This window comes from Streptacidiphilus sp. ASG 303 (assembly GCF_020991365.1).
Classification (GTDB): Bacteria; Actinomycetota; Actinomycetes; order Streptomycetales; family Streptomycetaceae; genus Peterkaempfera.
Window position 1 is genome coordinate 1 of record NZ_JAJLRA010000033.1, and the last position, 57,521, is coordinate 57,521.

The window sequence follows — 57,521 nt, forward strand, 5'->3', positions numbered from 1 at the left end:
ACTATCGCACCGGACCGGGAGCGAACGGACACTGATCACCTCAGGGAGACGGTTGCACCGAACCACCCGGAGTGTCCCGAACCGCCACCAGCCTTGTCCCTGGAACCTCAAGATCCCCGACAGAGTCGCTCATGGGTACCGGTTTGCGCCCCCCTTTCCCGCATCCGCTCCCGCACGCAGGCGTCTTGGGCCGCGCCGGCGCGGCGCCCCGGGCAGGGGAGGCCGACCGCCTCGGCCGCAGGGTGGCTTCCCGACCCGCGGGACTCAGGGGCGGATGGTCCTGGAAGCGTGCGAGCACGTTAGCTTGGGCACATCGTTGGACATGGTGTCCAAGTCGATCATATGATTGCGCTTGAATGAGGTCGCTGGCGTTCTTCTCGAGCCACCGGAGGGTCGAGGTGTCGCGCAGCCGACAACCGCCGGCGCCGAAACCGCTCCGATGCCGCGCGCAGCACCGCCTCGCCCAGCCGGAGCACGGACAGCGGGCGGCGCAGGGTGACAACAAAGCCCAAGTACTTCACCACGGCTTGCTCAGGAAGGTATTACCCCATGCGTCACAGTGATGCTGATCGTGCCGATGCCCGGGACATGCTGGTCGTCCATGAGGCACTTCGACGAAGCTACGGTCGCATGCCCGACCTGATCAGGCAGGTAAGGCCCGGAGACATACAGCGCGCCGAGATCGTTGCCGATCACGTCCAGCTGATGGAGACCTTCCTCCACCTCCACCACAAGGGCGAGGATGACCTTCTGTGGCCCAAGCTGCTCGAGCGGGCGAGCGACCGCATCGAAGCCGCAGTGGCCGTCATGGAGAGCCAGCACGAGGAGATCGCGGAGCGAATTGCCGAGTCGTCCGACCTGCTGAGCGCGTGGCGAAATCGGCCTTCGCGGGACTCGGGAGAGGCGCTCGCCGACTGCCTGGCACTCCTGTGCCGGCTCCTTGACGAGCATCTTGCGATCGAGGAGAAGGAGATCCTCCCGATTGTTCCGGACTACATAACCGCGAAAGAATGGCACCAGCTGGGAGACCACGCGATCAATGCCCTCCCCAAAAACCAGCTGCCGATCGTATTCGGCATGCTGGCCTCGATCGCAGAACCCGAAGTGGTCAAGTTGATGCTGTCGTCAGCACCTCTCGTTCCCCGGCTGATCATGCCCGCACTCGGGCCGAAGGCCTACTCCCGCCATGCGCGCAAGCTCTACGCGTCGGGTCCTTCGGGATCCTAGGACCGGCGCGCCGGTCACTGCGAGCGGCTTGCGCACCGCAGGCCTCGCAGGCCAGGGGCCTCGAGAGTTCTGCGCCCGTCCGACGGCTGCGCCTTGAAAGGCCACCTCCTCGGAGCTCGTGGCACGATCTCGTGCATCGGTCCTGGTCGGCCGTGACCGCTCGGCCGTTGGGCCGCTCGGGTGGGCGCGGGAAGCAAGCCGCAGGTCGGAGACGACGCGCGGGCGCCGGTCGGGCCGCTGCTGTCGCCGTGGCCGCAGCGGTCTGCTGGTCCGCGACCGGCGGAGGACCTCGGGGGCCTGCGGGGGCTCCTGCTCCGCCCTGCGCACCGGGACCACCCGGCGACAGCCGCCCCTGGAGCTGGGCTTCGGCTCCGGCCCCCTGCTGGCGGCGGCCGGGCCGCCAGCAGGAGGCCGGAGTCTTCGACTCCCCGCACCGCGTCCTCGGGGTCGAGCTGAGCGCGGCCGGCGAGCCGGACCGGTCCCGCGCCTGCAGCGGCGCCCCCGGCTCCGCCCGGGGGCACCCCCGCCCGCATCGGGGCCGAAGAAGGCGCCCGGCGACAGGCACCTCGCCGGCCAGCGGCCGGCTCTGTCCCGTAATCGGTGGTAGCGATCAGCGACGGCACGCCGTGCTCGGGCGTGCTCGATGCCAACACCCTGGTGAACATGGTGTTCTCCGGTCTGTCGGCGCTGGTTGTCGAGGACGTCGCGGACGAGGGCGCGGTGATCCGGGTGGCCGCGCGGACCCGGGGTGGCCCGGTGCCCTGCCCGGCCTGTGGGGCGCCGACGGCGAAGGTCCACGGCTTCCACGACCGCACCGTGGCCGACGTCCCGGTGGACGAGCGGCGGGTGATCGTCGCGACGCGGCTGCGGCGCCTGGTGTGCCCGGTCCTCGGCTGCCCGCGCCAGACGTTCCGCGAGCAGGTCTCCGGCCTGGTGGAGCGCTACCAGCGCCGCACCCACCGCCTGGCCGACCCGCTCGGCCGTGTGGCCAAGGAGTTGGCCGGCCGAGCGGCCTCCCGCCTCTCCAGCGCCCTGAGCCGCGGCATCTCCCGCTCGACCGCCCTGTGGTTGCTGATGCTCCTGCCGACACCGCCGCTGGGTGTGCCCAAGGTGATCGGCATCGACGACTTCGCCCTCAAGCGCCGCCACCGCTACGCGACGATCATCATCGACGCCGAGACAGGCCGGCGGATCGACGTCCTGCCCGGCCGCGGCGCCGAGGCGGCGACCGCATGGCTGCGCGAACCCCCCGATATCGAGGCGATCCGCCGGGCCCTGCCCGACGCGATGCAGGGGGCCGACCGCCGGCACCTGGGGCAAGAACCTGTGCGAGAAGGTCCACGCCGAGGTCCGCTCCCACGCCGTCTGCTGGGACGGCGCCGTCAGCCCGGCCCGCCCCGGGGGCGTGCGCGAGCAGACCACCCGCGCACGCCGGCAGCAGGTCCACGCCCTGCTCGGCCAGGACGTCGGACTGCTCGAATGCGCCCGCCGCCTCGCCTGCTGACCGGTGACGTCGACGTCCTTGTCGAACCGGAGGACGACCGCGACCGTAGGGATGAAGACGCGGCCGCCGATCTGCAGGTCTCCCCGGGGATGGGGATTCCTGGCCACCACGCGGAGCCGGGTGCCGCGCGCCCTCCCCCAGGCCTCGGCGATCGCGCCGAAGCCCAGCGCGCGAGCAGGCATGCCGAGCATCCTGGCACGACCGGGGCGGGCAGCAGTCGGGACAACTCGTTGATCGGTCCTGTCCGCCCCGGGCGAGATCCTCTGCATGGACACCTACCTGGAGACCAGCGCCTGGTGCTGCGCCGTTTCACGGCCGACGACGCCGAGCTGCTGATCGAGCTGGACAGCGACCCGGCGGTGATGCGCTACCTGACCGGGGGCGAGGCGACCGCTCCGGAGACCGTCCGCGAACGGCACCTGCCGTTCATCATCGCCGGTTACGAGAGGTGGGGCGGAGACCTCGGCCTGTTCGCCGCGCACGAGAGGGACAGCGGCGGGTTCATCGGCTGGTTCTGCCTGCGCCCCGGGCCGGACGGCCCCCGGGACGAGGCCGAACTCGGCTACCGGCTGCGGCGGGCGGCCTGGGGCAACGGGTACGCCACCGAGGTCTCGCAGGCCCTGCTGCACAAAGGGTTCACCGCACTCGGAGTGCGCATGGTCTGGGCTGAGACGATGGCTGTGAACCGCGGGTCGCGCAAGGTCGTGGAGAAGCTGGGGATGAGGCTCGTGGAGACCCTCCCCACTCCTCCCGACATGGAGAGGCTCGAAGGCGCCGAGCACGGGGGCGTGCGGTACGAGATCACCATGGAGCAGGGGGAGCAGCGCTGACTCCCTCCCGGATGCGGGCGCCGGGGGCCCCGCAGTCCAGACAGGGAACGGCAGGAAGCGCTTCCCGACTGGCTGGACCGGTCCGGCTTCCACCGATCCCCCACCGGCATCAGCGGCCACCCGCGTCACCGACCTGTCGGGACAGCACGCCGCAAGGCGGCGAATGTCGATGCGGCGAGGTACTTCGTGGTGAGGGAGGCGGCCTCACGGAGGGCTTCGGCCCAGGGAGTGGAGCTGAGCCGAGCAGCGAGGAGGCAGGCGAACAGGATGTCGCCGGCGCCGACGGTGAGGGGCTGCCCGTCGATGGTGGGCGCGGGCTGGTGCAGCAGGGGGCCGCCGTCCCCGGGGACGAGGACGGAACCCTGAACACCGAGGGTGACGAGGGCGTGGCCGTCCGCGGGGACGAGCTTGCGCGCGGCGGAGATCGCCTCGTGCTCGGACAGCGCGGGAAGACCGGGTACCTCGGTTCCGGCCCAGAGCGCGAGCTCGCGGGCGTTGAGCGAGACGAAGGTCGCCTGTTCGCCCTCGGGGACGAGCTTGTGGACCTCGGTCGGATCGGCGGAGAGCAGCCAGAACGGGACGCCGCGCTCGCGGGCGGTGGCGCACAGCCAGGCCAGGGTGGCGGGGTGGCCGTCGGTGCCGGAGACGATGACGGATGCCTCGTCGAACAGGTCTGCTCGGGTACCGAGCAGCTCTGGGGTGAGCAGGTCGAGCGCCTCCTGCCCGACGAAGTGCTTGTCGACGACCGAGCCGTCGAGCAGTTGGGCCTCGAACAGGGGAAGCGGGGTCGGGACGGGCAGCGCAATCCGGTCGACGCCGTGGGCCGCGAGGTGTGCGTTCACGGCGGGGGCGAGGTCTCCGGTGTAGTCCGCGGTGAGGAGGAGCGGGCCGCTGCCGCGGGCAGCCATCGCGCAGGCGACGTTGTGGATGACGCCGCCCCAGCGCAGTGCCGCAGGCGGCAGGGCGCGGCCGACCGGTCCCTCGTGCAGGTAGTCGAGGGTGACGGTGCCTATCAGGAGGGGGCGCTTGGTGGTCATCGGCGGTCCAGGAGTTCGGCGAGGTGGAGGCTCTCGCGGTTGGCGAGCTGGTCGAGTTGGGTGCGGCAGGAGAAGCCGTCGGCGAGCAGGTCGGTGTCCGGCCCGGCGGCGCGGACGGCGGGCAGCAGGGAGTTTTCGGCGACCTGCACACTGGTCTCGTAATGACCGCGTTCGACCCCGAAGTTCCCGGCCATCCCGCAGCAGCCGTCGACGGCCTGGACGGTTGCGCCGGCCCGGGTGAGCAGTTCGCGGTCGGCGGTCCAGCCGAGGACGGCGCGGTGGTGGCAGTGCGGCTGGGCGACGATCCGGGTACCGGCCAGGGACGGGGCCGTCCAACCGGGGGTGTCGGCGAGCAGCTCGGCCAGGGTGCGGGTGGCGCGTGTGACGGCCGCCACGGCCGGTGTGGCGCCGAGGAGCTCGGCGGCGTCGCCGCGGAGGACCGCGGTGCAGGACGGCTCCATCCCTACGATCGGGACACGGGCCTCGGCGTGCGGAGCCAGGGCGTCCACGCTGCGGCCGAGGGTCCGGCGGGCGAGGTCCAGCTGTCCGGTGCTGATGGTGGTGAGGCCGCAGCAGAGCTGCCGGTCCGGGATCCGCACCCGGTAGCCGGCTCCCTCGAGGACCCTCACGGTGGCCCGGCCGACGTGCGGGGCGAAATGGTTGGTGAAGGTGTCGACCCAGAGCAGCACCGGCTCGCCGGCAGCGGTCGGCCGGGGGCGGGCGGCGAACCACTGGCGGAAGGTCCGCGGGGCGAAGCGCGGGAGGTCCCGGCGCGGGTCCACCTGGGCGGCCCGTCGGGCAAGCCGGCCGAGCGGCCCGGCCAGGGCGCGGTTGGCGAGCCCCGGGGCGAGGGCGGCGAGGCGGGCCCAGTACGGAAGCAGGCCGAGCGAGTAGTGGGAGGCGGGGCGCAGTCGGCCGCGGTAGCGCTGATGGAGGTACTCGGCCTTGTAGGCGGCCATGTCGACGCCGCTGGGGCATTCGGAGGAACAGCCCTTGCAGGCCAGGCAGAGGTCCAGCGACTCGGCGAGTTCGGGGGCCTGCCAGCCCTGCACCAGCGTGCCGTTGACCATCTCCTGGAGCACCCGGGCACGGCCCCGGGTGGAGTCCTTCTCGTCCCGGGTGGCCAGGTAGCTGGGGCACATCACGGAGTCGGGGGCCGGACTGCTCGCGCGGCACTTGCCGACACCGGTGCAGCGGTGCACGGCCCGGGTGAAGTCGCCGTCGTCGCGGCGGTGGCCGAGTGCGAGGCCGGTGCGCAGCGGGGCGGCGGCGGGAAGCCGGAGATCGGCGTCCAGCGGGGCCGGGTCCACCAGGACGCCGGGGTTGAGCAGGCCGTCGGGGTCGAGGACGGCCTTGACCGCGCCGAAGGCCTCCAGCGCGGCGGGAGAGTACATGTGCGGGAGGAGTTCGCTGCGGGCGCGGCCGTCGCCGTGCTCGCCGGACATCGAACCGCCGTACCGGCCGACCAGGTGCGCGGCCTGCTCCAGGAAGGCGCGGAACGCGGCCGGGCCACCCCGTCGTTCGAGCGGGAAGTCGAGTCGGACGTGCACGCAGCCGTCGCCGAAGTGCCCGTACGGAATGCCGGTGAGGCCGTGGTCGGTCAGCAGCGCCTCGAACTCCCGCAGGTAGGCGCCGAGCCGGGCGGGCGGCACGGCGGCGTCCTCCCAGCCGGGATGGGCGCGGCCGGTGCGGGCGACCAGGCCGGCGCCGTCCTCGCGGATCCGCCAGAGCGCCGCGGCCTCCCCCCGGTCGGTGATCAGCCGGGAGTCCAGCGCCCCGGCGGCGGCGATCAACCGGGCCGCGCCGGCCCGGGCCGCGGCCGGTGTGGCGCCCGGCACCTCGACCAGCAACCAGCCGCCACCGCGCGGGAGATCAGGCAGGGCGGCGGCACCGCGCAGCCCGCGCACGATGTCGACGATGCGCCGATCCAGGCCCTCGACGGCGTCCGGCCCGCAGGGCAGCAGCCGGGGGACGGCGTCGGCGGCGTCGGCCATGTCGGGATAGCCCAGCACGGCCAGGGCGGTCGCGGCCGGAACGGCGGTCAGTCGCAGCCGCGCCCCGAGCAGGACGCCGAGGGTGCCCTCGGAGCCGGTGAGGGCGGCCGGGACGTCGAAACCCTTTTCGGGCAGCAGGTGTTCGAGGGAGTAGCCGGACACCTGCCGCCCGAACCGGCCGAGTTCGGTGCGGATGACGGCCAGCCGGTCCTGCACCACGCGGGAGAGCGCGGTGAGGGACGGTGAGCCGGACGGTTCTGCGCCCCTGCGGGCGGTGAGGCGCTCGCCGGTGCCGGTGACCACGTCCAGTTCGAGCACGTTGTCGGCGGTGCGCCCGTACCCCAGAGCGCGGGAGCCGCAGGCGTTGTTGCCGATCATCCCGCCGATCGTGCAGCGGCTGTGGGTGGACGGGTCGGGGCCGAAGCGCAGGCCGTGGACGGCGGCGGCCCGTTGCAGGTCGTCGAGGACGACTCCCGGCTCCACCTGTGCCGTCCGGGCCTCCGGGTCGATCCGGCGCACCCGGTTGAGGTGGCGGGAGAAGTCGAGGACGACACCGGGGCCGACCGCGTTCCCGGCGATCGACGTCCCGGCGCCCCGGGCCGTCAACGGAACGCCGAGCGATCGGCAGACCTCCAGCGTCGTCATCACCTCCTCGGCGCTGCGCGGGAACGCGACGGCCGCCGGGACGACACGGTAGAGCGAGGCGTCGCCGGAGTACTCCGCCCTGCGGCGCGTGGAGCCGTCGGCCCCGACTCCGGCGCGGCGGAGCGCGGCGGTCACCTCGGCCGCCACGGTCGCGTCCCCGACCCCCATGGCCCCTCCTCAGTTGCTCGGTGCCCCGACCAGGCCGACCCGTTCCAGCAACTGTGCCTCGGGCAGAGCGGCGTGGAACTCCTCGACCGCCGAGGTGAGCCGCTGCCCGGGCTGCGGGGTGTCCGGACGGCCGCCGGTCCACAGTGCGCTGAGCGCCGCGTAGACCTCGGCGGTGGCGGTCACCAGACGGTCGCCCAGCCGCGCCGGACGCGGCCATCGGGAGCGCGGCGTGCCGTTGCGCACGTCCTGCTGCACCTGGTCGCGCAGCCCGGGGTGGAGCAGCCGCAGCAGTTCCTTGCAGACCGGGGTGCCGTGGAAGTAGAAGCGGTTCTCGTCCGGGGTGCCGACGTGGTCGATCAGCAGCGGACGGCGGTGCTCGTCGAAGCCGTACTCGGCCTTGCCGTCCGCCAGCCGCAGCCCGACCGCGTCCGCGTGGGCGGTCAGGACCCCGGCCACGGTGCGGGTCAGCTCGGCGATCCCGGCCAGGTCGTCGGAGGTGACCCGGCCGACCAGGGCCGCTTCCTCGGCGGTGACGAAGCGGTCGGTCTCCTCGAACTTGGTGGTGAACTCCACCATCGGGGAGGCCAGCCAGGGCGCGCCGTCGTCGCCGTACGGGGGCACCAGCGCCGGGTCCAGGGTGCCCGCTGCGGTGCGGCGGTGGACGGAGGACTCCCGCGGCAGAGCATTGCGGTAGACCACCTGGAGCGGGATCATCCCGCCCGGGCCGGTGACGGCGCGGCGGCCCTGGAGGTCGATGTCCAGCAGCCGGATCCGCAGCGAGCGCTCGTCCACCTGCTCCACGAAGTGGGTCGGTACGCCGGCGGCCGCGAGCAGTCCGAAGGAGTGCACGGCCATGGTGGCGGAGGCGATGCCCTTGCCGGGGATCTCGTCCGGCATCACGCCGAAGTCGTACACCGAGTAGCGGTCGGTGAAGGTGAGGATGCCGTCACCGGGGCGGCCGTCACTCGCCGGGCGGAGGATTTCCAAGTCCTTGGTGGACCAGCGCTTCACATGGACTCCAACAGGAAGGGGGAGAGGGGGCTCAGGCGGAGGCCGCGGACAGCGCGGCGCGCCCGCCGAGGGCTACGGAGAACTGGTCGGTGACCTGGGCCAGGGCGTCTGCGGCCGGCTCGGCGACCGCCACCGTGCCGTCCTCCCGCACGGTGATGTCGCGGTCGAGGGTGAACCAGCCGGGGGTGATCTGCGCGGCGCCCATCGAGGTGAGGACCGGGCGCAACGCGTAGTCGATCGCCAGGACGTGCGCGGTGCTGCCGCCGGTGGCCAGCGGCAGCACCACCTTCCCGGCGAGGGCGTGCTGCGGCAGCAGGTCGAGCAGCGACTTCAGGAGCCCGGAGTAGGCGGCCTTGTAGACGGGCGTGCCGACCACGATCCCGTCGGCCGCCTCGACGAGTCCGGCCGCCGCCGCGACGGCCGGGTGCCGGGGGTCGGCTCCGAGCAGCGCCTCGGCCGGCAGGGTCCGGACGTCCAGCGGCACCACCCGGTGGCCGTGGGCGGTGAGACGGGCGTCGAGGTGGCGGAGCAGGGCGGTGGTGCGGGAGGTCGTGGACGGACTTCCCGAGATGGACAGCACGTGGGCCATGGCGGTTCCTCCTCCGGATGGCGTGTCTGCCGGGCGGGCCGGGCGGGCCGGCTCAGGAGACCAGGTCGCGCCAGTCGGTGCCGGCCGGGACGACCATGTTGGCGGAGGTCGCGGTGCCGTAGTCGGCGTCAGGTCCGAGCCCCGGCGGGGTCCCGCCGCCGGCGTGGGTCTCCAGCGCGTCCAGCAGGTAGCGGCGGGCGCGGACGATGCCGCGGTCGCTCTTGCCCGGGTTCTCGATGGTCCGGTCGACGATCGGCTCCATGCTCTCCTGCACGGCGACGTCCTGGAGCACCAGGCCGCGGATGCCGGAGAAGCTGCGGCCGTCGGCCATCGCGCCGCGGTCCTGGCCCCAGGCGTTCTCGCGGGTGTAGCCCTCGCGGATGTTGTCGGGGTTGAGCCGGTCGAGGTCCAGGCCGAACTGCTCGGCGAAGTACGTCGGGTCGACCGGCTTGTCCTCGTTCCACCACAAGTACCACATGATGGTCCGGTGGTCGTTGACGGGCACCCAGGCGTGCCAGAGCCGGTCACCGGTGGGCAGTTCGGGCACCACGGTGTACCAGGGCATGGCGAAGGGCTTGATCCGCACCAGCGAGTCGCCGGAGGACAGCGAGCGGATCGCGGCGTAGCGCAGCCCGTACGGCTGCTCGTCGATCTCGTCGCGCGGGGCGGTGTCGTCGAGCAGGTCGCGCAGCGGGCCGTTGCGGGCCTCCGTCTCGTGGAGCAGGGAGACGTGCGCCGAGTCGATGTCGGCCTCGACGCCCTGGAGCCAGTTGCAGTCCACCAGCGCGACGGTGGCGAAGACCTGATCGGCCGGCAGCTTGGTGAAGGGGAACGCGGGGAAGGCGTTGGGCTCCCGTCCGGTGCCGCCGAGCCACACCCAGATGACGCCGCCGGCCTCCACCACCGGGTGGTGCCTGAGCGAGACCCGGGAGGCGAACCGGCCGCCGTCCTCGGGCTCCGAGGGGGTGTCCAGCACCTTGCCGGAGACGTCGAACTTCCAGCCGTGGTAGACGCAGCGCAGCGCGCAGTCCTCGTTGCGGGCCAGCGCCAGCGAGGCGCCGCGGTGCGGGCAGGCCTCGTCGAAGCAGCCGACCCTGCTGTCGGCGCCGCGGAACAGCACGTACTTCTCGCCGAGCAGCTCGACCGGGACGGGCGCTCCGCCGGGCTCCGCGAGCCTCTCGCTGCGCATGACCGGAAGCCAGTACTCGCGGAGCAGGCGGCCCATGGGCGTGCCCGGTCCGACCCGGGTCAGGGATTCGTTGACCTTCCGCGTAGCCACTGGTGGCCTCCGTTTCGGTGGTCGCGACGTGCGATCGCGATGGTCGGCTTCCACTCCTGAGACGAAACGGCGATCACGGATGTGACACCCCAGGTGAGAAGCGGTCCGACGGGGAGAGGCGATTGACGGTGGATCCGACATCGGTCCAAGATTGCCTCGCCGCGGGCCTTGCAGCTGTGTTCGGCTGCCCAGGGGCGTGATGCGCCGACGGCCTGCGAGGGGCCCGGCGGAGACGACCGGCCGCCCGGAATCCAGCGGCCCCCCGGACCCCGTGTTCCGCGTCCGGACCGGCTCGCCCGCGACCGTGATCGACGATCAACCGGAGATCTCACCATGGCACATGACCGATCCGACCGAAGCGGTGCCGTCCGGGTGTCCGCTCCGGCCCGGCTGAGCTTCACCCTGATCAGCCTCGACGGCGGCTCGCTGCGCCGCAACGGCATCGCCGCGATGGCCGTCGACCGGCCCGGCCTGACCGCCGAGGTCCGGGAGGCCGCGGACGGGATCGTCGCGGTGACCGGCACCGCCGAGGAGACGGCGCGCGAACTGGCTGCGGCCGTGGAGACCCTGCGCAAGCTGTGGGACGGCCCGGCCGCCCGGATCGACGTCCTCGAAGCGCTGCCGCAGCACAGCGGCTTCGGCTCGAAGACCAGCACGCTGCTGGCCGTCGGCCATGCCTACGGCCGGCTGTGCGGTGTGGACCCGGACCGGCGGGAACTGGCCCGCGTCCTCGGCCGCGGTCGGACCTCGGGCGCCAGCACCGGGCTGTCCGCGTACGGCGGCTTCCTTGTCGACGGCGGTCACGTCAACCCGCCGGACTTCGCCGGGCAGCCGCAGAAGTACCTGCGGCCGAGCCGGTTCGCCCCGCAGGTGGCACCGCCGAAACCGGTGGTCCGGCTCGACTTCCCGGACTGGCCGATCCTGGTGCTGCTCACCCACGGCCGCCACCTGGGCGGACAGGAGGAGCTGGACTGGTTCCACTCGGTCACGCCGATCCCGGCCGAGGAGTCCTGGCGCACCTCCCACCTGGTCTTCATGGGGCTCGCCCCGGCCGTCCTGGAACAGGACTTCGACGCGTTCTGCGCGGCAGTCAACGAGATCACCTTCACCGGCCATTTCAAGCAGGCACAGATCGCCTTCCAGGGCGAGGCGGTGGCCGACGTGCTGGAGGCCGGCCGGGCCGCCCCGTCGGTGGACGCGATCGCGCTCAGCGTCACCGGCCCGGCCTGCTTCGCCTTCACCCGGCGCCCGCAGGACGCCGAACGGTGGGCCTGGGACCTCAAGAACCGCGGCCTGATCCGGAGCTTCTGGTTCACCCGGGCCAACAACCAGGGCCTGATCACCACCGAGGTCCCCTGACCGGGACCTCGCCGCACCGGCACACGCCGTGCGGAAGACCGTGCGGACGACACCCCACTCGGAAAGCAGGACCATGAAGACCGACATCCCCGACGTCCTGGCCGCCCGCTACGCCTCGCCCGAGCTGGTCGAACTCTGGTCGGCCGAGAACAAGATCCGGCTGGAACGCCGGCTGTGGCTGGCCGTGCTGAGCGCCCAGCGCGACCTCGGCGTGGCCGTCCCGGACGGCGTGGTGGCCGACTACGAGAAGGTCCTCGACCGGATCGACCACACGTCCATCGAGGCGCGCGAGCGGGTCACCCGGCACGACGTGAAGGCCCGGATCGAGGAGTTCAACGCCCTGGCCGGGCACGAGCACATCCACAAGGGGATGACCTCCCGGGACCTCACCGAGAACGTCGAGCAGCTGCAGATCCGGGAGAGCCTGCTGTTGGTGCGCGGCCGCTGCGTCGCGCTGCTGACCCGGCTCGGGGCGCTGGCCGCCGAGCACGCCGAACTGGTGATGGCCGGCCGCTCGCACAACGTGGCCGCCCAGGCCACCACGCTGGGCAAACGCTTCGCGACCGTGGCCGACGAGGTGCTGACCGCCCTGGTGCGGCTGGAGGAGCTGATCGAGCGCTATCCGATGCGCGGCATCAAGGGCCCGATGGGGACGGCCCAGGACATGCTGGACCTGCTCGGCGGGGACCGCGCCCGGCTGGCCGAGCTGGAGGACCGGGTGGCCGGGCACCTCGGGTTCGCGCACCGGCTCACCAGCGTCGGCCAGGTCTACCCGCGCTCGCTGGACTACGAGGTGCTGAGCCTGCTGGTCCAGCTGGCGGCCGGCCCGTCCTCGCTGGCCCGGTCGATCCGGCTGATGGCCGGCGACGAGCTGGTGACCGAGGGCTTCGCTGAGGGCCAGGTCGGCTCCTCGGCCATGCCGCACAAGATGAACTCCCGTTCCTGCGAACGGGTCAACGGCCTGATGATCGTGCTGCGCGGCTTCGCCTCGATGGCCGCCGAGCTGTCCGGCGACCAGTGGAACGAGGGCGACGTGTCCTGCTCGGTGGTGCGCCGGGTCGCGCTGCCGGACGCCTTCTTCGCCTTCGACGGGATGCTGGAGACGATGCTCACCGTCCTGGACGAGTTCCGGGTCTTCCCCTCGATGGTCGGCGCCGAGCTGGAGCGCTACCTGCCCTTCCTCGGCACCACCAAGATCCTGATGGCGGCGGTGCGCGCGGGCGTCGGCCGGGAGACCGCCCACGAGATCATCAAGGAGCACGCCGTCGGCGCGGCCCTGGACATGCGCTCCGAGGGCGGGGACAACCACCTGATGGCCCGGCTCGCAGCGGACGAGCGGCTGCCGCTGGACCGCGCTCGGCTGGACGCCCTCCTGGCCGACCGGATCGGCTTCACCGGCGCCGCCACCGACCAGGTCGCGGCCGTGGTGGCGCGGATCGAGGAACTCGCCGCCACCTACCCCGAGTGGTCCGGCTACCGACCCGCCCCGCTGCTCTGACCCCGAAGCCCGCCCGACTCCCGAGCCCCGTTCGACCCCGAGGATTGGACTGCCGTGCGACAGGTTGAAACCGACTCCCTGGTGATCGGCTCCGGCGGCGCCGGACTTCTGGCGGCGTGTCGCGCCGCCGACGCCGGGCACCGGGTGCTGGTGCTCGAACGCACCCCGGTACTGGGCGGCACCACCGGCGTGTCCGGCGGCATGATCTGGGTGCCCGACAGCTCCGTGATGCGCGAGCACGGCATGCCCGACTCCGTCGAGGACGCGCTGCGCTACCTGGAACTCGTCACCGAGGGTGAGGTCGAGCGGTGGCGGCTCGAGCAGTACGTCGAGGTGGCGCCCCAGGTGGTGGACTACCTGCACGCCGAAACGCCCGTCCGGCTGTTCCCGATCGACCGGCCCGACTACCACTCGGACTGGCCCGGGGCCCGGGATGTCGGCCGCACCCTCGACAACGTGCCCTTCCCGACCGCCGACCGGCCCGGCCTGCTGGAGCGGATCAGGACGGGCGGCCACTTCGACGCCGTCACTTACGACGAGCGGCACCGCTGGCAGGTCCCCGGGCGCTACGACCACGAGCTGGTCGCCCGCCGCAAGGCGGAGGGCGTCGTCACGGTGGGCGCCGCGCTGGTGGCCGGCCTGGTGGCGGCCTGCGACGATCGCGGCGTGTCCTTCGAGACCGGGGCGCGCGCCACCGAGCTGCTGGTCGAGGATGGCCGGGTGGCCGGTGTCCGGGCCGAGACCTCCGACGGCCCGGTCGAGTACCGGGCGCGGGCCGGCGTGGTGCTGGCCACCGGCGGCTTCGAGTGGAACGAGCGGCTCAAGCAGACCCACCTCGGACTGGCCGGGACGCGCCCGGTCAGCCCGCCGTGGAACCACGGCGACGGCCTGCTGATGGCGGCCGTCCTCGGGGCTGCACTCGGCACCATGTCCCAGGCGTGGTGGGCGCCCGCGGTGTCCGGCCAGGGCGAGGAGTACGACGGGGTGCCGATGTCCCGGCACCTGGTCGGCGAGCGGTGCCTGCCCGGCTCGATCATGGTCAACCGGTACGGCCGGCGCTTCGTCAACGAGGCCGTCAACTACAACGACGTCACCAAGGCCTTCCTGGCCTTCGACCCCACCCGGCACGAGCGCCCCAACCTGCCGGCCTGGCTGGTCTTCGACGAGGCGTTCCGCCGCACCTACCCGATCGCCGGCGTGCAGCCGGGCGGGCCGGTCCCCGACTGGTACACCAGCGCCGGCACCCCCGCCGAACTCGCCCGCCTGATCGGGGTGGACGAGCAGGGCCTGACCGAGACCCTGGCCGACTTCAACCCGGACGCCGTCCGCGGCGTCGACACCGCCTTCGGCCGTGGCGAAACCAGCCACGACCGCTACTACGGCGACCCGCTGCACGAGCCCAACCCCTGCCTCGCGCCGCTGGTCGAGCCGCCGTTCCACGCCGTCCGGGTCGAGCCGGGCATGCTCGGCACCAAGGGCGGCCTGGTCACGGACGGGCACGGCAGGGTGCTGCGGTACGACGACACACCCGTCCCCGGCCTGTACGCCTGCGGGAACGTCACCTCGCCGGTGATGGGGCCGGGCTACCCGGGATCCGGTGGCACCCTCGGGCCGGCCCTCGTCGGCGGCTACCTGTGCGGGACGGCGCTCGGCAAGGAGGGACAGCGGTGACCAGGATCGTCGTCGTCGGAGCCGGATCGATCGGCAGCTGTGTGGCGCTGCGCCTGGCCGAACAGGGTGCCGAGGTCGTCCTGGTCGACGCCCGGGAGCCCGCCGACGGGCTCTCCGCCCACGGCTTCGGCTGGGTCAACGCGGTGGACAACGGGTTCGAGCCGTACTACCGGCTCTCGGCCGAGGGCCTGCGCGCCCACGAGCGGCTGGCCGCCACGACCGACGGCGAGCCCTGGTTCTTCCGGCGCGGCAACCTGCACTGGGCCGACAGCGCTGAGGGCGCCCGGCGGCTCGCCGGCATCGCCGACGGCTACCGGGCCAAGGGCTACCCGGTCGAGGAGCTGGACGCCGAGCGGGCCCGGCGCGAACTCCAGCCGGGTCTGGCACTCGACGGCCTGCACGGGCCATTGCTGTACTACCCGGACGACGCCCACGTGATCAGCGACCGGCTGGTCTCGGCAGTCCAGGCGCGGGCCCGCAGCCTGGGCGCCCGGCTGCGGACCGGGGACGCCGTCACCGGGCTCCTCGGCAGCGGCCGGGTACGCGGCGTCCGGCTGGCCTCCGGACAGCAGATCGAGGCGGACGCCGTGGTCGGCTGCGCCGGGCGCGGCACGCGGGAACTGCTCGGCCACGTCGGCGCGGACGTGCCACTGGTGGAACCCGGGGACGACTCGGGGATCACCGTGCGCGGGCTGCTGGTGAGGACCTCACCGGTACCCGTCCGGGTGGAGCGGGTGCTGCACGCTCCGCACCTGAGCATTCGTCCGCACAGTGGAGGGCGGCTGGTGCTGCACTGCCACGACGTGGACGAGGAGCTGACCGAGGAGGGGCAGGACCCGGCCGCCGCGGAGAAGGTCCTCGCGCGCCTGGCCGAGGTGCTGCCCGGCACGGCCGGGGCGGAGGTCACGGTGGAGGACGCCTTCGTGGGTGTCCGCCCGATGCCCGCGGACGGGATGAGCGTGCTGGGCTGGGTGCCCGGAGCAGAGTCGCTGTACGTGGTGGTGACCCACAGCGGGCTCACCCTGGCGCCGGTGCTCGGGGAGATCGCCGCGCAGGAGGTGCTGGGTGAGCCGTCCGGGATGGCGGCGGCGTTCCGGCCGGAGCGCTTCGCGGCGGCGTGAGACGGGACGAGGGAAGGACGACGACGTGGGCACATTGGCAGTCACGGGGGCCGGATGCGTGGTCTCCGGTGACCCCACCGCTCCGCTGGTGGACGGCGCGGACACCGTCCTGTGCGTGGACGGCCTCATCACGGCGGTCGGTCGGGCCGCCGACCTGGCGGAGGGACTGGACGCTGCCGACCGGGTCCTGGACGCGGCCGGGGCCACCGTGGCGCCCGGCCTGATCGACTCGCACGGGCACGTCGCCTTCGGCGACTACTCGCCCCGGCAGAAGGCCGTGGACTACCTGGAGGGGTACGTCCACGGCGGCATCACCCGGACCATCTCGGCCGGGGAGGTGCACGTCCCCGGCCGCCCGCGGGACCGGGCCGGGGTCAAGGCGCTCGCGGTCGCCGCCCGGGCGTCGTACGACAACTTCCGACCCGGCGGGATGCGGGTGCACGCCGGGAACGTGCTGCTCGAACCCACCCTGGACGAGGCCGACTTCGCAGAGCTCGCGAGCTGCGGGGTGTGGCTGGCGAAGTTCGGTTTCGGCGCCTACGAGAAGGCCGTGGACGGTGTCGAGCAGATCCGCTGGGCCAAGGCGCACGGCCTGAAGGTGATGTGCCATGCCGGGGGCGCCAGCGCTGCCGGCTCCGCCTCGCTCGGCGCCGACGACCTGCTGGCGCTGGACCCGGACGTCTGCGGGCATGCCAACGGCGGCCCCACCGCGCTGCCCGACACCGCCGTGGACCGGCTGCTGGCCGAGAGCCGGATGGCACTGCAGATCGTCCAGGCCGGGAACCTCCGGGCGGCCCTGCGGATCGTCCGGCGTGCCGTGGCGGAGGGCGCGCTGGAGCGGATCGTGCTGGGCTCGGACACCCCATCGGGTTTCGGGGTGATCCCGCTGTCGGTGCTGAAGACGGTGGTGGAGCTGTCCGCACTGGGACCGGTGGAACCCGCCCGGGTCTGGGGGCTCGCGACGGGCAACGTCGCCGACGTCTGGGGTCTGCCCGCCGGACGGCTGCGGGTGGGCGACGAGGCGGACCTCGTGGTTCTGGACGCGCCCCGCGGCTCGGCGGCGGGCACCGCCCTGGACGCCCTGGCCATCGGCGACATCCCCGGCATCTCGGCGGTCGTGACGGCGGGCGAGGTGCGCTTCCTGGCCAGCCGCAACACTCCCCGGGCGAGGCGGCCCGCCGTGCTCACCGAACGGCCCTCCGCAATCACCGGGTACGGTGGATCCGTCCGCCCCGAACGGGACACGGACAGATCCAACGGCCCTTCCGACCAGAGCTGATGACGCGGACTCGACGGAACAAGGAGAGCTGAGGATGACAAGCGGGACGCAGACCCCCGACCTGGCCGAGCTGCTGGGCGGCTACCGGCCCCGGAGCGTCGGCGAGGCGGCGGACCATGAACGGCTGCTGGGCCTGGTCGGCGAGCCCGGCGCATGGGACCGCGGGACCCCGCTCCACTTCACGGCTTCCGCCCTGATCGTCCACCCGGCGACCAAGCGGGTGCTGCTGCGCTGGCACGTCCGCCAGCAGGCCTGGCTGCAGGTCGGCGGGCACGGCGACCCGGGCGAGACGCTGCCGCTGGAGATCGCGCTGCGGGAGGGGCGGGAGGAGACCCACCTCACCGACCTGGCGCCGTGGCCGGACGCCTCCCTGGTGCACCTCACCGTGGTGCCGGTGCCGGCCTCGCCGCGCGAGCCCGCGCACGAGCACGCGGACCTGCGGTTCCTGCTGGCCACGGGCATGCCGGAGGCCGCCCGGCCGGAGAACCCGGAATCTCCGCTGGAGTGGCTCACGGTGGCCGGGGCGCGCGAGCGGACCACCGAGGAGAACTTCCGCGAGACCCTCGACCGGGCAGGCCGGCTGCTCGACGCGCTCTGACGCCCGCGCAGGGCCGGGCAGCGCAGCCCACCAGGGGCCGCGGGCCCGGCCGTGCGACGCGGGTTCGGCTCCCGGGCAGCGCACCGCGGTGCCCGGGTGGCGGAACCCGTGCCTCCCCGCGGGGAACAGCAGGCCGGTGTGCGGCGGTCCGGACCAGTCCGGCAGCCCGGGCAGCCGGCCAGGCGGTGTCGGACTCACCTCGGAGGAGCACCACCGGACCGGCCGGGCCCTCCGCGAACCGCACCGGCAGGTGCCCGTCGGAGGCGGCGCGGCGCCGCGGCCACGAGTCGATCAGGCCTCCGTGCAGCGAGATGCGCGGTCATGGGTGCCACCGGTGCGCCGAGGGGCGGGGTCGGGCACCGGGGAGCGGAGGGCGGCCGCTACGGCTCCGACCCGGCGAGCACCGGCGGGAACGCCGTCCGGCAGCTGTACCGGCTCGCCGAGCGCGCCACCCGGGCAGGCGTCGGCGGCCATCGGCCCACTGCCGTCCCAGGGCATGCCGGGGTGGCCCCTCCCCACCGGCAGGCTCGGCCGCCGTCCGGGGGGGGATCCAGGGGCCCGTCAGGAAGGCGTGGGGGCTCGCGGGTCCGCGAACGGCCTTCGGACCCTCGGTCGCGCCGCCCGCCAGAGGGGCCGCCGGGCGGTGTTCCGCCCCGGTGCCGGGCTCGTCCAGGACGGTCCGACGCAGCGACCTCACGTCCGTCCCGCGCACCACGGAGCCGGAGGAGCGCGACCGGAACGGGAAACACCCGCGACCGCCCCGGTCGGGCCGGCCATCCTGCCAGGGGCGGACCGGTCACGCCCGGGGCCGGGACGCCATTTCACCGGCGGCGGGTATTTCGGCCGAGCGGCGCACGGAGGCGGGCCGACCGGGGCGGGCACCGGAGTCCGGACACCGAGACCGGAGGGAGCGTTCGCCCGCGATCGAAGGGGGCGAAGAATCATCTGCGCAGGTGACCTTCGAGGGCGAACCAGAGGCCTTCCACGGGACCGGTCCCCAGAAGTGACCGGTGTTCGCCGGGGTGTCGGCGCCGACCCGAAGAGACTGGTTGACATGTCTCTGTCGGTGGATCATGCTGGTGGTGAGCCTGAGGGCGGCGGGGTCGATGGTGTCCATCTCACCGAAGAGACAGGATTTTGACCAAACGTCGGCCCGGAATAGGCAGCCGAAGACCTCATCGGGTCTCCGTTGGATCGGCTCACCTTTCCCATCCGTCAAGAGAATGTGGAGGGTCCCGTGGCGAAGCGCCATGTCCTTTTCGTGAACCTTCGGAGAATTCAAAGGGAAGGCCTCGAATCCCTTCTCGCGGCCCGTCGCCTCGGATATGGTGCAGTACTCCTCGGGCGTTCCGTCCCGGAATTCGCGAAGCCGCTCGTGGATGAGTTCCACCAGGTCGACACCTACGACCGGGAGGCCTCCCTGGCGGCCGCCAGGGAGCTCGCGAAGAGCTACGACCTGGTCGGCGTCGTCAACTTCACCGAGGTGGACGTCCAGCTGGTCTCGGCGATCGCGGCCGACCTCGGCCTGCGCGGGATGTCCGAGACGGCCGCGCTCCGGGCCCGCAACAAGTACGCGATGAAGGAGGCGCTGCGCCACCTCGGCGGCGTACTCCCCCGCTTCGCCCGGGTCACCGGCCTGGACGAGCTGCGCACTGCGCTGGACGAGGTCGGGCTGCCGGCCGTCGTCAAGCCTACCGGCGCCTCCGGTTCCAAGGGCATCTTCGAGCTGCGCGAGCAGGCCGACCTGGAGCCGGCCATGGCGCGGCTGGCCGGCATCGCCCGGCCGGACTTCGACCCGGTGTTCCGCCAGTTCGGCGCGGAGTTCATCGTCGAGGAGTTCCTGGAGGGCGACGAGCTGAGCGTCGAGGGCTTCGTCTCGGACGGCGAAGTGCACGTCGTCACCATCACCGACAAGGTGACCAGCGTCCCGTACCACCTGGAGCTGTCCCACAAGGTCCCCAGTGCGCTGCCCGCCGACGCCTGGGCGGAGATCACCGCGACCACCAAGGACATCGTGGCAGGCCTGGGCTTCGACCACTGCGCCTTCCACCTGGAGGCCAAGTGGGGCGAGCGAGGCCTGCGGTTCATCGAGATCGCCGCCCGCCCGGCCGGCGACTACATCGGCTCACACCTGGTGCCGCTGGCCACCGGCGTCGACTACTTCGAGAACGTCATCCGGGTCGCCACCGGGGACCCGCTGCGCCTGGAGCACGATCGACGGATGAACGCGGGCCTGCGGTTCGTGCTCGCCGGGCAGGCCGGCCGCTTCGAGGAGGTCGGCGGCCTCCAGGGGCTCTGCGAGCAGGCGGGCGTCGACCACGTCTTCTACGAGGTCCCGGCAGGCGCCGAAGTCGCCCTGCCACCGCAGAACTTCGGCCAGCAGCGGGTGGCCGCAGTGATCGCCCGGCACGTCGACCGGGCCGGACTCGAGGATCTGCTGGACCGGGTGCCCGCCGAGGCGGTGGCCCGGATGACCGCGGTCGACGGCGAGTAGTCGCCGTGGCGGCCTCAGTGTGCGCCCTGGTGCGGGGGCGGCGCTCGTGAGGGCGGCGCTGGTGGGGTGCGGGCAGATGGGCCGGGCCGCCGCGTACGCCCTGGCGACCGGCCCGGACACCACCGAGCTGACGCTGGTCGACCGGGACCGCGAGCAGGCCGAGGAACTTGCCCGCTGGCTGGCCGGGTTCGGCGACCGACCGGTCCGGATCGAGGCCGATCCGGCCGACGCGCTCGTCGGACGGGACGCCGTCGCCACGGCACTTCCGTGGGCGGCGACCCGGGCGGTGATCCGCACTGTGGTGCGCACCGATCCGAGGGTGCCGGTGGCGAGCATCACCCGGCCGCCGACCGAGGAGCTCCCCGGTCTCGACGCCTGGTTCAGGGCAGCCGGCGCCACCGTGCTGCTGCCGCTCGGGCTGGAACCGGGCCTCACCGAACTGCTCGCGGTGCACGTGGCCGAGCGTCTGGACCGGGTCGAGGCGCTCGAGATCCGCTGCGGCGGCGTGCCCCGGCAGCCGCGGGAACCGCTCGGCTACACCGCCTTCTTCGGCGGTGAGAACGACCACCATCTGCCGATCGCCCAGCGTGAGGCACTGGCTCTCAGCCGTGGCCGGAAGGTGCGACACGCCCGGTTCTCCGGGATCGAGACGCGGGACGTCGACGGGGTGGGCCGTCTGGAGGCCTACCACGACGGCATGGCCCCCTGGCTCGGCGAGCACCCTCTGCTGCACGGGGCCGACTGCACCCAGAAGACCCTGCGTTGGCCCGGCTTCGCCCAGGCCGTCTCCGGCCTGGCCCGGCTCGGGCTGCTGGCCGAGGAAGCCGTGGACGTCGACGGCGTCGAGGTTCCGCCCAAGCGGGTGGTCGAACGAGTGCTCGCACCCCAGGTGCGCGCCCGCCCCGGCGACCGGGACCTGGTGGTCCTGGAGGTGACCGCGCACGGCCGCCTGGGCGGTGCGCAGGCCAGCCTGCGCAGCACCGTCCTGGACACCGCGGACGAGGCGACCGGCCTCTCCGCGATGGCCCGCACCACCGGGTTCGCACTGGCCGGGGCGACCGGACTGCTCGCCGGGCGGTCGGTCACCGGACCCGGCTGGCACAAGCCGCACCGCACCCTGTCCGCCGAGCAGTTCGACGGACTGATGCGGTCGCTCACCGACCGGGGAGTGACCTGGCTACCGGCACACGAAATCGGCTGACGCAGCACCCCAGTGACTACGGGAGAGACAGCATGAGTGAGATGCCGGAGACTTTCGATCTGGTGGGTGTCGGCATAGGTCCTTCGAACCTGAGCCTCGCGGCGCTGACGTCGGGGGAACCGGGCCTGTCGAGCGTCTTCGTCGACCACAAGGAGCGGTTCGAGTGGCACCCCGGCCTGATGCTGCCGGACGCCGAGATGCAGGTCCACTTCCTGAAGGACCTGGTCACTCCGGTCGACCCGACCAACCCGTTCTCCTTCCTGGCCTTCCAGGTGGACACCAAGCGGCTGTACCGGCTGCTGGTGACCGGCCGGTCCAAGGTGCCGCGCCGGGAGTTCGAGCAGTACTGCCAGTGGGTGGCGGCCGGCCTGGACAACCTGCGCTTCGGTGTGCGGGCCGAGAACGTCGAGTGGAGCGGTGACGCCTTCGTCGTCCACACCGGCAACGGGCTGTTCCAGGCGCGCAACCTGGTGGTGGGCACCGGACTGGCGCCGCGGCTGCCGCACACCCTGCGCGGCCGGGATCCGGAGCGGGTCTTCCACACCGACCAGCTGCTCCGGCGGCCGCGCGACTTCGCCGGCAAGCGGGTCGCCGTGGTCGGAGGCGGGCAGAGCGGTGCCGAGGTGGTCAACTACCTGCTGACCGGCGAGGACCGCCGCCCCGAGCAGATCCTCTGGGGCACGCGGCGGACCAACCTGCTCCCGCTGGACGACAGCCCGTTCGTCGACGAGCTCTACCTGCCGGACTACAGCCATCACTTCTACGGCCTGCCGGAGCAGGAACGCGAGGAGACCGTCCAGCGCCTGCGCCTCACCAGCGACGGCATCTCCATCCCGCTGCTGGAGAGCCTCTACCGCCGGATCTACGACGCGGACCTCCTGGAGGGGCGCGGCCGGAGCTGCCGCATCCTGCTCGACCACACCCTGGAGGACCTGGAGGAGACCGACGAGGGACTGGTCGTCCACTGGTGCCCGACCCGCGGCGGCAAACCGGTGCGGGAGGCGGTGGACATCGTCATCTGCGCCACCGGCTACGAGCACGCCATGCCGGACCTGCTGCTCGGCCTCAAGGACCGGCTCGAGATCAGCGACGGCCTGCCGGTGGTGGGGCCGGACTTCAGCCTCCGGTGGGACGGTCCGGCGGAGAACCGCATCTTCGTCCAGAACGCCGCACGGCGGGAGTACGGAGTCGCGGACCCCAACCTCAGCCTGCTCGCCTGGCGCAGCGCGATGATCACCAACAGTCTGCTGGGCCATCGGCGCTACGACACCGGATCGGTGAGCACGGCCCTGGACTGGGCCCCCTCCGGTCCGCAGGAGGAGGACGACGCACCCGTCGGACTCGCCCTGCGCATCGGGCGCTGAGCCACCGGGCTCCGGGACACCGGCCGCCGCACAAGCACCGAAGACACCGAGCGAGCACCAACGACTCCGAGAGAGGAGCCGGGGGCGAGTCCACCCCCACGACACGATGGACATCGTGACCGTTCCACGCACCGTCGACGAGCTGAACCTGCCGGACTTCGTCCGCAGCGTCCAGCCGGCCTGGGCCCGGGACCCCGAACTCCCTGTCAACGTTCGCAGGGTGACCCTGCGACCCGGGGAGACCACGGCCCCGCACAACCACCACGACATCGAGGTCTGGGTGATCCTCGACGGCAACGGCGAGGTCACCTCGGACGGCGAGACCGTGCCGGTGGCTGCGGGCGACGCGCTGCGCATCCCGCCGCTGAGCGTGCACACCCTGCACAACCCGTCCGAGGACCGGCCGCTGTCCTTCCTGACTCTCTGGTGGGATGATCCGGCCGCACTGGACGCCGAGCACGACCGGCGCGCCGCCCGCACCGTGGGTACCGGGCGCCCCGTCCTGCTGCTGCCCTCCTTCCCGACGCCCAACGGCGAGCTCCACCTGGGTCACCTGGCCGGGCCGTTCCTCAACGCCGACCTGCTGCGCCGCGGCCTGGCCGGCCGGGGCACCCCGGTCCGGCTCCTGCTGGGCACCGTCGGGCACCAGAGCCAGGTCGCGGCCGCCGCCCGGGAACAGGGGCTGACGTTCTACCAGCTGGCGGAGCGCAACACCGACGCGATCCAGGAGGCGCTGGCCGCCGCCGGGATCGAATGGGACGTCTTCGTCCGGCCGTCCTCCCCGCGCTACCCGCAGGTGGCCCTGGAGGTGTTCGAGCGGCTGCGCGCCGACGGGACGGTGACGGCGAGGACCGTCCAGGCCAACTACTGCGCACCGTGCGGGACCTACCTGTTCGAGGCGTTCGTCGCGGGGTCCTGTCCGCACTGCGGCTCGCGGGACACCGCAGGCATCGAGTGCGAGGCCTGCGCGCTGCCCTTCGCCGACGACGAGCTGGTGGACCCGAGCTGCCGCGCCTGCGGGACGCCGGCCGAGCAGCGCGGCCTCACCCGCTACTACATGCCGTTGGAGCCGCTGCGGGCCCGGCTGGCCGACTACCTGCGGTCGGTCTCGATGAGCGCCCGGCTGCGATCCTACGTGGACCGGGTGCTGGCCGGGCCGCTGCCCGACCTGCCGGTGAGCACCGTCGCCACGGACGGCGTCCCGCTGCCCCCCGACCCGTCCGGCGGCACCGACGGCCAACGGATGTACTCGGCCTTCGAACTGGCCGCGCGCTTCGTCACCGCGGTGGACGACCTGGCGGTCCAGCAGGGCCTGTCCGGCTGGGAGGAGTACGCCGAGACCGAGGCGCCGCGCACGGTGCTGTTCTTCGGCTTCGACAACGCCTTCCTGCGCGCGGTGGTCTTCCCCGCCGTCCTGGGGGCCTTCACCGACAAGCTGGCGCTCGCCGACACCATGGTGTGCAACGAGTTCTACCTGCTCGACGGGCAGAAGTTCTCGACCGGGCGCAAGCACGCGATCTGGGGCCGGGACGCCTTCCGCCCGGAGACCAGCGACCAGCTTCGGCTCCACCTGGCCGCCACCAGTCCGGACATCCGGCGCCGGGACTTCGCCGTCGCGGGCTACCGGGAGTTCGTCCGCTCCGAGCTGCTCGGCGAGTGGGAGAGCTGGCTGGTCTCGGTCGACGGCCGACTGCGCAAGCACTTCGACGGCGTGGCGCCGGAGGCGGGCAGCTGGAACGTCGAGGCCGAGCAGTTCTACGGCCGGATCCGCGCCTTCGCCACCCGACTGGCGAACGCCCTGCAGCCGGAGGGCTTCTCCGCCCGAACCGCCGCCGGCGCACTGCGCGAGTTCGTGGCCGAGGCCCGCCGGTTCACCGAGATCTGCGAGGACGTCCTGCTGGTGCAGCCGGTCTCGGCCACCGCGAGGACCTGCATGGCCCTGGAACTGGCAGCCGTCCGAGCCGTGGCAGTGGCGGCCGAGCCGCTGATGCCGGGGCTGGCCGCCCGCCTCGCGCAGCAGCTGGGCGAGAGCGGTCCGGCGGCCGGCGACGCTCCCGTGCGGTGGGTCACGCCCGGCACCGCCGTCGCCCTGACCGGCCCGTACTTCTCCGCGGACGCGCTGACCGGCCCCGCGCACTGACCCGGCCCGTACCGGCCGCCTGCGCCCGACCCCACGTACCCGGCCCCCGGCGCCGACCCGGTGCCGAGGCCGGCGATCCGCTGCACCCTGCACCGAGACCGCTCCTGTTCCACCCTGCCCGAGATGCCCTGCCCTGCCCGATTCCGAAGGGTTACCCGTGAACACCGAGAAGTCCGCCGCCCTGTACGCCCGCGCCGTCGAGGTCATGCCCGGCGGCAACAGCCGCACCGCCGTCTACAGCTCCCCCTACCCCGTCTACGTCCGTTCCGGCAGCGGCGCCCGGGTCACCGACGTCGACGGTGTCGAGCGGATCGACTTCCTGAACAACAGCACCACGCTGATCCACGGCCACGCCCACCCGGAGATGGTCGAGGCCATCGCAACGGCGGTCGGCCACGGGACCAGCTTCGGCATGCCCACCCCGGTCGAGGTCGAGTACGCCGAGGCGCTGTCGGCCCGCAACGAGACCTTCGAGCACGTCCGCTTCACCAGCTCCGGCACCGAGGCCGTGATGATGGCCGTCCAGGCCGCCCGTGCCTTCACCGGCCGTCCGAAGATCGCAAAGATCGCCGGCGCCTATCACGGCGCCTACGACGCCGTCGCGGTCAACAACGACGGCTCGGGCAACCTGATCAGCCACGCCGTCACCGGCAACCCTCAGGGCGTCGTGGGCAACACCGTGGTCATCCCGTTCAACGACCCGGAGGGCTCGCTGGAAGTGCTGCGCAAGCACGCCGACGAGCTGGCCTGCGTGCTGATCGACCCGGTGCCGTGGCGGATCGGCCTGCTGCCCGCCGAGAAGGAGTGGCTGGATGCGCTGCGGGAGTTCTGCGACACCAGCGGCGCCCTGCTGGTCTCCGACGAGGTCGGCTCCTACCGGGTGGGCTACCACGGCGCGATGCAGCTGCTCGGCGGCGAGGCCGACATCACCGTGATGGGCAAGGTCATCGCCGCCGGCATGCCGATCGGCGCCGTGGCCGGCCGCCGCCGCTTCATGAGCGTCTTCGACCCGAGCAAGGGCAAGCCGGCCCTGCCGCACTCGGGCTCGTACAACGCCAACCCGGTCAGCATGAGCTCCGGCATCGCGTCGCTGCGCCTGCTCACCCCGGAGGCGCACGAGCGGATCGGCCAGCTCGGCGAGCAGGCCCGGGCCGCGATGCGCACCGTCCTCACCGAGGCGGGCCTGGACTGGGAGGTGAACGGCCTCGGCTCGCTGTTCCGGGTGGTCGCCAACAGCACCCCCGCCGGATACGACAGCGCGGCGACCGCGATGAAGGCCCTGTACTGGAAGCTGCTGGAGAACGGCATCCACCTCGGCGACAGCGGCCTGGGCTGCATCTCCACCCCGATGGGCGAGGAGGAGATCTCCGAGTACTCCGCGGCCTTCGCCAAGAGCATCGACCAGGTCCTGGCCGAGGGCCACTGACACGGGCCCGCGTCCGGTGCGGGCCGCGGCCACGTCCGCGGCCCGCACCGGAACAGCCCTGGGAGGTCGCACCGTTGTCCCGCCCCGTCCAAGAGCGAGAACAAGCACCCGACCAGCAGCGCGACGAACGGTTCGAGAGCCAGCGCCCCCGACTGATGGCGCTCGCCTACCGGCGACTCGGCTCCGTCGCCGAAGCCGAGGACATCGTCTCCGAGGCGTGGCTGCGCTGGTCCGCGGCGCGGAACGTGGAGAACCACGCCGCGTTCCTCGCCACCGTGGTCAGCCGGCTGTGTGCGGACCACCTGAAGTCCGCGCACACCCGGAAGGTCTGCTACGTCGGCACCCTGGTGCCCGAGGACGCCCTGCAGAGCAGTGACGAGCCGCACGAACTGGTCGGCGACGAGGAGGCGTTGCGCGGCAGGATGACCTGGCTGCTGGAACGCCTCGGCCCGGCCGAACGCGCCGTGCTGCTGCTGCGCCGCGCCTTCGACTACAGCCACCGGGAGATCGCCGCTGCGCTCGGTATCAGCGAGGCCTACAGCCGCAAGCTGTACGGCCGTGCCTGCGGCCGCCTCGCCGCCGGACGCTCCCGCTACACCCCCGCACCCACCGAGCGCACCGAGCTGACCCGGCGGTTCCTGGCCGCCAGCCGCGGGGGCGAGCTCAAGCCGCTGGAGCGTCTGCTCGCCACCGCCATGGCCGCGTGACGCGGCACCATCCCCTTCCCCCCTTCCTGAGGAGACCCCGCCATGCGACCCACCGTGGTCCTGATCGGTTCGATGTACGCCCCCGAAGCCGAGGAACTGCTGGAACAGCACGCCGTCGTCCGCCGGGTGGACGACCAGGACCGGTCGGCGGTCCTCGCCGCCGTCGCCGAGGCGCACGGCGTGGTGGCCCGCTATCCCGCCCGGATCGACGCCGAGCTGATCGCCGCAGCCCCGAACCTGGTCGCCGTCCTCTCCAGCGGCCGCGGTGTGGACAACATCGACCTGGACGCGGCGACCGCGGCCGGCGTCGTCGTCGCCAACAACCCCGGCCTCGGCGGCAAGCCGGTCTCCGAGCACGCCCTCGGCCTGCTGCTGATGGTCACCCGCGGTCTCACCGCGATCAGCCGGAACGGCATCGAGAAAGCCTGGGACGCGCGCCTGACCACCCACCGGGTCGAGCTGACCGGCAAGGTGCTCGGCATCATCGGCCTCGGCAACGTCGGCGGCTGGATGGCCCGCCGTGCCCACGGCGGCTTCCTGATGCGCGTGCTCGCCTACGACCCCTACGTCTCCGCCGAGAAGATGGCCGAGGTCGGCGCCGAGAAGGTCGAGACGCTGGAGGAGCTGCTCTCCCGGGCCGACTTCGTCACCTGCCACCCGGAGCTCAACGACGAGACCGAGTACATGTTCGACGACAAGGCCTTCGCGCAGATGAAGCCCGGCGCGTACTTCATGAACACCTCGCGCGGCCGGGTCGTGGACACCGCGGCACTGGCCCGGGCGCTGCGCAGCGGACACCTCGGCGGCGCGGCCCTGGACGTCTACGAGGACGAGCCGCTGGCCGCCGACAGCCCCTTGCTGGACATCGAGAACCTCGTGCTCAGCGCGCACATCGCCGACTTCACCGTGGAGACCAAGCGGGCCCTGGCCCTCTCCGCCGCCACCCAGCTGCTGAGCGCGCTGGAGGGCAAGCAGCCGCCGGCCGTCCTCAACCCGGACGCCTGGGGCCGGGCCGCCGAGCGGCGCCGCGCCCTGCTGGCCTGACCGGACACCGACCCCGAGCTGAGGGAGTTTCGTCGTGCTGAAGGCAATCGTGGGCCTCAACTGGGGTGACGAGGGCAAGGGAAGGATGGTCGACAACCTCTCCGCAGAGGCCGACTACACGGTTCGCTACCACGGCGGCAGCAACGCCGGTCACACGATCCACACGGATCGGGGGAAGTTCAAACTGCACAGCCTGCCGAGCAGCGTTCTGCGCCCCACCGTGACCGGCGTGCTGGGGCCCGGCATGACCGTCGACGTCGAAGGCTTCCTCGGGGAGTTCGAGGCGATCCGGGAGCAGGGCGTGACGGCCGACCGGATGCTGGTGGCGGACGCGGCCTCGATCTGCTTCCCGTTCCACCGCGACCTCGACGGCGCCGAGGAGGAGCGGCTCTCGGACGGCCGGTACGGCTCGACCCGCCGCGGCATCTCGCCGGCCTACGGCGACCGGGTGATGAAGAAGACCCTGCTGGTGCGGGAACTCTTCGACCGGGAGAACCTGCCCGCGCGCCTGGCCGCCGTGCTGGACTGGGCGAACGAACGGCTCGTGCAGATCTACCGGGCGGCTCCGCTGCGCCTGGAGGAGGTCACCCGCTGGGCCGAGGGCATGGCCGAGCGGCTGGAGCCGCACGTCGTCGACGCCACCGACCTGCTCGGCAAGGCCCTGGACGACGGCGCCACGGTGATCGCCGAGGGCCAGCTCGGCGCCCTGAAGGACCTGTACTACGGCATCTACCCGTACACCACCTCGTCCACCTGTCTGGCCGGCCACGCACCGGTGGGCATCGGCGTACCGTGGGCGCGGGTGGACCGCACCGTCGGGGTGACGAAGGCCTTCTCCTCGTGCGTCGGCGCCGGGCCGCTCGTCACGGAGTTCGACGAGGAGCGCGCCGACCGGCTGCGTCGCCAGTGGGGCGAGTACGGCTCCACGACCAACCGGCCGCGCCGGCTCGGCGCCTTCGACGCGGTGGCGACCCGCTACGGCGTACGCGTCCAGGGTGCCGACGAGGTCGCCGTCACCAACCTGGACCAGCTGAGCGGCACCGGCGAGCTGGACCTGTGCGTGGCCTACCGGCGGGACGGCCGCACGGTACGGGAGTTCAGCCCCCGGCCGGCCGAACTCGCGGCCAGCACCCCGATGTACGAGACCCTGCCCGGCTGGGACGAGGACATCTCCGACGTCCGCAGCTACGAGCAGCTCCCGTCCGGCGCCCGGCAGTACGTCGAGGCGATCGAGGAGCTGCTCGGGGTGCCGGTGCGCCACGTGTCGGTCGGCTCCCACCGCGACGCGCTGATCGAGATCAAGTAGACGACCACCCAAGGAGGATCGCTGACATGCTGGCCGTACTCGCGGTGAGCGACAAGCGGAACATCGATCAGCTGGCCGCCGGACTGCTCCGCCTCGGCTGGAGGGTGGCGGCCACGGAGGGGACGTGCCGACTGCTGCGCGACGTGGGACACCATGTCGAGGGCATCGCCGACCTGGCCGGCGTCCCGACCCTGCTGGGCGGCCGGGTCAAGACCCTGACCGTCTCCGTGATGGGCGGCATCCTGGCCCGGGAGACCGAGTCCGACCTGCGCGAGATGGCGGAGCACGGAATCCCCCGGATCGACCTGGTCTGCAACAACTACTACCTGCTGCCCGAGCCGCAGCCGGGCCTGGAGCCGGCGGGCTTCCGGGAGAAGGTGGACGTCGGCGGGCCCGCCATGCTGCGCGGCGCGGCGAAGAACTTCGAGCACGTCATCCCGCTCAGCGACCCGGACGACTACGACGAGGTGCTGAAACTGCTGGAGCAGGGCGGCGGCCATCCGTCCGCCGTCCCGGTGGAGCACCGGCTGGCGCTGGCCGGCAAGGCGTTCCGGATCAGCAGCGCGTACGACGCCTCGGTGGCGGAGCTGTTCGGGGCGGGCGGGGGCCGGCCGTGACCGGGCCGGTGCTGGTCTACCAGCTGCCCGAGGAACTGCTCGCCGGGCCGGCCGCCGGGATCGTCGCGGCGGCCGGGCAGGCCGAGGATGCCGGGGTGCACGCCCTGCTCCTCGGCGACCGCCCGGCGGCCCGGCCCGGCAGGGCCGCCCCGCCCGCCGCGGTCGTCACCGCCTCGATGCTCGCGGTGCGCACCCGGCGGATCGGCCTGGTGGTGGACGCCGCGCCGGCCTACTGCGAGCCGTACAACCTGGCCCGGATGCTCGCCTCGCTGGACCACATCAGCGGCGGCCGGGCCGGCTGGCGGATGGCGGCCGGCCCCGACCCGGAGGCGGACGCCAACCACCACCGGGAGGACTACGACCCTGCCGGGGCACGGGAGGCCCGGACCGTGGAGTTCCCGCCGCTGCTGCGCGACCTCTGGGACACCTGGGAGGACGGCGCCTTCGTGCACGAGAAGGACACCGGGCGGTTCATCGACCCGGATCGCGTCCACGTGCTCGACCACGTCGGCCCGACGCTGCAGGTGCGCGGACCGCTCAACCTGGCCCGCCCGCCGCAGGGTCACCCGGTGATGCTGGCTCCAGCCGGCGAGCCGCTGCTCGCCGCCGAGGCGGACGTACTGGTCACGGGTGCGCCCGAGCGGGCGGTGGCCGCGGACCGGCCGCTGCTCGGCACCGTCACGCCCTTCGTCGCCGAGACGGCGGAGCGGGCCCGCGAGCTGCATGCGGCTGCCGGCGCCCCGCCGTCGGACGAGGGCAACGCGGTACTGACGGGCGACCCGGTGCAGGTGGCCGGACAACTCGCCGCCTGGGCCGACCGCACGCCGCTCGACGGCTTCGTGCTGCGGCTCCCGCTGCCGGGGAGCGCCGAGGCCTTCACCGACCTGGTGCTGCCCGAACTGCGGGCAGCGGGACACTGTTCGGGTGCGCCGGGGGCCGGCACCCTGCGCGAGCAGCTGGGGCTGGCGCGGCCCGCCAACCGGATCGCCGCCCGGCTCGCCACGGCCGGCGCGAAGAGGAGCTGACGACGTGTCCGAGCGAGACCTGCACCTCGGCCTGATGTTCTGGGCGACCGGCACCCACGCCGCCGGGTGGCGTCACCCCGACGCGGCCGCCGACGCCGCCTACGACATCGGCCTCATCCAGGAGGTGAGCCGGGAAGCCGAGCGGGCCAAGTTCGACTTCGTCTTCCTGGGCGACCGGCTGGCCAGCGACCCGGCCCTGCAGCACAGCAACCCGGCGCAGATCTCCCGGCTGGAGCCGTACAGCACGGCCATGGCGATCGCCGCCGCCACCAGCCACATCGGCGTGGTGGTCACCGCGAACCCGACCTACTCCGACCCGTACTCCATCGCCCGGCTGCTGGCCTCGCTGGACCACCTCAGCGACGGGCGCGCGGCCTGGAACCTGGTGACCGGCGCGGACCCCGCGGCGGCCCACAACTTCGGCCGCGACGCCCACTGGAACACCTCCCGGCGCTACGACTGGGCGGAGGAGACCCTCCGGGTGGTCGGCGCGCTGTGGGACTCCGCCCCGGAGCCGGACGGCAGCGGGGCTCGCCGGATCGAACACCGCGGCGAGTTCTTCTCGGTGGACGGCCCGCTGGACGTCGCGCGCCCGCCGCAGGGCCATGTGGTCGTGTTCAACGCCGGCACCTCCGACCGTGCCCGCGAACTCGGCGCCCGCAGCGCGGACGTCGTGTTCGCCGGCCCGCAGCCGACGCTGGCAGCGCGTCGGGAGTACTACGCCGACATCAAGGCCCGGGCCGCCAGGTACGGCCGTGCGGACCACGTCGCGGTCCTCCCCGGCCTGACCCCGATCGTCGCACCCACCACCGCGGAGGCGGTCGCCCTGCACGACCGGCTCAACGCGCTGCTGGTGCTCGACCCGGAGCAGGAGATCGGCGACATCGTGCGGGCGGGCGGCATCGGCGAGGGCCACCGGCGCAACCTCACCTCCGCCTCCGAGGTGTTCGGGGTGGACGTGCGCGGCAACGACCTCGCCGCGGCCGTACCGGCCGACACCCTGGCGGCCGTCTCCGAGGAGGGCGCCCGGCGGCTCGCCGAGATCACCCGGCTGACCAGGCGCACCGTCGACGGGCCGGACCGGATCACCTACGGGGACCTCGTCCACGCCACGCCCGCCCAGCTCTCGCACACCGTGGTGGGCAACCCGGAGGAGGTGGCCGACATGATCCAGGAGTGGTTCGAGGAGGGCGTCGCCGACGGCTTCAACATCTACCCGGCGTACGTCCCGGGGGCCGTCACGGCGTTCACCGAGCTGGTGGTGCCGCTGCTCCAGCAACGCGGGCTGTTCCGCAAGGAGTACGGCGGGCGGACCCTACGCGACCACCTCGGGATGGCCGTCCCGAAGCGCTGAGCGCCTGTCCCGCAACGACGGCGGGCCTCCGGAACCCTTCCGGTTCCGGAGGCCCGCCGTCGTCGTCCTGCGACCGTTCTCAGGGCTGGGCCGCGTCCGCGGTGGCCAGGACCGGGGCCGCCGCCGGGGCGGGGGCGAAGCCCTTGCGGCCGAGGGCCAGGATGGTCAGGGTGACCAGGGCGCCCGCGGTGCCGCACAGCGCCGCCCAGTGCTCGTTGGTGTGCGCCAGCACGTTGCCGACGGCCGCCGAGCCCAGCGACGTGCCTGCCGCGAACAGCGTCACCAGCCAGGCGAATGCCTCGGTGGTGGTGCCCGGGGGCGCCAACTCACCCACCAGCACGAAGGTCACGGTCAGCAGCGGGGCCAGGAATGCGCCGGTGAGCAGCATCACCACCATCATGTAGCCCGGCGGCGGAACCAGGACCAACAGCCCGTACCCGACCACCAGTCCGCCGGCGAACAGCATTCCGCGGTGGGCGAGCGTGCCCGGCCAGCGGCGGGATCCGTACACGAGCACACCGGTCAGCGAGCCGAAGGCGTTCAGGGCCAGCAGCAGGGGCGCGCCGCCGGGCACGTCCCAGTGCTCCGCGTAGGAGACGACCAGCACGTTCAGGGAACCGATCGCGAAGCCCACCCCGATCAGTGCGCTCAACAGGGTGACCAGCCGGCCGCTGCGCAGCGGGCCCAGCCAGTCGGCCGAGCGCGCCTCGGCCCGCCACTCCCGGGACGGCCGGGAGCTGGCCACCACCGCCACCCCGAGCAGACCGAGCAGTGCCTGGACGTACAGCGCGGCCGTCGGCGACCAGATCGCGACGCTGCCTGTGACCACCAGGGGGCCGGCCACGAAGACGAGCTCCTGGGCGCTGGAGTCCAGCGCGTACGCCGACTCGAGTCTCCCGGCGGGGGCGATCGCGGGCCAGAGCACCCGCAGGCAGGGCTCCAGCGGGGGCGTCATCGAGCCCGCGAGCACGGCGCCGACCAGGACGGCGGCGGGCTGGTCCGGTGCCAGCGCGATGGCGATGAAACCCGCCGCCGCGAGCAGCGCGGTCGGCACCAGGATGCGGGTCTGCCCCCAGCGGTCGACCAGTCGGCCGAGCAGCGGTGAGCCGACCGCCGCCGAGATCGCGTAGGCGCCGGCCGCGATGCCGACGAAGCCGTACCCCGACCCGGCCTCGCGCAGCGCCAACGGGATGGTCAGCGCGGCCATGGCGGAGGGCAGCCTCCCCACCCAACTGCCCAGGAGCAGACGGGTGACGGAGGGGGATCGGAGGAGGACGAGGAAGCTCATGAGCGCCACCTTAGGGAAATCTACGCGCGTGTACCCACTAATTCATCGATTATCCTGTACATGCAAACGAAGGACCGCCGGACGGTCCGCACGCACCCCGACCTCGATGTCCGTGACGGCGATCGCACGGTGGTGGGCCAGGCCGGGCGCGACGGTGACCCACGCGTGTCCGGTGGAACGGTCCGCCCAGCACGCCGCGCCGTCCCCGCGGGCGGTGCTGTGCCAGAAGTAGCGGTGCTGGTGCCCGGGCGGCAGCAGGGCGAGCAGGGCGGGAGGGGTGTCGCGCAGGTCGACGCCGAGCAGCCGGCTGCGCTCGTCGAAGGTCAGCCAGACCTCGCCGCGGTAGCCGATCCGCAGCAGCGGTCCGGTCGCCGGGGCGTCGAACACGACGCGCAGGAAGCCCGACTCCGGGTCCCAGTCGACCCGGGGCACGGCCGCCGGGCCGAAGCCTCCCTCGCCCGGCAGCAGGCCCGGCCCCGTCTCCGCCCGGTAGTCGGCGGCCAGCCGGTGCACCAGATCCATCCGGTCGGCGGCCAGCAGGCGGGCCGGCTCGGTCAGCAGCTCGCGCTCGGTCCGCAGCAGCGCCTCGTACAGCTCCGGCGGGGCCGGCCAGGGGCCGCCCGGGGCCGGGTCCGGGTCGTCCGGGTGCCAGGGCGGGCCCTCCCCGGTCAGCGCCCGCCGGAGCCCGGCGGCGCCCATCGCGTCGACCCGTTCGGCGTCCAGCACGGCCGCGCCGTACGGGCTTTCGGCGGTGCGGGCGCCCGGGCCGACGATCACGAGGAGGTCCGGATGCAGTTCACCGGGCACCCCCGAGCGGTTCAGAAAGTCGAGAGCGGCGTCCCTGGTGCCGTCCGAGGCCTCCCCCACGCCGGGCAGGCGGAAGCGGTGGTACAGGTAGGCAGCACAGTGGGCGGTGTCCGCGGCGAGCCCCGACGCCTCGGCGATCCGGCCGGCCAGCGCGGCGGCCCGGGAGAGGTGGCCGACGTCGTAGGGCGCGTCGAGCGCGTCCAGGTCGGCGAGCGTGCGGTCGTGCAGGCGTTCGAATATCGACGTCACGGCCTTCGGACTCCTCGGTCCGTACGGGGTGGGCATGGGGGGACGGCCTGCCCGGGCGCGGCCGGAGGGCGGTGTCGGGCAGGGCCTGGGAAACGGTCGGCGGAGAGGCGGAACGGCCGGCTTCTCTCCAGATCCGACCGCCAGGATCGTTCGCACCGATCCCCCCTGTCAAGGACGTCCCACGCGTCCTCAGGTCAGTCGCCCGCGCTCCGGATCCCCCCGGAACACGGCGGCCAGGTCCGCCGCGAGCGCCGGGACCTCCGCCGGGGCGAGTCCCGTGACGGTCAGCCGCAGCCCGGGGCCGGAGCGCAGCCGGAAGGGTGCGCCCGGGGCCACCGCCCAACCCCGCTGCAGCAGCGCCACCACGGCCGAGGCCTCGTCCCGCACCGGGATCCAGACGTTGAAGCCGCTGCGCCCCAGGGCCGGCACGCCCTCCGCCGCCAGGGCGCGGATCAGCGCGCGGCGCCGCTCGGTGTAGTGTGCGGCGACCCGGGCGCGGTCCACCGAGGCGTCCTCCAGCAGCCGCGCCGCGGCCCGCTGGAGGACATGACTGACCCAGCCGGTGCCCAGCCGCTGACGGCCGCGGAGCCGATCCACGGTGTCGGCGTCGCCGGTCAGCACGGCCAACCGCATGTCGGGGCCGAGGAGTTTGGTGACCGAGCGGACCACCGTCCAGTGCCGCACGATCGGGCGCCCGTCCGCCGCGCACACCGGGTGGTACGGGGTGTCCGCGATCACGTGCCCGAAGTCGTCCTCGACCAGCAGCACGTCGGGGCGGTCCGCCAGCACCGCGCGCAGCTCGGCCGCGCGGGCGGCGCCGACCGTGGCACCGGTGGGGTTCTGGGCACGGGAGGTGATCACCAGGGCGGCGGCGCCGGCCGCCACCGCCTGCGCCACATCCTGCGGGCTGGGGCCGTCGTCGTCCACCCCGACCCCGGTCATCCGCAGGCCGAGGGCCGGCAGCAGGTCGTGCAGGCTGCCCCAACCGGGGTCCTCGACGGCGACCAGGTCGCCCGGACGCAGCCGGGTCTGCAGCACCCGCTCGATCGCGTCCAGCGCGCCCGAGGCGACGGCGGTGGACTCGCCGGGCAGGCCGTCAGCGGTGAACTCCCGCCGGGCGACGGCCAGCAGGCCGGGATCCATCGTCGGATGGCCGTACAGCACCGGGTCGCGCAGCTGCTCACCGGCCGCAAAGGCCAGGGCGTCGGCCAGCGGGGGGAGCAGGGCGGGATCGGGGTTGCCGTCCGTCAGATCCCTTACGCCGTCCGGAACGTCGAACCGCGGCTGGTCGCGCGGGGTGTGGGTGGGCCTGGGCAGCACCCTGGTGCCGCGGCGGCCGCCGGTCTCGATGACACCGCGGTCGCGCAGTAGACGGTAGGCCGCCGCCGCGGTGTTGGGGTTCACGCCCAACTCGGTCGCGAGCCGGCGGAGCGGGGGCAGGGGACTGCCGGGGGCGAGGCGTCCGGCCGCGACCGCCTGCTCCACGTCGGCGGCGATCTCCGAGGCCCGACGTCCGCGGATCCGGTGCTGCTCTAGCATGATGACCATTCTGCACGACTGTTTGCGGACCCGTTCGGAGTCCACTCGGTCGGCTCACGTCCGCGCCTCGGGAGCGGATCCTCGGCGCGCGGTCCCCGGTACGGCCTCCGGACCGCCCGTCGACACAAGTCATCGGCACCTACTTCGAGGTGGATCGGTAATGCTCAAGGGACAGACGCTCGTCTTCGACGCCGACGACACACTGTGGGAGAACAACGTTCTCTTCGAGCGCGTCATCGAGGGCTTTCTCGACTGGGTCTCGGGGCCCGAGGATCGTACGCGCACCAGGGTGCTGCTCGACGAGATCGAGGCGAGGAACGCGGTCACCCTCGGATACGGCGCGGGGATGTTCCGGCAGAGCCTGCGGGAGTGCCTGGAGGCTCTCAACGGGCGAACCCCCACAAATGCCGAGAACGCCCGGGTGGAGGATCTCCTCACCCCCCTGACGAACCGCCGGATCGAGCTGATCGAGGGCGTCGAGGAAACCCTCCTCGCCCTCTCGGCGGACCACGAACTCCTACTGCTCACCAAGGGGAACCTGGAGGAGCAGCGGCGGAAGGTGGACGCCTCCCGGATCGCCCACCACTTCCGCGGCATCCACATCGTGCCGGAGAAGAACGTGGACACGTACCGGCAGCTCTCCGCCGGCCTGGGCCTGGAGGCCGAACGCATGTGGATGATCGGAAACTCGCCGAAGTCCGACATCCTGCCCGCCCTTCGGGCCGGCCTGAAGACCGTCTACATTCCGCACGAGCACACCTGGGTGCTGGAGCACGACGAGTTCCGGCCCGAAGAGGCGACACTCGTCCTGCGGACCTTCGCGGAGTTGCTGGACCACTTCTGAACCGGCCGTCGATCATGACATGCCCCCTTCTAAACCTTCTGGAGGCCCTTTCTTTCCAGTCATGTCCGTGTCAGACTTGCTGACCGCTGATCATCTACGCCTCAGGCACCTTTGCGTGCCCGATCTCCTGGAGCGGCCTGTGGCCTCCTCAGACACGGTTTCCGTGACTTCCCGCACTCCGGACCTCACAGGGCGAAGCAAGAAGCTCTGGCATGTCGACGACGGCCTCTGCCTGATCGAGATGATTCCCTCACTCCGGAGTTTCACCTTCGATCGTGACGAACTCGTCGACGGGACAGCCGAGTTGCGTCTCGACTTCTTCGAGTACGTTTCGGCGCGGCTGGCCGAACGCGGTGTCCACACCGTCTTCCGCGAACGGGTGGGGCCGACGAGCTACCTCGCCGACTACCGCCCGGCTCCCCCGTTCGAGGTCATCGTCAAGAACCGGGCCACCGGTTCGACCACCCGCAAGTACCCCGGCCTCTTCGAGGAGGGGCAGGTCCTGGACCGCCCAGTCGTGAAGTTCGACTACCGGGTCGACCCGGAGGACCAGCCGATCGGCGAGGACTACCTGCGGCTGCTCGGCATCGACGTGGAACACCACCGGCAGGTCGCGCTCGACTGCAACGCGGCCTTGCGCGAACTGCTCGCGCCGCTCGACCTGTGGGACTTCTGCCTCGTCATCGCGCCCGACGACAAGCACGGACTGGTGGTCAACTCCGAGATCTCACCGGACTGCATGCGGCTCAAGAGCATCGACGGCAAACCCTACGACAAGGACATGTTCCGCCAGGGCGCAGGCCGGGAGGACATCCTCGGCCGCTGGAGCGAACTGATCTCGATGGTCTCCGGTGAGTGAGCCCTCGGGGCCGCCGATCGCCCTGGTGACCGGGAGCAACCGGGGCACCGGACGGGCCGTCCGCAGTCGGCTGACCTCCGACGGGTACGACGTCCGCTGCCTCAACCGCACCCCCTGCGCCGACCACGAGGACACGGTCACCGTGGACTTCGGCGACCCGGCCGCCGTCGCCCTGGCCGCCCGGCGGATCCTGGCCGACGCCCCGCGGTTGGACCTGCTGGTGGTCAATGCCGTCACCCGCGGCTTCGGCACCGTCGCGGACGTCACCGCGCGGGACTGGGACGAGGCCGTCGCGGTCAACCTCACCGCGCCGGTGCGGCTCGTCCAGGCCGCACTGCCGCTGCTGCGCCGCAGCCAGGGGCACATCGTGCTGATGGGCTCGCACGCCGGCTCCCGGCCGTTCGAGGGCGGGATCGCCTATTGCGCGACCAAGGCCGCGCTCAAACAGGTGGCCGAGGTGCTGCTGATGGAGGAGCGTCGGCACGGGGTGCGCACCACCCTGCTCAGCCCCGGAGCGATCAGGAACTTCGACGACGACCACTCCGCGTACAAGATGAGCGTGGAGTCCGTCGCCGAAGTGGTGTCCTGGGCGGCGTCCACACCGCGCGACACCGTCCTGGGAGAGATCGAACTCCGACCCGGCAGGCTGGCCACCCCACCTGTCGTCGGACTCGACCGGCTCCAGCACGTCTGAAGGTGCACGAACTGCAACCGACAGGAGTGGAACCGTGGAACCGCACACCAGCACGGCCGGACTCTGCACGTCCGAGGCGGAATGGGACGAGGGGCGACGGCGCTTCTCCGCCGACCTGCTCCCGGGCGCGGACGGGTCGGACGCCACCCGGACGTCCTTCCGGACGATGGTCTGGCTGGGATTCGGTGCGTCCGGAACGGTCACCTCGGTCGACGTCCACGACATCCCGGCCCGGCTCTCCGACCTGATCCCCCGGGTGAAGGGCGAGCACGTCCTCGGGTGCGCGGTTGTCGACACCCAGTGGCTCTGGGTGCCGCTCGGCACGGAGCCGACGATCCGTCGGCGCACCGGCACCGCCGAGGTGGAGGCCGTGGTGACCGGCGCGGGTCTGGCCCGGCTCACCCTGCGCTTCCTCCCGGAAACCCCCGAGGGCTGATCATGGCTGACGGCTACCGACTGCTCGCCTGCGACCTGGACGGCACACTGCTGGACTCCGACGGCGTGCTGCCCGGCGCGGTGTCGGACGCGCTGGGCCGGGCGGTCGCGGCCGGCCTCACCGTCGCGGTGATCACCGCCCGTCCCCCGCGGGACGTGCCGGCCGCGATCCGTACGGGCATCCCGCCCTCGGCCTACTGGGCGCACGGGAACGGGGCGCTGGTGTTCCGGCCGGGCGAACGCCGGCCGAGCCGGAAGCTGGTCTTCGACCCCGGAGTGCAGCACCGGATCGCGACCGTCCTCGAAGAGGCGCACCCGGACTGGGCGCTGGCCTTCGACCTGCTGGACGGGACGATCGTCCAGCCCGGCTTCCCGGAGGAGCTGGCCAGGCACTGGAACGGGGTCGAGCGGCGCCGCGGCGTGGTGTCGGCACGGCCGGTGGTGAAGCTGCTGGCCTGTCCATTCGCCGTGATCAGCACCCAGCTCGTCGTGGCGGTGCAGAAGCTGGTGGGACTTGACGCCGAAGTCACCGCGTCCGGGCCGCACTTCCTCGAACTCGGTCCGCGCGGCACCGGCAAGCACGGTGTGCTGGCCTGGATCGCGGCGGACCTCGGCCTCGACCTCGCCCAGACCGCCGCCGTCGGCGACGGCCTCAACGACCGCGGGATGCTCAGGCTCGCAGGCCTCGGTGCTGCCCCTGCCAACGCCCACGAAGCCGTCCGGAGCGCTGCCGACCGGCTCCTGCCGAGCAACGACGACGACGCGGTGGCCCACCTGGTCGACCAACTGCTCTGTCAGGGAGGATCCTGATGCCCAGTCGGCCGTCCGGGACGGCACCGGCCTCGCTGGTGCCGCCCCGTCGGCGACGGCGTGCGCGCAGGAGGTGACGGTGATGCCTGTCCACCCTGGCAACGGCCTCATCCTGCGGTGGTACACCCACGCCCGGTCCGTGCTCCCGGCCGTCTTCGGCCGCACCGTGACCGCGGTCGGGCTGACCGGGTCCTGGCTGCCGCCCTGCTCGGTTGCGCCCGGTCCTCCGCCTCCGGCAGGGTGACTGCTGGTGGAGCGGTTGCGGCTGCTGCCGGACCCGCGTCGGCGGCGAGGAGTGCGTCACCCGTTCGTGGCGGTGCTGCTGGTCGCCGCCTCCACGGTGGTGGCCGGCGCGCGCTCGTATGCGGCCATCGGCCAGTGGTCGGCGAACGCTCCGCAGCACGCCCTGGCCCGGCTGGGCGCGCGGGTCGTGGGCGCACTGGGTGTACGCGTCGGGCCGAGTGCCGCCACGATCCGGCGGGTCATCGGCCTGGTCTGCCCGGGCGGACTGGCAGATCTCACCGGCGCCGATCCCGCCGACTCGGACTCGATCGCCGTGGACGGCAAGACCGCCCGCGGCTCCCGGCACAGCACCTCATCCGCCGCCCGCCTGCTCGCCGCGATGGCCGGCGACGGCCGGACCGTCACCCGGCTGCGAGTACCTGGCAAGACCAACGAGATCACCTGCTTCGCCGCCCTCCTGGAGCCCTACGACCTGGCCGGGGTCACGGTCACGGCGGACGCCCTGCACACCCAGCGCAGCCACCTCCGCTTCCTGGTGGAAGAGAAGAAGGCCCACTACCTGCTGGTGGTCAAGGCCAACCAGCCTGATCTGCACCGGAGGCTACGGGCGTTGCCGTAGAAGGACGTCACCGCTCGCCGCTACGACCGGGAGGTCGCGCACGGCCCCAAGGAGACCCGCGTGACCAGAGCCCTCACTGTCACCGACCTCGGCCTGGACTTCCCCCACGCCGTCCAGGCCGTGCGCATCCTGCGCCACCGCACCGACCTCAAAACCGGCACCGTCAGCCGCCAGACCGTCTACGCGATCACCGACCTGACCTCGCAACAGGCCTCGCCCCAGCGGCTCGGCCGACTCGCCAGGTCGGAGTGGACGATCGAGAACCGGCTCCACTTCGTCCGCGACACCACCTTCGCCGAGGACGCCTCGAAGATCCGCACCGGCCACGGACCCGAGAACATGGCAACCCTGCGCAACCTGGCGGTCAACACCCTCCGTGCTGCCGGGCACCACAACATCGCCGCCGGCCTCCGCCACACCTCTTACGAGCCCTTCACCCGCCCGCTCGAGTTCCTGGGCATCGCCTGACCAACGCACTCACGAGATCACAGGACTTTGCAACACCCCTGGCCCCCAACCCCAGCCCCAACTCCCGCCGCAGTAGGGCCTCTGAGCAGCCTGTACGGCAGCCATGAACGTCGTTGACAAGATCGCGACAAGGCCACAGACTGTGCCTTTCACGCAGGGCATCTCGGAGGGGAACACTCGAAATGGCTCGCACAAAAGCAAGGCTCGGCGCACTCGCCGGAACACTCGCTCTCGCAGCCGGCATGACGCTGACGAACGCCGGACCCGCTTCCGCCGCTCCCTCTTTCACCTTCAGTTACTACTCTTACTCCAACGGCGACTACACGATCACCGTCTACAACGACGGAGTGTACGCAGGGTCGGTGGATTGGTACGCGGACCCCCACGGTGTCTACGGTCCCGGAACCGGAGACACCGTTTGTGCGTCGGACGATCTGGCCGACGGTTACGGGATCGAGGCCCACCTGAACGGCACCTTCCGGCAAGCCACGACCGCCGGGCACAACTCTCCGTACACCGACTGCACATCGGGTAACATCACCGAGAACACCCCGCTGACCCTGCGCGCGTACGTCGTGAAGGGCGGCGAGGTCGCGTGGTCGGAGGGAAAGCTCGTGTACTCCTGACCGGAGGCCCTGGGGAGTGGAAGCCCCACGCGTGCATCCGATCGCCGCGGTGCTCGGGGCGGTGCGGACGGTGACGACGGACACGGTCCGGGGCGCCGAGCCGGGCCAGGGTGTCCTGCGGAGCGTTCCGCACCCGCTGTCCGACCGCCGAGAAGGACCGGGCCCCGCACATTCGCCAGTCCCGATGGCTGGTCGCCGACCGCGCGATGCCGACGCGAGGCCGACTTCACCAGACACACCGCGGACTGACGACACGTAGCAATGCCCGGGACGGCCGGGCGGCCTGGGTCTCGGTGCGAGGCCCAGGCCGCACGACCGTCTCTCTTGGTCAGCACGCGGTGAGGATCGTGCGGCCGTTCGGCGAGCGTCCGCGGCCTGGCCGCTCGAGGGCGGGAACGGCCTCGGCGGCCGACGTGCCGCGGCCGGGTCGTACCTGCCGGGCAGCGTCCGGGAGGTCCCCGCTCCCCGGCCATCGAGCAGGGATGTCAGGCACCTCGCTCAACAGCCCAGAAGCCTCGTCCGTTCTGCCCACTCTCCAGCGCCCCCCTGCCTCACCCGTCTGGGATCCGCCCTGAAAGGCCCGCTGACGGACAACACCCATCATGCGACCGTCGTCGCCGTGGCGGGCTCGTCCACGTCAGCTGCGCACGAAGTCCAGCAGATCCTTGTTGAAGATCTCGGCGTACTTCGGCACCATCGCAAGACCGTGCGGTGCGCCCGGGTACACCTTGTACTCGACATTCCTGACGATCTTCGACGACTTCTCCCCCGCAGCCACGATGGGGACGATCTGGTCGTCGTCCCCATGGACGATCAGTGTGGGAACGTCGACCTTCTTCAGATCCTCGGTGGTGTCGGTCTCGGAGAACGCCTTGATGCAGTCGTACGCACCCTTGATGCCGACCGTCATGCTCCAGAGCCAGAACTCGTCGCGGGTTCCCTGCGTGACGGTGGAGCCCTCACGGTTCGCCCCGTAGAACGGCGCGCTCAGATCCCGGTAGTACTGAGAGCGGTCGGTCTCCACACCCCGGCGGATCTCGTCGAAGACCTCGAGCGGCAGTCCTTCGGGGTTCGCGTCCGTCTTGAGCATCAGCGGGGGGATCGCAGCGAGGAGGACGAGCTTGGCGACCCGTCCCGTCCCGTGCCGGCCGATGTAGCGGGTGACCTCGCCGCCGCCGGTGGAGTGACCCACCAGAACGACGTCGTGGAGATCCTCCGCCTCGATGACCGCAGCCAGGTCGTCGGCGTAGGTGTCGAGATTGTTGCCGTCCCAGGGCTGCCCGGAACGCCCGCCCCCGCGCCGGTCGTGCGCGATGGCGCGAAAACCGTTGTCCGCCATGAGTTTCATCTGCGGATCCCAGGCGTCCGCCGTGAGCGGCCAACCGTGGGAGAAGACGACAGGCTGACCGGAGCCCCAGTCCTTGTAGTAGATCTGCGTACCGTCGTCGGCGGTGGCGAAGGGCATGACTGATTTCCTTTCGCACTGCTGCTGCGCGAGCCACATGATGAGGAGCCGCGAAGGGGAAAACCCGTCCTTCGGGCAACCCTAGCCGCCGGTCCCCGTTTCAGCGCGCCGGAGCCGCATCCACCGCCCGATGACCGCGGCGCCGATGGTGTGACGCAAAAAGGTGACCGCTGAGCTGGAAGGATGGGAGTTCTCCACGTTTCCGTCTGTCCAGCGTCAAGCAGCTGACAGGGCTCGGGAGAGCTGAGGAAGAGCGGGGGTTCGCGAGGCCGCTAAGGACGTCGTGGGGCCGGTTCCGGGCCGGCGCCTCGTGCGACCGGACCGTGCTGCACTCGATCCGGTGGTGCTCGGCATCGCGGACCAGGTCGAGGGCGCCGGGGATCCGCTCGAGGAGGAGCTTCTCGTACGTCGGGGAGCCGAAGCCGCGTTCGCGTGAACCGTTCCGGCCCGGGGTGCGGACCCGGGTGCCCATGTGCCGCCGTTCAAGGCGGGGGGTGACAGGCGGCTCGAAGCGGAGGAGGCGGAACGGGTTGCCGCTGCCGGTAACGATCGTGATCAGCGGCTGGATCGCACCGTAGGCGTCGCATGGGGCGCGGTCGGCGGGTGCGACTCCGTCCGGGGCTCGGCCTCGGTGAGGGCGGGTTCGGTCGCACTGACCGGGTCGTGCTGGTCGGCAGTGGGCGAGATGCGCGGGCTGAGCTCGTCCCGTGGACGAGCAGTCCCCACAGCCGGCGGCCGACAGGTGCCGCCGCCGGTATGGGGATGACGAACGCCTTGCGTCCGGCGCGGGTGGCCGGGGTCAGGTCCGGGGCGACGGCGGTCAGAACCCCGACCGCCTCCGCGATGGAGCGGTGGACGGTGGCGATCCCGAGGCCGAACCCGACTGCGAGCCGGGCGTTGGGAGTCCCTCCCGGCCGAAGGCTGGGGGCGTGTGTCCGCACCGCAGGTGGGCCAGGACCAGCAGGGCCTGCCGGTCGGCGCTCGGCCGGCGCCACCGCGTGCCGAGCTCCAGGCGCCGGGCGGACAGCAGGCGGGAGAGGTGGCGCAGGGTCGAGCTGGACAGGTCGATCCCCCAATGGGTGGACAAGCACGTGACGGTCCGGGCGGACAGGTTGCTCTTGGTCGACAACCCGTCCACCAGGAGCTTCACCCCTTCCCGGACCCCACCCGCGCACCAACTGGCCGCTTGTCCAGGCAAGTTGGAAACGGTCCCATGTCCACCGTTTCGGAGCGGATGCGCCGGCCGCACCGAGCACCTCCTGCGCCTCCGCAACCGACAGCCCTCGACCGGAGACCGCGGGACGAAGGGGCCATGAAGGAGTTCCACCGAACCCACCGGGCCGACCACGGGGTCCGCAGGGTCCACGCCGCCCTCCTGCGCGCAGGTCACACGAGGCGACCTGCTGCACGGTCGAGCGCCTCATGGGCGCGACCGGTCCGCGCAGGGTGGTCCGGGCCAGAGCCCAGGCGCCACCGGCCCCGTCCTCGGGGCCGACCGGTCTGCCGGCCTGGTCGAGCGACTGTTCACCGCGGGCTCCCCCAACCGGTTGCTGCCGCCGACATCACCTCCTTCGGAACCTTCTCCGGCCGGGTCTGCGCGGCCTTCGTCCTTGACGTCCTCTCCCGCACGGGCACCGGTTGACAGGTCGTCACCTTGCCCTCTGCGCCGACCTCGTCATCGACGCGCTGGAGGAGACGTCCTGGTGCCGCCGGCACAACGGCGCCGGCCTCGCCGGCTCCGACCACCACGTGGACTGCGAAGTCCGGAGCGGATACAGCCGGTGGACCAGCGCCGGTGCCCGGCCTCCGTGGGCGCTGCCGTCCGTCGGGAGCGTGGCGTCCGGCGCCCGCCCGGTGCGGCACCCGGGCCCTCGGACCCCCGGTGACCGGCCTGATCAGCAGAAAAGGGCCGCCGGAGAAACCGGCGGACCGGCACGAAAGACCGGGGTCGGCAAGATCGCGGAGTCCGGCTGCGGCAATAGCATGCCGCTGTTAGCGTGTCAGACAAAGGTCCGGACGCGTTTCGCGCGATTGAGCCGCAGACCGATGAGTCATGTTCGGTTTCCCGCGGAGCCGTCGAATGCCGGCACCGGAGGCAGGAAGAAGGAATTCCGTCATGAAGCGGAAAATGAAGACCCCTGGTCAGGCTGCAATCGCCGCCGTCCTGGCGGTGTGCGCACTGGGCTCGTCACCCGCCCCTGCATCGGGCGGGACACACTCCCCCGGCGCCCACGCAATCGATTCGCCGCGGGCGTTCGCGTCGGCCGGAAATCCGTCTCCGGGCGCGCCGAAGAAGCAGAAGAACCCCTACGAGGTGATCAACGCCGCTGCCGTCCGGGACCCCATCACCGTGACGCCGCTTCGGGGCGGCGTGTACATGCTTCAGGGGTCGGGCGGTAATATCGGCGTGCTGCCGGGCCGCGGCGGCGCTGTCATGGTGGACGCCGGCGTGGCCGTCTCCCGCCGGAAGATGGAGAGCGCCCTGCGGAAGCTCGGGGCCTCCCGCGTCAGGTACCTGGTGAACACCCACTGGCATTTCGACCACACCGGCGGAAACAGGTGGGTCCACGAGCACGGCGCCAGGATCATCGCCACCCCGAACACCCTGCGCGATCTGAGCCGGAGCATCCGGGTGGTGGAGTGGGCGCACACCTTCCCCCCGGTCGCCGCCGCTGCCCGCCCCACGGTGACCGTCGCCTCGCAGAGGACGTTCACCGTCGACGGCCGGTCGGTGCGACTGCGCCCGTACGGCCCCGGCCACACCAACGGCGACCTCTCCGCCTATGTCACCAGGGCGAACGTGCTGTTCACCGGTGACACCTTCTGGAACAACCTCTATCCGTTCATCGACTGGGAGACCGGCGGCAGCATCAACGGGATGATCCGGAGCGCAAACCAGAACATCGCGATGGCGGGCACCGACACGATCGTCGTCCCCGGGCACGGGCCGGTCGGAAGGCGCGCCGATCTGGTGAGGTTCCGCGACATGCTCGTCGCCATCCGTGACCGCGTCGCCGGTCTCAAGCGCAGGGGCCTCACGATGGAACAGGCCGTCGCGGCCCGGCCCACCCGGCCCTTCGACGCAACGTGGGGGCAGGGGCTGATCGGCCCGGACCTCTTCACCCGGCTCGTCTACCGCGGCGTATGAGGTACGCCGGTGGGATTTCTCCCGGGCAGGGGCTTTTCAAGGTCCCGGCAATCGGGTGAGCCCGCAGGCCGCAGTGGTGCGAGAAGTCCGGGCCGGCCCGTCACCGGTGCGACGACATTCCAGTCGGCCGGGATGGCCGGTCGCGCGTCGGACTTCATGGCCGGACTCGTTTCCTGCGGGTCCGGCCAGCCGCTTCCGACTGCCCCGGAACTCCTCAGCCCGCGGCCACGACGTTCCTGCGCCGCCGGCTGTGAGGCCTGGTCCCGATCCGTTGCTCGCGAAGACGAGGGCCACGCGCGATGCCACCGGCCCGGCCAGGACTGAGCCCGATCCGCGTGAACGTGCGCAGGTGCTCCTTGAACCCAGATGAGGCGTGCGCCCAAGGCGCGCATCCCGCGCGACAGGGTGCCGCAGGTCTGCGTGCCGGGGTGAAGGTGAGGGCGGGAGCCGCCGGGCGACGTCCTGAACAGGGGGTGGACGCCGATCCCGGCGCCGGCGGCACCGTCCGCGTCCCCTGTCGCGGCCGGCTGGGAGAAGTCCTTCGCAGGCCAGAAGGCCGATGGGGGCATCCCCGTCAGAAGGCTGAGGGAGTCTCCCCCGCCGGGATCACCGCGGTCGGCGAGCCAGCGAGGGACAGGGCAGCACATGGGGACGAGCCGGGCGGGCCGGCGGGCACCCCACGCCCACCGGCGCGCGCCCCGAAGCCCCTGAAGCCCTCGAAGCCCTCGAAGCGATCACTTCGGAATCACGCCGATGGATTCGGACTGAAGAAAGGTCCGTCAGGACAGGAGCCGCCGTCCGGTTCTTCCCGACCCGGGGGGTTATCCTCGTCCTGCGAACCCGGTGCGGCCGAACAGCACCGGTCACACGGGCCCGCGAACCTCCGATCCGTCCTGCAACGCCGCACCGCACCGCAGTCCGGACACCACGGCTCCGCACTTTGAATTCAGGATGACGTCATGGCCCAGAACGAATCCTTCGAGGTCACCCCTGTCGGCTTTGTCGAAGGGAGGACCGGATCAACGAATGGAGAATGGGGAAGGACCAGATCGGTCATCCGAATCGACGGGGACAGGTTCACGACCGACTCCGTGGCCGGACTGGAGGAATTCTCCCATCTGGAGATTGTTTTCCGTTTCCACCTGGCGGACCCGGCCGACCTGAATCCAGGGGTGCAACACCCCAGGGGGAACCCGGACTGGCCCGAGGTCGGCGTGTTCAGCCACCGCAACTGGAACCGTCCGAACTGGCTCGGCGTCTCACGCTGCCGCCTGATCGACGTCGACGGACTCGACCTTCACGTCGAGGAACTCGATGCGGTGGACGGCACACCCGTTCTCGACATCAAGCCCTGGTTCACCGACTTCGGCCCGCGGGGCGAGGTGCGGCAGGCCGCGTGGACCACCGAGATGCTCGGCGACTACTTCGCCTCCCCGCCGGGGGCGTGACCGCCGGGGACGGAGCACAGCGTGCGGCACGGAAGGGCATCCAGCGACGGGAAATCGGTTTCCCGCAGGCTGCGGCAGCGGGTACAGGCAGCCCTGGCGCCAGGCCGCACCCCGGGCGGCGTCGAACGTCCCGGGTCGACGCCCAGCCTCGGTCCAGGACACGGAGGCGGTGGGACGGGAACGTCCGGGCGCACCGCCCACCGCCCACCCGTGGTCGGCCTGACGCCGGCCGCGTGGACGACGGCCGCGCGCATGCACCGCTCGGGCAGGCGAGCGAAGGCCTCCTCCCGCCGCCCCCGCGCCTCCTCCCGCGCGCGGACGCCGACGGCGGCGTGTTGGGCGGCCGGCCCGCGCCGGGGCGATGTGCGACGGTCGAACCGGGCCGCGACCTCCGTGGCCGAGCGGTGCACCTCGTCGCGAGGCGGGAAGGGGTCGATGGGGTCGCCGCCGCAGCGGCGCCCCTTCCAGGCGATCCCCTCGGTGGTAGCCCAGCGCGGCTGGGCCATCTCCCGGTCGGACGCAGGTGGTCGGCGGACGAGAGGGTGGGCAGGCCCTGACGGCGCTCGGGCCGCCGCGGCTGCCCTCCCGCCGGATGGCCGTTCGCCGCACGGTCCGGGATCAGGCAGACCGCGGTCAGGCACACCGCGGCGGTGCCCGCCCCGCGGCCGATCGTGCGGAAGCAGCCCGCAGGCACCCGCGGCGGCACGGGCGTCGGCCATGCCTCCTGCACGCCCTTCACCCGTCCGCTCGACCTCCTGGGCACCGCCCGGCCGGCGCACGCACGAGGTCCGCCCGACTGTGCGGCACCCCTGGGTCAGGGCTGCCGTCCTGCGCCCGGGCGGCGTCCGGGACGGTCCCCCAGCACCCGGTTCCGCAAGGTGTTCCTGTTGCTCCCCGGGCCGGCGGCGATGCCACTGCAGGTCGCCCCGGCCAGGGACGCCACCAAGGCCACGGCTCCGCCCTGAACTCCTCCGAGCAGTCCTTCGTCGCCCTCGGCGGTGTTCCCGCTTCCTCCGGATCGGGCAGCTCCGGTACCAGCGCGTCCACCGCTCAGGGGAAGGCCCCAGCCCCATCGGCCGAACGTGCCGCCGCGCGTCGAGCGCCTGACCGAGGTACGTTCGAGAGATCAGGAGAAGGACGTTCAAGGAACGTCCGAACCGGCTGCCGGGAGGTACGCGGACGACCCTCACGGCGTCGTGAAAAGACACCGGCGGTCGCGAAGAAGAAACCGCACCGTGGCGACGCTGCTCAAAAGGAACGGCGCCGTCGCTGAAATCCACCGGCACGCAGGAGAACACATTGGGGTCGGACAACAACGTGCTGATCGTGGGTGCGGGTCCGGCAGGGCTGCTCCTCGCGGGTGACCTGGCCGAGGCCGGCATCGACTGCACCGTTGTCGAACGGCGCAGGCAGGATTCCGCGCTCACCAGAGCCTTCGCCGTGCATGCGCGGACCATGGAGCAGCTGGACGCCCGCGCGATTGCCGACGAACTGCTCCCGACCGGTATCCGCAATCCGGTCCTGCAGTTCCTGGGAATCGACTTGTCGCGGCTGCCGAGCCGCTACCCCCACGTGCTGGTGACGCCGCAGTACAACACCGAGCGGGTGCTGCGCGAACGCGCACGCGCCCACGGCGCGAAGATCAGCGAGGGCTGCGAGGCGCTCGGGCTCCGGCAGGACGGGACCGGCGTCGACGTGGAGGTGCTGGCCACGGACGGCACCGCACAGACCCTGCGGGCGGCCTACGTGGTCGGCGCCGATGGCAGGAACAGCATGGTGCGCCGGTCGCTCGGCCTGCCGTTCCCCGGCCGCTCTGCGGTGCGATCGATGATGCTTGCGGACGTCCGGCTGGCAGATCCGCCGCGGACCCCTCCGACCGTGGGAGCGGTGGGCGACGCCTTCGCCATCGTTGTCCCCTTCGGGGACGGCTGGTTCCGTGTCATGGCATGGAACCGCCGCAACCAGGCGCCCGACGGCGCACCGGTCGGTCTGGACGAGATCCGTCGGACCGCACGGCATGCGCTCGGCAGCGACTTCGGCATGCACGATCCGCGTTGGCTCTCCCGGTTCCACAGCGACGAACGTCAGTCGCCGTGCTACCGCCTCGGCCGGGTCTTCCTTGTCGGGGACGCAGCCCATGTTCATTCACCCGCCGGCGGCATGGGTCTGAACACCAGCCTTCAGGACGCGGCCAACCTTGGCTGGAAACTCGCGGCCGTCCTGCGCGGGCGGGCGGCGGACGCCCTCCTCGACACCTACCAGACCGAGCGCCACCCGGTGGGGCACAGGGTGCTGCGGATGAGCGGTGCCCTGCTGCGCGGGGTGCTGACCACGCCGCGGGCACTGTGCGGTCTTCGGGACCTGTCCGCGCGCACAGTGCTGCGCCTGCCTCCGCTGGCCTCGCGGCTGGCCGGAGCGATCTCCGGAATCGACATCTCCTACCCCGCCCCGCCCGGCGCACATCCGCTCACGGGTCGACGCGCCCCCGACGTTCCGCTGGCTGACGGGCGGCGGCTGTACGAAGCGCTGCGTACTCGGCGGTTCGTGCTCGCCGCACCCGCGGACGCATCACCGCCTGCTGCGATCACCGAGGAGTGGGCTGCGGAAGTGGAGTTCGCAACCGTGGCCGGCCCGAGCAGGCGGACCGTCCTGGTCAGACCGGACGCCTACATCGCATGGGCCACATCTGAGCAGCGGCCGAAGGACAGGGACGAGGAGGTCCGGCGGGCACTCACCGAGTGGTGCGGCGCGGCACCGGCACGGCAGCTGTAGTTCGTGGTCTGCAGCGCGTCACCGCTGGCCGGCGGGGCGGGAGCCGGTCGCGGACGCGGATACGGCCACCGGCGTCATGATCGCGTGTGACGACGTGTCACACGACGCGGTGGCCGCAGACGCCACCGTAGCGCAACAGGCATGGCACGACGCTCTCCGGGAGGTCATGGACCTGGTCGCCGACTGCTTCCCCCGCCGGCGAGACCCGGCAGGCCTTCCGCCGGACGGCCCAGGCCCTGCTCATGGAGGTCGAACGGGCTGACTGCCGGACCCCGGCCCAGGCGACCGGCCGCCGCGGCCCGCACCGCCTGCAGCGCTTCCTCGCACGCGCGGCGGGGGGCCACGAAAGGACCCCCGGCTGGAAGCCGCCGTACGGCATGGTGGTGGACCACTGCGGCTCCGGGTCGAGCGGGCGGACTCAGAGCACGACGCGGTAGTGGGTGGTCAGGCGCCGGTCGTCGTCCAGGACGTGGAAGGCGATGCCGGGTGGCTGGTCCCGGTCTGCGGGGTGGTCGCCTTCCCAGGGCATCCTCAGGGTCCAGGTGACGGCTGGGCCGACGATCAGGGGACGGGCTGCGAAGGTCGAGGCGGCTGCCGTGTGGGCGTGTCCGGTCAGGACGGCGACCACCTGTGGGTGCGCCTCCAGCAGGGCGGCCAGTTGTCCGGGCTGTTCCAGCATCATAGAGTCGAGCAGCGGGTGGTGGAGTTCGACCGGCGGCTGATGGAAGGCGATCAGTGCCGGGGTGTCCCGTGGCAGGCCGGCGAGAGTGGTGTCCAGCCAGTCGAGCGTCCGGGCGTCGAGACGTCCCTCGTCGCGACCGGGGATGGTGGAGTCGCACATCAGCACGGCGGTCCCGGAGATGTCGTGGAGCCGGTTGACGGGCGCGTGGTCGGGCGCCTCTCCGAGGAGGGCCTTGCGGTAGGCCGGGCGCACATCATGGTTTCCGGGGCAGGTGAGCACCGGGAAGGGGGCCGCCAGGATGCGGGCTGCCTGCTCGTACTCGGCCTCCTCGCCGTGATCGGCTATGTCCCCGGTGACCAGGACCGCATCGACCGGCCGGGGCAGGGCCCGCAGGTGGTCCATGACGCGCTCGGCGCGCCGGGTGGCCCTCTCACTGCCGTCCAGGTGCAGGTCACTGATCTGGGCAAGGAGCAGCGTCATGTCCGTCCTCTCATGATGGGGATGGTCGGATGCGCCGAGGGGTACTGAGCCGGTCGCTGTCCGCCTTCAAGGGAAAGCGGCGCGTTCCGGTGCAGCGATGGTGGACTCGCGTTCACCGGGTGTGTCGTCCGTCTGCGTCGACGGCGGGCAGGCGAACTACTACCCGGGGGAGGAAGTAGCCCACGAGGGGCCCCGTGCACAGGGCGACGAGCACGGTTCCGGCCCCGAGGGTTCCGCCCATGAGCCAGCCGGCACCGGCGACAGCGACGTCGACGCCGGTGCGCACCGCAGCGATGGGCAGGCGGGTGAGCCGGACAAGTCCGGTCATGATGCCGTCGCGGGGGCCCGATCCGAACTGTGCACCGAGGTAGAGCGCGTCGAAGAAGGCCAGAGCAACGAGGCCGAGCACGAGGTACGCGATCTCGGTGGGTGTCCCCTGCGGGCGGGGGAGGACGGCTGCGGTGGCATCCGCGGCGAAGCCGACGACGGCGACGTTGAGGAGTGTGCCGAGGCCGGGCGGTTCTCGCAGCGGAATCCATGCCAGAAGCACCAGCAGGGAGATCAGGTTGGTTGCCCACCCGAACGAGACACCAAGAGTCGCGGCGGTGCCCTCGGTGAGCACGTTCCAGCCGGCTGCTCCCAGCCCGGACCGGACGAGTGTCATCACAGCGGCCCCGTACCCCACCAGGCCGATCACGAGCTGGAGGACGCGGCGTGTCGTGCGGCCGGCCCTGATCTGGGCGAGCGCGTTCAACCGCGTCAGTACGGGCTGGTCATGACCCACCTGGACGGGGGCGTGTCCAGCGGAAGCAGGAGATGCCATGCGGCAAGCCTGCGAGTATCTGGACCTCGATTCCATAGCCAGATTGCTTATGCTGGCGCGGTGAAAATCAGTGCGCACGCGGTAGGACGCATGCTGGGGCCATGGCAGGAGGGGCCCGGGCCGGCGCATCAGCGCCTCTCCGACAGGCTGCGGCTCCTGGTCCTGGACGGACGCATCCCTCTCGGGTCGGCCCTGCCGGGCGAGCGTGACCTGGCCACCGCGCTCTCCACCAGCAGAACCACCGTCGGCGCGGCCTACCGCACTCTGGTCGATCAGCGATACCTCGCCGCACGGGCACGCGCCAGGGCGACGGTGCGGCTGCCCGATGACCCGCCGCCCGAGCGCAGGAGCGCCGCGGGCTCGGCGGGCATCGACCTGTCCTTCGCCGCTCCGCCCGCGCCGGTCGAGATCCTCCACACGGCGTTCGCCACCGCGCTCGAACAGCTGCCGCGGCACTTCGAGCGGCACGGCTACGACCGGTACGGCATCGCGGAGCTGCGTGAAGCGGTGGCCGGCTGGTACCGACGGCGCTCCCTGCCCACAGCCCCCGATCACATCCTGATCACCAACGGCGCGCAGCACGCGCTCGCTCTTCTCGCGCGCACCCTCCTGTCCCCACGCGACAGGGTCCTGATCGACCATCCGACCTATCCGCACGCGATCAGCACGTTCACCGAGGCGCGTTCCCGGCTCCTGGCGGTCGCCGTGACGTCCTCGGGCTGGGACACGGCTCAGCTCCAGGAAGCGGCCCGCAGCGCGAATCTGGCCTATCTGATACCCGACTTCCACAATCCGACGGGGCTCTGCATGCCCACAGGCGTCCGCGCCGGACTCAGGCTCGCCTGCCCCACGGTAGTCGACGAGACGATGACCGACCTGGCCCTGGACGGGGCAGACCCGGAACCCTTCGCGCTGCACATGCCGACCGCGATCAGCATCGGCTCGGTCTCCAAGAGCATCTGGGGCGGCCTACGCATCGGCTGGATCCGGGCGACGCCGTCCCTCCTGGAACGTGTCCAGCAGACCCGGCACGCCACGGACCTAGGCACCCCTGTCGTCGAACAGCTCGCCACGGCCGTACTCCTGAACGAGCACCGGACCCGGCGCCCTGGCACACTCCGACAACTGCGATCGCAACGCGACGCACTCTGCGAAGCACTCGCCGAGCACCTGCCGGAGGTCCGGTCCCTTCGACCCGTCGGCGGCGTCACGCTGTGGGCGACGTTCCCTGACCCCATCAGCTCACGGCTGGCAGCGATCGCGCCGGACTACGGAGTGACCATCGCAGCCGGACCGCGCTTCGGGATCGGCGGCGCGTTCGAACGCAACATCCGACTGCCCTACACCCTCCCGCCCGGTCAACTGGCCCAGGCAATCGGCAGACTCGCACGGGCACGGCGGGCACTTGCTCGAGGCGCTGCCGGTACCCACACCCCCGCACCTGTTGCGTAAGCGTCGACAGAGCAGCACGTCCACACAGCCCAGTTCGGTCCGGTGGATCAGGTTGGGGTCCGACTTCTCCCTTCTCCGGCCACGTTGAAGCGTTCCCTTGATCGCGGACACCTGGAGACTGGGATCTTGAGGTTCTAGAGGAAGCAGCATCAGGCGGGGAGCGGGGACACAAAGCGGTACACCGAGGAGTTCAAGCACGACGCGATCGCGCCCGTCGGTTCCTCGGGCGAGACGGTCACCGCAGTTGCCCGGGAGCCCGGGATCAGCTCGGAGTCCCTGCGCGGCTGCTACCACCGGGCGAAGGCGGACCGGGGTGAGGGCGATTCCGGTGAGCTGACCGGCGCCGAACGCGAGAAGTTCAAGCGGTTGCGCAAGGAGATCTGTGAACAGCAGCAGAGCATCGAGATCCTGAAAGAAGCGACTGCCTTCCCGTGCCGTGTCCGGCCGGATCCGCATCTTGAACAACATCCTCCACAGCGTCGAGGACAGGCGCATCATGAACCGCACCGATGGACCGCTCTGATCGCAGCAGGCACTCGTGCGTCTGCCTGCTCGCGGGCCCGCCGGGCGTCGCCGCCGGTCTGCCACCGGTAGGAGCCGAACCGGAAGACCGCCAGGGGCTGGATCAGCCCCTGCAGGGGCCGACACCTCGGATGGACGCCGAACTTCTTCGTCTGCCGAACCCGCCCTCAGAGGCGACACGAGCCCTCCGGGACCGCCTGGCCGACCCGGTAGTCGAGGCCCTCATGCGACTGAAGTTGGGCGCAGCCGGGACGCTGGGCAGTCGTCGGCTCCAGCGTTTGGGAGGGGCAGCACTGCTTCGCATCAGCACCAGCGCGTGTGGTGGCACGGGTTCCAGCCATGACCGTCGGAGCCGCCGCCGGAGTCGCCGGAGTCCCGGGGAACCCCGTGGGGAAAGGTCGTGTTGCGGTTGCGGTCGCCGGGGAAGGGGTCGAGGTAGTCCGGGTCGCCGTCGCCGTCCCGGTCCGGCAGGTCCACGGAGGTCCCCGTCCCCCGGTCAGGGTCCGGGCAGCCGTTGTCACGGGACGACAGGAAGAGCGTCACGTACGTGCCGACGCGCACCGGCTCCCCCTCGGCCGGGTCGTGGGCGCACACCCGCCAGGTGTCGTACTCCCCCTTGTCCGGCAGCGTGTCATTGGCGTAGGCCGCCTGTGCCCAGACGTGGTCGGCGGGCACTCCGAGGGCGACGACCTCCTGACGGGCCTTCGGCCATGCCTTCCAGACCAGTTCGGGCATCCGAGGAAGGGGGATGGGAGCCCCGTCCTCCTTCGGGCACGGGTCGCCGCTGCGGACGGCGCCGAAGTCGACCGTGGGGTCCGCGTCGGTCCCCCCCTCCGTCTGGAAGCAGACCTTCCACAACGACCGGGCAGAGAATGCGATGTCCTGCCCCTCGTCGGACGCGTCATGGAAGGTGACGTCTGCCCCGGTGCGGACGACCCGCCCGTAGGCCAGGTCGAGGCTCCTGCCCCGGTAGTCCTGGAGGGGTCGTCTCGTCCCCGTCGGGACCGATGGCGCGGAGGGTGCCGCCGTCCATGAGGCCCCTGTCGGGTCGGCCACCGCCGCAGGGCTCTGCCCCTCGTTCTGCGGGGAGCCGGGCAGGACGCTGACCAGCAGACCCGTGGCGACGACCGTCGCAACGGCCTTCCCGACCGCAGGCCACGGGTTTCCCCGCCACAGCACGACCACCGCTGCGATCAGCGCGGCCGCGCCCAGCCGAGGCCAGACCAGCCCGCACACCGGCACAGCCGCGACGAGGCCGACCCGGACGCCGTGCGTCCGCCACCACGCCCTCCAGGGCATCGCCTGCCGGGGGCGGGACGGCTTGGACGGCGACGGAGCGGGGAGCGGGCCTGACAAGATGGTGTCGTCCTTCACGTGCGTTCGTGCGATCTTGCGATCTTGCGAACGTATCGTAGTGCGAGAAGCAGGCTGACCCTGTGCGTCCTCACGAGCCCTGCTCGCAGGCGTAGGAGAGCCCGGCGGCGTGGGCGCACGCGAAGCGCAACTGTGCAGCGACGTGGGGGCGTTGCTTTGCGTGGACGATCGCGCGTCTGTCGGTTGGCCTTTCGGAACGTTGATGTGGAGTTCGGCGATCTGGACACGCTTGCGGATTTCGTGCTGGATGTGACAGCGGCCCTCCAGGCAGAGGCCGACACCGCAGAGATGACGCGGTGGTCGGCGACAGCAACAGTCATAGGGGCCAAGTGGGAGGCTGGCCTCTCTGGGAGCTGCGCACCCCTTCACAAGGGCACGGTCCTTGGCGGCTTCGAACTGGCCGAGGACGCCACACTGCACGACGCGCTCGCGACCTGGCAGACGGAGATCGCCCGCGCCCGCGAGCTCTGCGCCGACCGCGCCCTGACCGACACCGGCCGCTTCATGGAGCAGGACGTCAACCTCCGCTGGATCTACGTCCACATGATCGAGGAGTACGCCCGCCACAACGGCCACGCCGACCTGCTCCGGGAGCGCATGGACGGCATCACCTGTGTATGACGTTAAATCAGATAGGCACGCGCTGCGATGAGGTGACGCGTCGCCGGGTTCCCGGCCGGGCGACGCGTCGCGCCACGGTGCTCGGGCGGCTGAACGTGTGCGTGTCCGTAAGATCGATGACGACGAGGGGCAGCGACTGCTGCGGATCGTCCGTAGAGGCGCCGGATCGGTGGTGACCCGGCGACGAGCGCAGATACCGTTTCAGGATTCCTCCTGCGCGTGGGCAGCGCGACAGCGTTCGACCTGCCCGGTGACCTGCTCCATGAACCAGCGCATGATCTCGTACGGGATGACGTGCTCGCCATGGCTGTGGATGTGGACGGCCGGTTCCGGACTCGGGTCCTCGTCGGGGACGAACGCCACCAGGAAGGCAGCTCCGGGCAGGTAGGTCGCCGCGTTGTGGATCTCCGTCCACGTGGCCGGCGCGGGCACGGCCTCGCTCAGCTCGACGACCCAGGCATCGTCGGGCAAGGCGTAGTGGAACTGGACGGCGTAGTGACGGCCTGCATGTTCTCGCAGCTCTGGCATGTCCGCAGGCTGCCACAGCTGTCGGGCGGGAGTCGCGCGGATATCCGACTGCGGGCCCTGCAGTCCGGAGCCTCGGTCACGCGACTCAACCAGCGGTTACGGGAGGATCCCTAGGCCGTGTCTGACAAATGATCATGTCTGGGGTTCGCGGAGCCACAGGATGAGTGAGGCCAGGACGAGGCCGGTGCGGTAGCGGGTGGCGAGCTTGTCGAAGCGGGTGGCGATGGCGCGGAACTG

General features: G+C 72.0%; 41 protein-coding genes and 8 pseudogenes. 34 read left to right on the forward strand and 15 right to left on the reverse strand.

Annotated features, from left to right (window positions below; all coding sequences use genetic code 11):
* The first annotated feature begins 588 nt into the window (after positions 1 to 588).
* From LO771_RS26650 to LO771_RS31740, 3 genes and pseudogenes are all read left to right on the forward strand, one after another.
* Positions 589 to 1,227, forward strand: a complete 639-nt coding sequence (locus LO771_RS26650) for a hemerythrin domain-containing protein (protein ID WP_255744904.1) — start codon at positions 589 to 591, stop codon at positions 1,225 to 1,227.
* A gap of 666 nt (positions 1,228 to 1,893) precedes the next feature.
* A pseudogene (locus tag LO771_RS26655) lies at positions 1,894 to 2,722 on the forward strand (transposase family protein); the annotation flags it as partial.
* Positions 2,723 to 3,081: 359 nt separating this feature from the next.
* Positions 3,082 to 3,561, forward strand: a pseudogene (locus LO771_RS31740) (GNAT family N-acetyltransferase); the annotation flags it as partial.
* Positions 3,562 to 3,686: 125 nt separating this feature from the next.
* Here LO771_RS31740 and LO771_RS26665 read toward each other — a convergent pair.
* From LO771_RS26665 to LO771_RS26685, 5 genes are read right to left on the reverse strand one after another with little or no spacing between them, the layout of a single operon-like run.
* Positions 3,687 to 4,598, reverse strand: a complete 912-nt coding sequence (locus tag LO771_RS26665; protein WP_230747254.1) for a carbohydrate kinase family protein — start codon at positions 4,596 to 4,598, stop codon at positions 3,687 to 3,689.
* On the reverse strand, positions 4,595 to 7,405 hold the full coding sequence (locus tag LO771_RS26670; protein ID WP_230747256.1) for an FAD-binding and (Fe-S)-binding domain-containing protein: 2,811 nt from the start codon (positions 7,403 to 7,405) through the stop codon (positions 4,595 to 4,597). The genes LO771_RS26665 and LO771_RS26670 overlap by 4 nt, the downstream gene beginning before the upstream one ends.
* 9 nt (positions 7,406 to 7,414) lie before the next feature.
* The gene (locus tag LO771_RS26675; protein ID WP_230747257.1) at positions 7,415 to 8,416 is read right to left on the reverse strand and encodes a phosphoribosylaminoimidazolesuccinocarboxamide synthase; all 1,002 of its coding nucleotides are present in this window, start codon (positions 8,414 to 8,416) and stop codon (positions 7,415 to 7,417) included.
* Between the two features lie 31 nt (positions 8,417 to 8,447).
* Complete coding sequence (gene ssuE / locus LO771_RS26680) at positions 8,448 to 9,005, reverse strand: NADPH-dependent FMN reductase (RefSeq protein ID WP_230747258.1); 558 nt, start codon at positions 9,003 to 9,005, stop codon at positions 8,448 to 8,450.
* Positions 9,006 to 9,057: 52 nt separating this feature from the next.
* On the reverse strand, positions 9,058 to 10,284 hold the full coding sequence (locus tag LO771_RS26685) for a Rieske 2Fe-2S domain-containing protein (protein ID WP_230747259.1): 1,227 nt from the start codon (positions 10,282 to 10,284) through the stop codon (positions 9,058 to 9,060).
* A 333-nt stretch (positions 10,285 to 10,617) separates the two neighbouring features.
* Here LO771_RS26685 and LO771_RS26690 point away from each other — a divergent pair, with 333 nt between their 5' ends.
* The 17 genes from LO771_RS26690 (at position 10,618) to LO771_RS26770 (ending at position 32,488) form a co-directional block, all read left to right on the forward strand.
* Complete coding sequence (locus LO771_RS26690; RefSeq protein ID WP_230747260.1) at positions 10,618 to 11,643, forward strand: beta-ribofuranosylaminobenzene 5'-phosphate synthase family protein; 1,026 nt, start codon at positions 10,618 to 10,620, stop codon at positions 11,641 to 11,643.
* Between the two features lie 73 nt (positions 11,644 to 11,716).
* On the forward strand, positions 11,717 to 13,141 hold the full coding sequence (gene purB, locus LO771_RS26695; RefSeq protein ID WP_230747261.1) for an adenylosuccinate lyase: 1,425 nt from the start codon (positions 11,717 to 11,719) through the stop codon (positions 13,139 to 13,141).
* A gap of 54 nt (positions 13,142 to 13,195) precedes the next feature.
* On the forward strand, positions 13,196 to 14,812 hold the full coding sequence (locus LO771_RS26700) for an FAD-dependent oxidoreductase (RefSeq protein WP_230747262.1): 1,617 nt from the start codon (positions 13,196 to 13,198) through the stop codon (positions 14,810 to 14,812).
* Entirely contained in the window at positions 14,809 to 15,933 is a 1,125-nt protein-coding gene (locus tag LO771_RS26705; RefSeq protein ID WP_230747263.1) for an FAD-binding oxidoreductase, read from the forward strand. Before LO771_RS26700 ends, LO771_RS26705 begins: the two co-directional genes overlap by 4 nt.
* A gap of 25 nt (positions 15,934 to 15,958) precedes the next feature.
* Positions 15,959 to 17,212: an amidohydrolase family protein gene (locus tag LO771_RS26710; protein ID WP_230747264.1), complete on the forward strand. Its 1,254-nt coding sequence runs from the start codon at positions 15,959 to 15,961 to the stop codon at positions 17,210 to 17,212.
* 34 nt (positions 17,213 to 17,246) lie between these two features.
* Positions 17,247 to 17,810, forward strand: coding sequence for an NUDIX hydrolase (locus LO771_RS26715; RefSeq protein ID WP_230747265.1), 564 nt, complete (start codon positions 17,247 to 17,249; stop codon positions 17,808 to 17,810).
* Between the two features lie 1,375 nt (positions 17,811 to 19,185).
* Positions 19,186 to 20,304: an ATP-grasp domain-containing protein gene (locus tag LO771_RS26720; protein WP_374228258.1), complete on the forward strand. Its 1,119-nt coding sequence runs from the start codon at positions 19,186 to 19,188 to the stop codon at positions 20,302 to 20,304.
* A gap of 61 nt (positions 20,305 to 20,365) precedes the next feature.
* Entirely contained in the window at positions 20,366 to 21,505 is a 1,140-nt protein-coding gene (locus tag LO771_RS26725) for a saccharopine dehydrogenase C-terminal domain-containing protein (protein WP_308189011.1), read from the forward strand.
* A 32-nt stretch (positions 21,506 to 21,537) separates the two neighbouring features.
* A complete protein-coding gene (locus LO771_RS26730) occupies positions 21,538 to 22,869 on the forward strand; it encodes a lysine N(6)-hydroxylase/L-ornithine N(5)-oxygenase family protein (RefSeq protein ID WP_230747267.1) in 1,332 nt (443 codons plus the stop codon).
* 115 nt (positions 22,870 to 22,984) lie between these two features.
* A complete protein-coding gene (locus LO771_RS26735; protein ID WP_230747269.1) occupies positions 22,985 to 25,009 on the forward strand; it encodes a class I tRNA ligase family protein in 2,025 nt (674 codons plus the stop codon).
* 157 nt (positions 25,010 to 25,166) lie between these two features.
* Entirely contained in the window at positions 25,167 to 26,435 is a 1,269-nt protein-coding gene (locus LO771_RS26740) for an aspartate aminotransferase family protein (protein WP_230747270.1), read from the forward strand.
* Between the two features lie 74 nt (positions 26,436 to 26,509).
* On the forward strand, positions 26,510 to 27,142 hold the full coding sequence (locus tag LO771_RS26745) for a sigma-70 family RNA polymerase sigma factor (protein WP_230747271.1): 633 nt from the start codon (positions 26,510 to 26,512) through the stop codon (positions 27,140 to 27,142).
* Between the two features lie 42 nt (positions 27,143 to 27,184).
* A complete protein-coding gene (locus LO771_RS26750) occupies positions 27,185 to 28,186 on the forward strand; it encodes an NAD(P)-dependent oxidoreductase (protein WP_230747273.1) in 1,002 nt (333 codons plus the stop codon).
* Positions 28,187 to 28,220: 34 nt separating this feature from the next.
* Positions 28,221 to 29,492: an adenylosuccinate synthase gene (locus tag LO771_RS26755; RefSeq protein ID WP_230747275.1), complete on the forward strand. Its 1,272-nt coding sequence runs from the start codon at positions 28,221 to 28,223 to the stop codon at positions 29,490 to 29,492.
* Between the two features lie 26 nt (positions 29,493 to 29,518).
* Positions 29,519 to 30,109, forward strand: coding sequence for a hypothetical protein (locus LO771_RS26760; protein ID WP_230747276.1), 591 nt, complete (start codon positions 29,519 to 29,521; stop codon positions 30,107 to 30,109).
* Positions 30,106 to 31,134, forward strand: coding sequence for an LLM class flavin-dependent oxidoreductase (locus LO771_RS26765; RefSeq protein ID WP_230747277.1), 1,029 nt, complete (start codon positions 30,106 to 30,108; stop codon positions 31,132 to 31,134). The genes LO771_RS26760 and LO771_RS26765 overlap by 4 nt, the downstream gene beginning before the upstream one ends.
* Positions 31,135 to 31,138: 4 nt before the next feature.
* Positions 31,139 to 32,488 (forward strand): NtaA/DmoA family FMN-dependent monooxygenase, encoded by a 1,350-nt coding sequence (locus tag LO771_RS26770; RefSeq protein WP_230747278.1) that lies wholly within the window; start codon positions 31,139 to 31,141, stop codon positions 32,486 to 32,488.
* Between the two features lie 79 nt (positions 32,489 to 32,567).
* Here the strand turns inward: LO771_RS26770 and LO771_RS26775 are convergent, their stop codons facing one another.
* The 3 genes from LO771_RS26775 to LO771_RS26785 all read right to left on the reverse strand — a co-directional run bounded on the left by LO771_RS26775 (position 32,568) and on the right by LO771_RS26785 (position 36,371).
* On the reverse strand, positions 32,568 to 33,776 hold the full coding sequence (locus LO771_RS26775) for an MFS transporter (RefSeq protein WP_230747279.1): 1,209 nt from the start codon (positions 33,774 to 33,776) through the stop codon (positions 32,568 to 32,570).
* Between the two features lie 42 nt (positions 33,777 to 33,818).
* Positions 33,819 to 34,832, reverse strand: a complete 1,014-nt coding sequence (locus tag LO771_RS26780) for a hypothetical protein (protein ID WP_230747280.1) — start codon at positions 34,830 to 34,832, stop codon at positions 33,819 to 33,821.
* Between the two features lie 189 nt (positions 34,833 to 35,021).
* On the reverse strand, positions 35,022 to 36,371 hold the full coding sequence (locus LO771_RS26785) for an aminotransferase class I/II-fold pyridoxal phosphate-dependent enzyme (RefSeq protein WP_230747281.1): 1,350 nt from the start codon (positions 36,369 to 36,371) through the stop codon (positions 35,022 to 35,024).
* 160 nt (positions 36,372 to 36,531) lie between these two features.
* Between LO771_RS26785 and LO771_RS26790 the strand changes: the two genes are divergently transcribed.
* The 7 genes and pseudogenes from LO771_RS26790 to LO771_RS26820 all read left to right on the forward strand — a co-directional run bounded on the left by LO771_RS26790 (position 36,532) and on the right by LO771_RS26820 (position 41,969).
* Positions 36,532 to 37,215 carry an HAD family hydrolase gene (locus LO771_RS26790; RefSeq protein WP_230747282.1) on the forward strand — a complete coding sequence of 228 codons (684 nt, stop codon included), beginning with the start codon at positions 36,532 to 36,534 and terminating at the stop codon, positions 37,213 to 37,215.
* A gap of 163 nt (positions 37,216 to 37,378) precedes the next feature.
* Positions 37,379 to 38,074 (forward strand): phosphoribosylaminoimidazolesuccinocarboxamide synthase, encoded by a 696-nt coding sequence (locus tag LO771_RS26795; protein WP_308189012.1) that lies wholly within the window; start codon positions 37,379 to 37,381, stop codon positions 38,072 to 38,074.
* Positions 38,067 to 38,768 carry an SDR family oxidoreductase gene (locus LO771_RS26800; RefSeq protein ID WP_230747286.1) on the forward strand — a complete coding sequence of 234 codons (702 nt, stop codon included), beginning with the start codon at positions 38,067 to 38,069 and terminating at the stop codon, positions 38,766 to 38,768. The genes LO771_RS26795 and LO771_RS26800 overlap by 8 nt, the downstream gene beginning before the upstream one ends.
* Positions 38,769 to 38,802: 34 nt before the next feature.
* The gene (locus LO771_RS26805; RefSeq protein ID WP_230747288.1) at positions 38,803 to 39,204 is read left to right on the forward strand and encodes a hypothetical protein; all 402 of its coding nucleotides are present in this window, start codon (positions 38,803 to 38,805) and stop codon (positions 39,202 to 39,204) included.
* A gap of 2 nt (positions 39,205 to 39,206) precedes the next feature.
* On the forward strand, positions 39,207 to 40,013 hold the full coding sequence (locus tag LO771_RS26810; protein WP_230747291.1) for an HAD family hydrolase: 807 nt from the start codon (positions 39,207 to 39,209) through the stop codon (positions 40,011 to 40,013).
* 310 nt (positions 40,014 to 40,323) lie between these two features.
* A pseudogene (locus LO771_RS26815) lies at positions 40,324 to 41,343 on the forward strand (ISAs1 family transposase).
* Between the two features lie 242 nt (positions 41,344 to 41,585).
* Positions 41,586 to 41,969 carry a hypothetical protein gene (locus LO771_RS26820; protein WP_230747292.1) on the forward strand — a complete coding sequence of 128 codons (384 nt, stop codon included), beginning with the start codon at positions 41,586 to 41,588 and terminating at the stop codon, positions 41,967 to 41,969.
* 637 nt (positions 41,970 to 42,606) lie between these two features.
* Here LO771_RS26820 and LO771_RS26825 read toward each other — a convergent pair.
* Both LO771_RS26825 and LO771_RS26830 read right to left on the reverse strand, forming a co-directional pair.
* Entirely contained in the window at positions 42,607 to 43,434 is an 828-nt protein-coding gene (locus LO771_RS26825) for an alpha/beta fold hydrolase (protein WP_230747294.1), read from the reverse strand.
* A gap of 761 nt (positions 43,435 to 44,195) precedes the next feature.
* Positions 44,196 to 44,521: pseudogene (locus LO771_RS26830) on the reverse strand (IS5/IS1182 family transposase); the annotation flags it as partial.
* A 1,227-nt stretch (positions 44,522 to 45,748) separates the two neighbouring features.
* Between LO771_RS26830 and LO771_RS26835 the strand changes: the two are divergent.
* From LO771_RS26835 to LO771_RS26845, 3 genes are all read left to right on the forward strand, one after another.
* Positions 45,749 to 46,582 carry an MBL fold metallo-hydrolase gene (locus LO771_RS26835; RefSeq protein WP_230747295.1) on the forward strand — a complete coding sequence of 278 codons (834 nt, stop codon included), beginning with the start codon at positions 45,749 to 45,751 and terminating at the stop codon, positions 46,580 to 46,582.
* 959 nt (positions 46,583 to 47,541) lie between these two features.
* Positions 47,542 to 48,030, forward strand: a complete 489-nt coding sequence (locus LO771_RS26840; RefSeq protein ID WP_230747296.1) for an SAM-dependent methyltransferase — start codon at positions 47,542 to 47,544, stop codon at positions 48,028 to 48,030.
* 1,299 nt (positions 48,031 to 49,329) lie between these two features.
* The gene (locus tag LO771_RS26845; RefSeq protein WP_230747299.1) at positions 49,330 to 50,802 is read left to right on the forward strand and encodes an FAD-dependent monooxygenase; all 1,473 of its coding nucleotides are present in this window, start codon (positions 49,330 to 49,332) and stop codon (positions 50,800 to 50,802) included.
* 418 nt (positions 50,803 to 51,220) lie between these two features.
* Here LO771_RS26845 and LO771_RS26850 read toward each other — a convergent pair whose 3' ends face one another.
* Both LO771_RS26850 and LO771_RS26855 read right to left on the reverse strand, forming a co-directional pair.
* Positions 51,221 to 51,964: a phosphodiesterase gene (locus LO771_RS26850; RefSeq protein ID WP_230747300.1), complete on the reverse strand. Its 744-nt coding sequence runs from the start codon at positions 51,962 to 51,964 to the stop codon at positions 51,221 to 51,223.
* Positions 51,965 to 52,076: 112 nt separating this feature from the next.
* Positions 52,077 to 52,718 carry a YitT family protein gene (locus LO771_RS26855; RefSeq protein WP_230747301.1) on the reverse strand — a complete coding sequence of 214 codons (642 nt, stop codon included), beginning with the start codon at positions 52,716 to 52,718 and terminating at the stop codon, positions 52,077 to 52,079.
* Between the two features lie 129 nt (positions 52,719 to 52,847).
* On the opposite strand from LO771_RS26855, the gene LO771_RS26860 reads away from it, so the two are divergent.
* Positions 52,848 to 54,239: a PLP-dependent aminotransferase family protein gene (locus tag LO771_RS26860; RefSeq protein ID WP_230747302.1), complete on the forward strand. Its 1,392-nt coding sequence runs from the start codon at positions 52,848 to 52,850 to the stop codon at positions 54,237 to 54,239.
* Positions 54,240 to 54,419: 180 nt separating this feature from the next.
* Positions 54,420 to 54,833: pseudogene (locus LO771_RS31745) on the forward strand (transposase); the annotation flags it as partial.
* Positions 54,834 to 55,064: 231 nt separating this feature from the next.
* Here the strand turns inward: LO771_RS31745 and LO771_RS26865 are convergent.
* Entirely contained in the window at positions 55,065 to 56,117 is a 1,053-nt protein-coding gene (locus LO771_RS26865; protein WP_230747303.1) for a hypothetical protein, read from the reverse strand.
* 402 nt (positions 56,118 to 56,519) lie between these two features.
* Here LO771_RS26865 and LO771_RS26870 point away from each other — a divergent pair.
* Positions 56,520 to 56,756 (forward strand): annotated as a pseudogene (locus tag LO771_RS26870) (DUF664 domain-containing protein); the annotation flags it as partial.
* A 97-nt stretch (positions 56,757 to 56,853) separates the two neighbouring features.
* Positions 56,854 to 56,952 (forward strand): annotated as a pseudogene (locus LO771_RS31505) (helix-turn-helix domain-containing protein); the annotation flags it as partial.
* Between the two features lie 5 nt (positions 56,953 to 56,957).
* Here LO771_RS31505 and LO771_RS26875 read toward each other — a convergent pair.
* On the reverse strand, positions 56,958 to 57,284 hold the full coding sequence (locus LO771_RS26875) for a hypothetical protein (RefSeq protein ID WP_230747304.1): 327 nt from the start codon (positions 57,282 to 57,284) through the stop codon (positions 56,958 to 56,960).
* 132 nt (positions 57,285 to 57,416) lie between these two features.
* Positions 57,417 to 57,521 (reverse strand): annotated as a pseudogene (locus tag LO771_RS26880) (IS5/IS1182 family transposase); the annotation flags it as partial.

What these genes read in the sequence shown, in the direction of transcription:
- LO771_RS26775 (WP_230747279.1), bottom strand. Translation starts at nt 33,776, where the DNA reads ATGAGCTTCCTCGTCCTCCTCCGATCCCCCTCCGTCACCCGTCTGCTC.
- LO771_RS26810 (WP_230747291.1), top strand. Translation starts at nt 39,207, where the DNA reads ATGGCTGACGGCTACCGACTGCTCGCCTGCGACCTGGACGGCACACTG.
- LO771_RS26850 (WP_230747300.1), bottom strand. Translation starts at nt 51,964, where the DNA reads ATGACGCTGCTCCTTGCCCAGATCAGTGACCTGCACCTGGACGGCAGT.
- LO771_RS26715 (WP_230747265.1), top strand. Translation starts at nt 17,247, where the DNA reads ATGACAAGCGGGACGCAGACCCCCGACCTGGCCGAGCTGCTGGGCGGC.
- LO771_RS26690 (WP_230747260.1), top strand. Translation starts at nt 10,618, where the DNA reads ATGGCACATGACCGATCCGACCGAAGCGGTGCCGTCCGGGTGTCCGCT.
- LO771_RS26825 (WP_230747294.1), bottom strand. Translation starts at nt 43,434, where the DNA reads ATGCCCTTCGCCACCGCCGACGACGGTACGCAGATCTACTACAAGGAC.
- LO771_RS26785 (WP_230747281.1), bottom strand. Translation starts at nt 36,371, where the DNA reads ATGCTAGAGCAGCACCGGATCCGCGGACGTCGGGCCTCGGAGATCGCC.
- LO771_RS26665 (WP_230747254.1), bottom strand. Translation starts at nt 4,598, where the DNA reads ATGACCACCAAGCGCCCCCTCCTGATAGGCACCGTCACCCTCGACTAC.
- LO771_RS26760 (WP_230747276.1), top strand. Translation starts at nt 29,519, where the DNA reads ATGCTGGCCGTACTCGCGGTGAGCGACAAGCGGAACATCGATCAGCTG.
- LO771_RS26670 (WP_230747256.1), bottom strand. Translation starts at nt 7,405, where the DNA reads ATGGGGGTCGGGGACGCGACCGTGGCGGCCGAGGTGACCGCCGCGCTC.
- ssuE (WP_230747258.1), bottom strand. Translation starts at nt 9,005, where the DNA reads ATGGCCCACGTGCTGTCCATCTCGGGAAGTCCGTCCACGACCTCCCGC.
- LO771_RS26875 (WP_230747304.1), bottom strand. Translation starts at nt 57,284, where the DNA reads ATGCCAGAGCTGCGAGAACATGCAGGCCGTCACTACGCCGTCCAGTTC.
- LO771_RS26730 (WP_230747267.1), top strand. Translation starts at nt 21,538, where the DNA reads ATGAGTGAGATGCCGGAGACTTTCGATCTGGTGGGTGTCGGCATAGGT.
- LO771_RS26650 (WP_255744904.1), top strand. Translation starts at nt 589, where the DNA reads ATGCTGGTCGTCCATGAGGCACTTCGACGAAGCTACGGTCGCATGCCC.
- LO771_RS26750 (WP_230747273.1), top strand. Translation starts at nt 27,185, where the DNA reads ATGCGACCCACCGTGGTCCTGATCGGTTCGATGTACGCCCCCGAAGCC.
- purB (WP_230747261.1), top strand. Translation starts at nt 11,717, where the DNA reads ATGAAGACCGACATCCCCGACGTCCTGGCCGCCCGCTACGCCTCGCCC.
- LO771_RS26790 (WP_230747282.1), top strand. Translation starts at nt 36,532, where the DNA reads ATGCTCAAGGGACAGACGCTCGTCTTCGACGCCGACGACACACTGTGG.
- LO771_RS26840 (WP_230747296.1), top strand. Translation starts at nt 47,542, where the DNA reads ATGGCCCAGAACGAATCCTTCGAGGTCACCCCTGTCGGCTTTGTCGAA.
- LO771_RS26820 (WP_230747292.1), top strand. Translation starts at nt 41,586, where the DNA reads ATGACGCTGACGAACGCCGGACCCGCTTCCGCCGCTCCCTCTTTCACC.